53 protein-coding genes and 1 pseudogene (1 of these 54 only partly in view) are annotated in these 56568 nt (G+C 65.7%); 35 read left to right on the forward strand and 19 right to left on the reverse strand.

Annotated features, from left to right (window positions below; genetic code table 11):
- From J2805_RS03220 to J2805_RS03235, 4 genes are all read left to right on the forward strand, one after another.
- On the forward strand, positions 1 to 231 hold a 231-nt coding region (locus tag J2805_RS03220), incomplete at its 5' end, for a hypothetical protein (protein ID WP_309969138.1).
- A gap of 233 nt (positions 232 to 464) precedes the next feature.
- Positions 465 to 1409: a carbohydrate ABC transporter permease gene (locus J2805_RS03225; RefSeq protein WP_309969141.1), complete on the forward strand. Its 945-nt coding sequence runs from the start codon at positions 465 to 467 to the stop codon at positions 1407 to 1409.
- Positions 1402 to 2355: a carbohydrate ABC transporter permease gene (locus tag J2805_RS03230; RefSeq protein WP_309969144.1), complete on the forward strand. Its 954-nt coding sequence runs from the start codon at positions 1402 to 1404 to the stop codon at positions 2353 to 2355. The genes J2805_RS03225 and J2805_RS03230 overlap by 8 nt, the downstream gene beginning before the upstream one ends.
- A 221-nt stretch (positions 2356 to 2576) precedes the next feature.
- Positions 2577 to 3938: an ABC transporter substrate-binding protein gene (locus J2805_RS03235; protein WP_309969148.1), complete on the forward strand. Its 1362-nt coding sequence runs from the start codon at positions 2577 to 2579 to the stop codon at positions 3936 to 3938.
- A gap of 191 nt (positions 3939 to 4129) precedes the next feature.
- Here J2805_RS03235 and J2805_RS03240 read toward each other — a convergent pair whose 3' ends face one another.
- On the reverse strand, positions 4130 to 5896 hold the full coding sequence (locus tag J2805_RS03240; protein WP_309969150.1) for an HNH endonuclease signature motif containing protein: 1767 nt from the start codon (positions 5894 to 5896) through the stop codon (positions 4130 to 4132).
- A gap of 207 nt (positions 5897 to 6103) precedes the next feature.
- Positions 6104 to 8140: a beta-galactosidase gene (locus tag J2805_RS03245; protein ID WP_309969153.1), complete on the reverse strand. Its 2037-nt coding sequence runs from the start codon at positions 8138 to 8140 to the stop codon at positions 6104 to 6106.
- A 181-nt stretch (positions 8141 to 8321) separates the two neighbouring features.
- Here J2805_RS03245 and J2805_RS03250 point away from each other — a divergent pair, with 181 nt between their 5' ends.
- The 5 genes and pseudogenes from J2805_RS03250 (at position 8322) to J2805_RS03270 (ending at position 13549) form a co-directional block, all read left to right on the forward strand.
- On the forward strand, positions 8322 to 9605 hold the full coding sequence (locus J2805_RS03250) for an ABC transporter substrate-binding protein (RefSeq protein WP_309969156.1): 1284 nt from the start codon (positions 8322 to 8324) through the stop codon (positions 9603 to 9605).
- A 45-nt stretch (positions 9606 to 9650) separates the two neighbouring features.
- Positions 9651 to 10605: pseudogene (locus J2805_RS03255) on the forward strand (carbohydrate ABC transporter permease).
- On the forward strand, positions 10602 to 11519 hold the full coding sequence (locus tag J2805_RS03260) for a carbohydrate ABC transporter permease (RefSeq protein WP_309969159.1): 918 nt from the start codon (positions 10602 to 10604) through the stop codon (positions 11517 to 11519). The pseudogene J2805_RS03255 and the gene J2805_RS03260 overlap by 4 nt, the downstream one beginning before the upstream one ends.
- A gap of 23 nt (positions 11520 to 11542) precedes the next feature.
- Entirely contained in the window at positions 11543 to 12223 is a 681-nt protein-coding gene (locus J2805_RS03265; protein WP_309969163.1) for a Poxvirus protein I5, read from the forward strand.
- A gap of 60 nt (positions 12224 to 12283) precedes the next feature.
- On the forward strand, positions 12284 to 13549 hold the full coding sequence (locus J2805_RS03270) for an MFS transporter (RefSeq protein ID WP_309969166.1): 1266 nt from the start codon (positions 12284 to 12286) through the stop codon (positions 13547 to 13549).
- Between the two features lie 166 nt (positions 13550 to 13715).
- On the opposite strand, the gene J2805_RS03275 is transcribed toward J2805_RS03270, so the two are convergent.
- Together J2805_RS03275 and J2805_RS03280 are read right to left on the reverse strand one after the other, a co-directional pair.
- Positions 13716 to 17159, reverse strand: a complete 3444-nt coding sequence (locus J2805_RS03275) for a family 78 glycoside hydrolase catalytic domain (RefSeq protein WP_309969168.1) — start codon at positions 17157 to 17159, stop codon at positions 13716 to 13718.
- Positions 17156 to 19351, reverse strand: coding sequence for a DUF6807 family protein (locus tag J2805_RS03280; RefSeq protein ID WP_309969171.1), 2196 nt, complete (start codon positions 19349 to 19351; stop codon positions 17156 to 17158). The genes J2805_RS03275 and J2805_RS03280 overlap by 4 nt, the downstream gene beginning before the upstream one ends.
- A 349-nt stretch (positions 19352 to 19700) precedes the next feature.
- Here J2805_RS03280 and J2805_RS03285 point away from each other — a divergent pair, with 349 nt between their 5' ends.
- The 7 genes from J2805_RS03285 to J2805_RS03315 all read left to right on the forward strand — a co-directional run bounded on the left by J2805_RS03285 (position 19701) and on the right by J2805_RS03315 (position 25463).
- Positions 19701 to 20471, forward strand: a complete 771-nt coding sequence (locus J2805_RS03285; RefSeq protein WP_309969173.1) for a YesL family protein — start codon at positions 19701 to 19703, stop codon at positions 20469 to 20471.
- A 108-nt stretch (positions 20472 to 20579) separates the two neighbouring features.
- Entirely contained in the window at positions 20580 to 20843 is a 264-nt protein-coding gene (locus J2805_RS03290) for a hypothetical protein (protein ID WP_309969176.1), read from the forward strand.
- On the forward strand, positions 20818 to 22110 hold the full coding sequence (locus J2805_RS03295; RefSeq protein WP_309969179.1) for an extracellular solute-binding protein: 1293 nt from the start codon (positions 20818 to 20820) through the stop codon (positions 22108 to 22110). The genes J2805_RS03290 and J2805_RS03295 overlap by 26 nt, the downstream gene beginning before the upstream one ends.
- A gap of 2 nt (positions 22111 to 22112) precedes the next feature.
- A complete protein-coding gene (locus J2805_RS03300) occupies positions 22113 to 23081 on the forward strand; it encodes an ABC transporter permease (protein ID WP_309969182.1) in 969 nt (322 codons plus the stop codon).
- On the forward strand, positions 23081 to 23953 hold the full coding sequence (locus J2805_RS03305; RefSeq protein ID WP_309969185.1) for a carbohydrate ABC transporter permease: 873 nt from the start codon (positions 23081 to 23083) through the stop codon (positions 23951 to 23953). The genes J2805_RS03300 and J2805_RS03305 overlap by 1 nt, the downstream gene beginning before the upstream one ends.
- 47 nt (positions 23954 to 24000) lie before the next feature.
- Positions 24001 to 24744 carry a rhamnogalacturonan acetylesterase gene (locus tag J2805_RS03310; protein ID WP_309969187.1) on the forward strand — a complete coding sequence of 248 codons (744 nt, stop codon included), beginning with the start codon at positions 24001 to 24003 and terminating at the stop codon, positions 24742 to 24744.
- On the forward strand, positions 24741 to 25463 hold the full coding sequence (locus tag J2805_RS03315) for a DUF1961 family protein (RefSeq protein ID WP_309969189.1): 723 nt from the start codon (positions 24741 to 24743) through the stop codon (positions 25461 to 25463). Before J2805_RS03310 ends, J2805_RS03315 begins: the two co-directional genes overlap by 4 nt.
- A gap of 153 nt (positions 25464 to 25616) precedes the next feature.
- Here the strand turns inward: J2805_RS03315 and J2805_RS03320 are convergent, their stop codons facing one another.
- Positions 25617 to 26654 carry a LacI family DNA-binding transcriptional regulator gene (locus J2805_RS03320; protein ID WP_309969192.1) on the reverse strand — a complete coding sequence of 346 codons (1038 nt, stop codon included), beginning with the start codon at positions 26652 to 26654 and terminating at the stop codon, positions 25617 to 25619.
- A gap of 224 nt (positions 26655 to 26878) precedes the next feature.
- On the opposite strand from J2805_RS03320, the gene J2805_RS03325 reads away from it, so the two are divergent.
- From J2805_RS03325 to J2805_RS03360, 8 genes are all read left to right on the forward strand, one after another.
- Positions 26879 to 27223: an L-rhamnose mutarotase gene (locus J2805_RS03325; protein WP_309969193.1), complete on the forward strand. Its 345-nt coding sequence runs from the start codon at positions 26879 to 26881 to the stop codon at positions 27221 to 27223.
- A gap of 109 nt (positions 27224 to 27332) precedes the next feature.
- A complete protein-coding gene (rhaI, locus tag J2805_RS03330) occupies positions 27333 to 28499 on the forward strand; it encodes an L-rhamnose isomerase (protein WP_309969196.1) in 1167 nt (388 codons plus the stop codon).
- A 3-nt stretch (positions 28500 to 28502) separates the two neighbouring features.
- Positions 28503 to 30554, forward strand: coding sequence for a bifunctional aldolase/short-chain dehydrogenase (locus tag J2805_RS03335; RefSeq protein ID WP_309969199.1), 2052 nt, complete (start codon positions 28503 to 28505; stop codon positions 30552 to 30554).
- A complete protein-coding gene (locus tag J2805_RS03340) occupies positions 30551 to 32080 on the forward strand; it encodes a rhamnulokinase family protein (RefSeq protein WP_396134201.1) in 1530 nt (509 codons plus the stop codon). Before J2805_RS03335 ends, J2805_RS03340 begins: the two co-directional genes overlap by 4 nt.
- A 148-nt stretch (positions 32081 to 32228) precedes the next feature.
- Positions 32229 to 33254 (forward strand): acetylxylan esterase, encoded by a 1026-nt coding sequence (locus J2805_RS03345; protein WP_309969206.1) that lies wholly within the window; start codon positions 32229 to 32231, stop codon positions 33252 to 33254.
- A 327-nt stretch (positions 33255 to 33581) separates the two neighbouring features.
- Positions 33582 to 34748 (forward strand): 3-deoxy-7-phosphoheptulonate synthase, encoded by a 1167-nt coding sequence (locus J2805_RS03350; RefSeq protein WP_309969208.1) that lies wholly within the window; start codon positions 33582 to 33584, stop codon positions 34746 to 34748.
- A 179-nt stretch (positions 34749 to 34927) separates the two neighbouring features.
- Complete coding sequence (locus J2805_RS03355; protein ID WP_309969211.1) at positions 34928 to 35143, forward strand: helix-turn-helix domain-containing protein; 216 nt, start codon at positions 34928 to 34930, stop codon at positions 35141 to 35143.
- A gap of 184 nt (positions 35144 to 35327) precedes the next feature.
- Positions 35328 to 35426 (forward strand): 30S ribosomal protein bS22, encoded by a 99-nt coding sequence (locus J2805_RS03360; RefSeq protein ID WP_003792170.1) that lies wholly within the window; start codon positions 35328 to 35330, stop codon positions 35424 to 35426.
- 76 nt (positions 35427 to 35502) lie between these two features.
- On the opposite strand, the gene J2805_RS03365 is transcribed toward J2805_RS03360, so the two are convergent.
- Positions 35503 to 36321, reverse strand: coding sequence for an HAD family hydrolase (locus J2805_RS03365; RefSeq protein ID WP_309969214.1), 819 nt, complete (start codon positions 36319 to 36321; stop codon positions 35503 to 35505).
- A gap of 75 nt (positions 36322 to 36396) precedes the next feature.
- Here J2805_RS03365 and J2805_RS03370 point away from each other — a divergent pair, with 75 nt between their 5' ends.
- Together J2805_RS03370 and J2805_RS03375 are read left to right on the forward strand one after the other, a co-directional pair.
- Complete coding sequence (locus tag J2805_RS03370; protein WP_104173321.1) at positions 36397 to 36651, forward strand: glutaredoxin family protein; 255 nt, start codon at positions 36397 to 36399, stop codon at positions 36649 to 36651.
- Positions 36652 to 36800: 149 nt separating this feature from the next.
- A complete protein-coding gene (locus J2805_RS03375) occupies positions 36801 to 37496 on the forward strand; it encodes a redox-sensing transcriptional repressor Rex (protein ID WP_309969217.1) in 696 nt (231 codons plus the stop codon).
- Between the two features lie 69 nt (positions 37497 to 37565).
- Here the strand turns inward: J2805_RS03375 and J2805_RS03380 are convergent, their stop codons facing one another.
- The 3 genes from J2805_RS03380 to J2805_RS03390 all read right to left on the reverse strand — a co-directional run bounded on the left by J2805_RS03380 (position 37566) and on the right by J2805_RS03390 (position 40209).
- Complete coding sequence (locus tag J2805_RS03380) at positions 37566 to 38252, reverse strand: hypothetical protein (protein ID WP_309969220.1); 687 nt, start codon at positions 38250 to 38252, stop codon at positions 37566 to 37568.
- A gap of 309 nt (positions 38253 to 38561) precedes the next feature.
- Positions 38562 to 39407 carry a hypothetical protein gene (locus J2805_RS03385; RefSeq protein WP_309969223.1) on the reverse strand — a complete coding sequence of 282 codons (846 nt, stop codon included), beginning with the start codon at positions 39405 to 39407 and terminating at the stop codon, positions 38562 to 38564.
- A 253-nt stretch (positions 39408 to 39660) separates the two neighbouring features.
- Positions 39661 to 40209 (reverse strand): YceI family protein, encoded by a 549-nt coding sequence (locus tag J2805_RS03390; RefSeq protein ID WP_309969226.1) that lies wholly within the window; start codon positions 40207 to 40209, stop codon positions 39661 to 39663.
- Positions 40210 to 40430: 221 nt separating this feature from the next.
- On the opposite strand from J2805_RS03390, the gene J2805_RS03395 reads away from it, so the two are divergent.
- The 5 genes from J2805_RS03395 to ccsB are packed head-to-tail and all read left to right on the forward strand — an operon-like array spanning position 40431 to position 45435.
- A complete protein-coding gene (locus J2805_RS03395) occupies positions 40431 to 41096 on the forward strand; it encodes a histidine phosphatase family protein (RefSeq protein WP_309969229.1) in 666 nt (221 codons plus the stop codon).
- 59 nt (positions 41097 to 41155) lie between these two features.
- On the forward strand, positions 41156 to 41758 hold the full coding sequence (locus J2805_RS03400) for a TlpA family protein disulfide reductase (protein ID WP_309970524.1): 603 nt from the start codon (positions 41156 to 41158) through the stop codon (positions 41756 to 41758).
- Positions 41759 to 41774: 16 nt separating this feature from the next.
- Complete coding sequence (locus tag J2805_RS03405) at positions 41775 to 42530, forward strand: cytochrome c biogenesis CcdA family protein (RefSeq protein ID WP_309969231.1); 756 nt, start codon at positions 41775 to 41777, stop codon at positions 42528 to 42530.
- Complete coding sequence (gene resB, locus J2805_RS03410; protein WP_309969234.1) at positions 42530 to 44314, forward strand: cytochrome c biogenesis protein ResB; 1785 nt, start codon at positions 42530 to 42532, stop codon at positions 44312 to 44314. Before J2805_RS03405 ends, resB begins: the two co-directional genes overlap by 1 nt.
- Positions 44314 to 45435, forward strand: coding sequence for a c-type cytochrome biogenesis protein CcsB (ccsB, locus tag J2805_RS03415; protein ID WP_309969239.1), 1122 nt, complete (start codon positions 44314 to 44316; stop codon positions 45433 to 45435). Before resB ends, ccsB begins: the two co-directional genes overlap by 1 nt.
- A 105-nt stretch (positions 45436 to 45540) precedes the next feature.
- Here ccsB and J2805_RS03420 read toward each other — a convergent pair whose 3' ends face one another.
- From J2805_RS03420 to J2805_RS03430, 3 genes are all read right to left on the reverse strand, one after another.
- Positions 45541 to 45999 carry a hypothetical protein gene (locus J2805_RS03420; protein ID WP_309969242.1) on the reverse strand — a complete coding sequence of 153 codons (459 nt, stop codon included), beginning with the start codon at positions 45997 to 45999 and terminating at the stop codon, positions 45541 to 45543.
- A 137-nt stretch (positions 46000 to 46136) separates the two neighbouring features.
- A complete protein-coding gene (locus tag J2805_RS03425) occupies positions 46137 to 46379 on the reverse strand; it encodes a hypothetical protein (RefSeq protein ID WP_309969245.1) in 243 nt (80 codons plus the stop codon).
- Between the two features lie 204 nt (positions 46380 to 46583).
- Entirely contained in the window at positions 46584 to 47057 is a 474-nt protein-coding gene (locus J2805_RS03430; protein ID WP_309969248.1) for a PLDc N-terminal domain-containing protein, read from the reverse strand.
- Between the two features lie 173 nt (positions 47058 to 47230).
- Between J2805_RS03430 and J2805_RS03435 the strand changes: the two genes are divergently transcribed.
- Positions 47231 to 47575, forward strand: a complete 345-nt coding sequence (locus J2805_RS03435) for a DUF4229 domain-containing protein (RefSeq protein ID WP_309970527.1) — start codon at positions 47231 to 47233, stop codon at positions 47573 to 47575.
- Positions 47576 to 47634: 59 nt separating this feature from the next.
- Here J2805_RS03435 and J2805_RS03440 read toward each other — a convergent pair whose 3' ends face one another.
- The 5 genes from J2805_RS03440 to J2805_RS03460 form a co-directional block, all read right to left on the reverse strand.
- On the reverse strand, positions 47635 to 48516 hold the full coding sequence (locus J2805_RS03440) for a 1,4-dihydroxy-2-naphthoate polyprenyltransferase (RefSeq protein ID WP_309970531.1): 882 nt from the start codon (positions 48514 to 48516) through the stop codon (positions 47635 to 47637).
- A 102-nt stretch (positions 48517 to 48618) separates the two neighbouring features.
- Entirely contained in the window at positions 48619 to 49794 is a 1176-nt protein-coding gene (locus J2805_RS03445; protein ID WP_309970534.1) for an AMP-binding protein, read from the reverse strand.
- Positions 49795 to 49850: 56 nt separating this feature from the next.
- Positions 49851 to 50804, reverse strand: coding sequence for a 1,4-dihydroxy-2-naphthoyl-CoA synthase (locus tag J2805_RS03450; RefSeq protein WP_309969251.1), 954 nt, complete (start codon positions 50802 to 50804; stop codon positions 49851 to 49853).
- Positions 50805 to 50825: 21 nt separating this feature from the next.
- Positions 50826 to 51266, reverse strand: a complete 441-nt coding sequence (locus tag J2805_RS03455; protein ID WP_309969254.1) for a VOC family protein — start codon at positions 51264 to 51266, stop codon at positions 50826 to 50828.
- A gap of 95 nt (positions 51267 to 51361) precedes the next feature.
- Positions 51362 to 52123 carry a CPBP family intramembrane glutamic endopeptidase gene (locus J2805_RS03460; RefSeq protein WP_309969256.1) on the reverse strand — a complete coding sequence of 254 codons (762 nt, stop codon included), beginning with the start codon at positions 52121 to 52123 and terminating at the stop codon, positions 51362 to 51364.
- A gap of 135 nt (positions 52124 to 52258) precedes the next feature.
- Here J2805_RS03460 and J2805_RS03465 point away from each other — a divergent pair, with 135 nt between their 5' ends.
- The 3 genes from J2805_RS03465 to J2805_RS03475 are packed head-to-tail and all read left to right on the forward strand — an operon-like array spanning position 52259 to position 54914.
- Complete coding sequence (locus J2805_RS03465; protein ID WP_309969259.1) at positions 52259 to 53239, forward strand: metal ABC transporter substrate-binding protein; 981 nt, start codon at positions 52259 to 52261, stop codon at positions 53237 to 53239.
- On the forward strand, positions 53236 to 54036 hold the full coding sequence (locus J2805_RS03470; protein WP_309969262.1) for a metal ABC transporter ATP-binding protein: 801 nt from the start codon (positions 53236 to 53238) through the stop codon (positions 54034 to 54036). Before J2805_RS03465 ends, J2805_RS03470 begins: the two co-directional genes overlap by 4 nt.
- A gap of 2 nt (positions 54037 to 54038) precedes the next feature.
- The gene (locus J2805_RS03475; RefSeq protein ID WP_307051256.1) at positions 54039 to 54914 is read left to right on the forward strand and encodes a metal ABC transporter permease; all 876 of its coding nucleotides are present in this window, start codon (positions 54039 to 54041) and stop codon (positions 54912 to 54914) included.
- A 109-nt stretch (positions 54915 to 55023) separates the two neighbouring features.
- Here the strand turns inward: J2805_RS03475 and J2805_RS03480 are convergent, their stop codons facing one another.
- Both J2805_RS03480 and J2805_RS03485 read right to left on the reverse strand, forming a co-directional pair.
- Complete coding sequence (locus J2805_RS03480; RefSeq protein WP_309969268.1) at positions 55024 to 55812, reverse strand: ABC transporter permease; 789 nt, start codon at positions 55810 to 55812, stop codon at positions 55024 to 55026.
- Positions 55809 to 56568, reverse strand: partial view of an ATP-binding cassette domain-containing protein gene (locus J2805_RS03485; protein WP_309969272.1) — the 3' portion only. The gene runs 185 nt beyond the window's last position; 760 of the gene's 945 nt are visible here — the last part of the coding sequence; the start codon falls outside the window, past its right edge; it ends in the stop codon at positions 55809 to 55811. The genes J2805_RS03480 and J2805_RS03485 overlap by 4 nt, the downstream gene beginning before the upstream one ends.

Below are 56568 nucleotides of genomic sequence, written 5' to 3' on the forward strand. Positions count from 1 at the left end.
GTGCCCGGATCTTTAGCGTCCGGAACGCTGGTGCCCGGATCTTTAGCGTCCGGAACGCTGGTGCCCGGATCTTTAGCGTCCGGAACGCTGGTGCCCGGATCTTTAGCGTCCGGAACGCTGGTGCCTGGAATCATCGGCGCGGCCTGCCGGGTGCAAACATCGTTGTCCTGCCTTTCGCAGTGCCCTGATCCGGAAGTAGCCGGATTCAGAAAACGCTTTCTCAAAAATTAGCAAAAGGGTGTACAGCGGTCAAGAAACCGTTTACTTTGGTACAAAGCCGCTGTTGGCCCGGAGACTCCGGAAGCCCGGCAGGCGGGTTGTGCCGGACTGATCGGCAGGCCCGGGACGGCTAGAGCACTTCACACCAGCACGCCGTGGAAGGCCACGATGACCAAAGGAGACCACATGGCCGCACAGCATCACCCGGGGGCGCCGGCAGGCGTCCGTCAACCGAGGGGGAGGCAATGAGCGCTATCAGCGAGCTGTCCTCCATCAGCCGGCGCAAAGGGCCGGCCACGGCCGAGGAAAAACGCGCCAACCGCCGTGACAACAAGGCGGCCTACATCTTCCTGTTGCCATGGCTGATCGGTCTTGTGGCCATCACCGTTGGCCCCATGATCATGTCCCTCTACTTGTCCTTCACGGACTACAACCTGCTGCAGCCGCCGGAATGGGTAGGGCTGGACAACTTCACCCGCATGCTGGGAGATGCACGGCTCCACAATTCGCTCCGCGTGACCTTCACGTATGTGCTCATCGGGGTTCCGATGCAACTGGCCGTCGCGCTGCTGATTGCGCTGGTGCTGGACAAGGGCCTGCGTGGCCTTCCGTTCTACCGGTCCATTTTCTACTTGCCGTCCCTGCTCGGCGGCTCCGTTGCCGTGGCCATCCTCTGGAAGCAGATCTTCGGAACCTCCGGCCTGGTCAATCAGGTGCTTGCTATGTTCGGCATCACCGGACCGGGCTGGATCTCGGACCCGTCCACTTCCCTTGGCTCGATCATCCTGCTCCATGTCTGGACGTTCGGCAGCCCCATGATCATCTTCCTTGCAGGCCTGCGCCAGATTCCCAACATGTACTACGAGGCGGCCGAGGTTGACGGAGCCACCACACTGCAGAAGTTCTGGCGGATCACGTTGCCGATGCTGAGCCCGATCATCTTCTTCAACCTAGTCCTGCAGATCATCGGCTCGTTCCAGTCCTTCACCCAGGCGTTCATCGTCTCGGGAGGCAACGGCGGTCCGTCCGACTCCACGATGTTCTTCACGCTTTACCTCTACCAGAAGGGATTCGGCCAGTTCGACATGGGGTACGCCTCGGCGATGGCCTGGTTCCTGTTGGTGATTATCGGCGCCTTCACGGCCATCAACTTCATCGCTTCAAAGTATTGGGTGTTCTACGATGACTGAACTAAAGACCTTGCCGGCTCCGGAGAAACTGCCGTCCTCCGAAGGGAAAACCAAGGGCAAGAGCCCCAGGGGCGGCAGCAGGAAACTCGAATCCAGGGGAACTTTGGCCTTCAGCCGCGGTGCCCGGATCAAGGCCCTGGCCAAGCATGCCGTGCTGATCATCGCCGGCGGCATCATGATCTACCCGCTGCTGTGGATGGTGGTTTCGTCGCTGCGGCCCAACGACCTGATTTTCCGCGAGCCCGGACTCTGGCTGAACAGCCTGGAGATGGGCAACTACACCGATGGCTGGTCCGCGCTGACCCACCCGTTCGGCCACTACATGCTCAACTCCGCGGTGGTGGTCATCGGCTCCATCCTGGGCAACCTGATCTCCTGCTCCATGGCCGCCTATGCCTTCGCGCGGCTGCAGTTCAGTGGCAAGAAACTGTTCTTTGGCATCATGCTGCTGACTATCATGCTGCCTTTCCATGTGATTATCGTTCCGCAGTACATCCTGTTCTCGCAGATCGGCTGGGTGAACACCTTCTGGCCGCTGATTGTGCCCAAGCTGCTGGCGACGGATGCGTTCTTCGTGTTCCTCATGGTGCAGTTCATCCGCGGCATTCCGAAGGAACTGGATGAGGCCGCCCGGATCGACGGCGCCGGCCACCCGCGCATCTTCCTGCGGGTCATCCTGCCACTGATGGTTCCGGCCCTCGCCACCACCACCATCTTCACGTTCATCTGGACCTGGAACGACTTCTTCGGTGCCCTGATCTACCTGACGGATCCTGAGATGTTCACCGTTCCGGTGGCCCTGCGGGCGTTTGTGGATTCGCAGTCCGCGACCAGCTGGGGCTCGCTCTTCGCGATGTCCATCGTGTCCCTGCTGCCCGTGTTCCTGGTGTTCCTCTTCGGCCAGCGCTTCCTCATCAAGGGAATCGCGACCACGGGCATCAAGTAGGCTCCATTTTCGGTTCGGGTTCCGGGGTGGATGGGCGTTCGTCGCCCTCCGCCCTGGGCACTTGGTAACCCCGACCCCAAAATCTGGCAGGGCGAAGCTCTTGTATTACAAGTATTCTGCTTATATCCTCAGTTATGAGAAAGCGTTTTCTCAGCCGCTTTCAAGTTCAGCCAGTTTCGAAACCATTCAGCTTTCAAGATCAAAGAAGATCGGAGAATCCAGTGCCGCTATTTTCCCGCCCTGCCTCAGCCGCCGGCCGTGGCGCAGCAGGGGCAAAAGATGCTCAGTCCGGGCGGAGGCTACGCCGAACCGGCGCGGTCGCCGCAGCTGCCGCCGTCGTACTGGCCCTTAGCGCCTGCGGTGGGGGAGCCGCTCCACAGAGTGCCGACGGCAAAGTAGAACTCCGTTTCTCCTGGTGGGGAGGCGATAAGCGTGCGCAGCTGACGCAGGCCGCCATTGCTGCCTTCGAAGCCGAGAACCCGAACATCAAGATCAAGCCGGAGTTCGGCGACTGGAGCGGTTACTGGGACAAGCTGGCCACTCAGGTTGCGGCCAACGACGCCCCGGACATCATCCAGATGGACGAAAAGTACATCACGGAGTACTCCAGCCGCGGCGCCCTCCTGGATCTTTCCAAGTACGACATCGCCACGTCCAAGTTTGACGAGGCAGCCCTCAACGCCGGCAAGAACGAGGACGGCCTCACCGGAATCGCCGCCGGGATCAACGCTGCCACCATCCTGGCCAACCCGGCTGTCTTCAAGGCCGCCGGTGTTGAATTGCCTGATGACAGCACCTGGACGTGGGAAGACTTTGAACGCATCTCCGCCGAGGTTACCGCCAAGTCGCCAAAGGGTACCTACGGCGCTGCTGCCTATGGCACCGACGAAGCTTCTCTCGGTGTGTGGCTTCGGCAGAACGGCAAATCGCTGTACACCAGCGACGGAAAGCTCGGCTTCGAGCCGAACGACATCGCCGAGTGGTGGGCGTTCCTGAAGCAGCTCAGCGAGAAGAAAGCCGTACCCTCCGCCTCCGAAGTTGTTGAGGCCGAGGCCGCTCCGCTGGATCAGAGTGGTCTGGCAACGGGCAAGAACGGACTCGCTTTCTGGTGGTCCAACCAGCTGCCGGCACTGGAGAAGGCAGCTGGCGGCGAGTTGCAGATCCTGCGGTTCCCGTCCAAGACCGGTAGCTCCGCCGACGCCAGCCTTTGGTACAAGGCCTCCCAGTTCTGGTCCGCGTCTTCGCGCACCAAACACCCGGAGGAAACAGCCAAGTTCATCGACTTCCTGGCCAACAACACTAAGGCCGGCGAAGCGCTCCTGGCCGACCGCGGCGTTTACCCCAACTCCGATGTCCGGGCAGCAATCGAATCCAAGCTGACCCCCGCCGACATCAAGGTGGTCAAGTTCATTGACCAGATCAAGGGCGAACTCGGTGAGGCCCCGGCGCCGCCGCCGAAGGGCGCTGGCGCTATCCAGGAGATCGTCAAGCGCTACACCTCGGAAGTGCTCTTCGACCGGCTCTCCACCGAGGAGGCCGGCAAGAAGGCCGTTGACGAAATGAAGTCGGCCATCAGCAGCTAGAGAGGTAGCAACCGGACGGTTGGTGGTTGGACGGGCGCGGTGATGCGGCCCCGGATGCCGGCTTCGGAACGTGCCCCCCTCGGATCACAGAGAGATCCGGGTGGGGGCACTTCTGCGTCGGAACGGCAGATGTGTGCAGGCTCTAATACGCGCCCCCTGATGCTACGAGCGCCGCTGGTTGCTCTAGTTGTTCAGCATCGGAAGTTGTTGTTCCGTTGTGGTTTTTGGCGGGGGTCGATGTGGGGTGGCGGGATGAACCAGGGGACCCCGGTTCTGACGTGGATGTGCCACTGCTCTTTGTGGATCAGGTGGTGGTGATGGGAGCACAAGAGCGTGCCGTTCTCGGTGCTGGTGGGTCCGCCGTGTGACCAGTAGGTGATGTGGTGTGCTTCGCACCAGGGCGCGGGGATGGTGCAGCCGGGGAATGCGCAGCCCTGGTCGCGGGCGGTGATGGCTTTGCGGATGTGGGGCGGGAAGATCCGGGTGGTGCGGCCGATGTCGAGGATCCGTCCTTCGCTGCCGAGCAGGACGGGGATGATGTCGGCGTCGCAGGCGATCTTCCGGACCGTGGAGGCGTTGACCGGCCCGGTGAACGTGAACGACCCCGTGCCCGGGAGCATGCTTGTGCTTGTGTTTCTGGGGCTTCCGGGGCTGAGAGTGGTCTCGCTGCCATGGTCTGTGGTGTGTTCGAGCCGGTCCAGGAGGTCGCGGTAGTCGATGGTGACCATGACCTGTGGCTTCAGCCCGCCCGCCGTGGGGAGCCCGCCGGTGCTCAGGCCGGCTTTGCAGGCGCTGACCAGGCCGTCGAGGAGCCGCTGTGGCCGGGTCCGCAGGTCCAGGGCATCGTCATGGGTGCCACCTGTGTCGTCCACCGTCCGGGTGCGGGGGTTGGTGGCGGTGTTCATCACGGTCAGGAGCGGCTTGCACTGGTCCGGGGTGGCGAAGATTTCGATGTGCTGCAGGCCGCGGCGGACCTGGCGGAGGAACACGCCTTGGCGGCGGCGGAGTTCTTCCTCGGACGGTTCGGACCCGTCCTGGTCGATCCCCTCGATCCAGTGCCGGGCGACCCGGGACAACAGATCCGCATCACTGTCCACCGCCTGCCGGGTCAACTGGTGCTCCATCCGGGCCAGCGTCTCTATCGGGGCGCGGTGCCCGACCCGGTCCAACGCCAGGGTGATGATCGTCGCGGCCCGGGACCCCACAGCGGCGGCCACGACGGCGGCGGCGAGCACGGGCCGTACCGGAGGCTCGATGTGGCCGGTGATCCCGGCCCGTGGCAGCACCGCGGACGAGAGGGCGATCCGGCGGCGCGCTTCGGCAATGCTGATCCGCAACCGGGCCCGGAGGAACTCCGCCGCGTTCCGGGACCCGTCATCGGCCGGATCCGGTCCGGCAGGGTTCACCCCCGGGGGCACCACATGTCCGGCAGCGGCCGGAGTTCGGGTCCCTTCATGATCCCCGGCCGTTTCCGTGCCCCAGCCCGTGACCCACCCGACGGCCGCGCCGGAACCGGCTGATCCTGAGCCGACTACTGCTGACCGAGCTGCCGCCTGCGCCTCCCGCCGGGTCCGGTCCACCGCCCCGGCCGCAACAATCTGCAAATACTCGACGGCCCGTGAGACGTCCTCGACATTAGCCGCGAAGTCCGCAGCCTCACGGAAACTGAGCAGCGCGGCGTCCCGAACCGCCGTCGAACCCAAACCCCTGAGCAGCTCAAGGCACCGGGACAGCTCACCGGACGTCCCGCCGTCGGACGCTAAAGAAGGCGTCCCGCCGTCGGCCCCTGGACGCAGATGCTGGAGAACCGCAGGGACACTGCGCAATCCCCGGACGCGCGCCGCGGACGGTTGAACAGCAGAAGGCTGAGCGGCAGAGGCCTGAACGGCAGAAGCGGCAGCGGGCAGCGTGGCCCACCGCAACGCCACTCCTGATGCAAGATCCCCCACGGCTTCCATAAACCAAGTCTGCCGCGAGGGTGTGACATTTAAAGGGCCAGCGTTATGAGATCAACCAGTCCGGCAGGCCCTGGCCATGTGACCTGCCGCCCCGGCCAACCGCCCGCGGCCGCCCTGGCCATGTGACCTGCCGCCCCGGCCAACCAGTCCGGCAGGCCCCGGCCGCCCCGGCCGCCTCCGCCAGCCCAGCCCCCCTCGCCCCGCGTCTTAGTCCTCGACGATCACTGCCACGCCGCCGGCAGGGACCGTCCCGGCGAACCGCTCGCCCGAAAGCAACTCTGCCCCTGAAACCCGGACCGTGGCATCGGTGTGTGAGTGGTTGATGGCGAACACGAAGCTCCTGCCGTCGGCATCGCGGCGGCGCGTTAGTTCGACTCCGTGGTCGGCTTCGGCCACAGCGGCCACGCCGGATTCAGCGAGCAGGCGGTCCACGAGCGCTTCGATGCTGTCGCGGTCCGGGAACGTGGCCAGGTACCAGGCCGAACCCGCTCCCGCGGCGTGGCGGGTCAGGGCGGGAACGCCGTCGAGCGGATATTCAGTGAACGTCGCGAGGACTTCGGCGCCAGTCGCGTGCACGTGCTCGCTCCACACCGCGCCCACCCCTCCGTCGCTGGGCCCGCCGGTCAGACCGCTGAGCTTGACGGTGGACCCGGCCAGCAGCGGGTGGAATTCCTCAACACGTACCCCCAGCAGGTCACGGAACGCCCCCGGATAACCGCCGAGCCGGATGTGATCCCGTTCGTCGACGATCCCGCTGAAGTAGCTGACCAGGACAGTGGCCCCCGCCCGGGCAGCTGAAGCGATGTTGGCAGCGGCGGTGTCCGTGACGTTGTAGAGCGTGCACACCAGAATCAGGTCGTAGCCTTCGAGTGACGCTGTTGGGTGCACAAAATCAACGGAGATCCCGCGCAGGAACAGCGAGCGGTGGAAAGCCCGCAGCAGGTCCAGGTATTTGACGTCCTGGCTGGGGTGGGAATCGATTTCGCTGGCCCACCAGGCTTCGTAGTCGAACACTATGGCCGCCCGGGATTCGACCCGCGACCCGCGCACCGCGGCCAGCTTCTGAAGTGAAGCACCCAGCTCCACCACCTCGCGCCAGACTCTGGTGTCGCGACCGGCATGGGGGACCATCGCGGAGTGGAATTTTTCCGAACCGGCGAAGCTCTGCCGCCACTGGAAGAACATCACGGCGTCCGCTCCGCGTGCCACGTGGGCCAGGGAATTGCGCAGCATTTCGCCGGGCATCTTGGGTTGGTTGCGGGGCTGCCAGTTCACTGCCGACGTCGAGTGTTCCATCAGGATCCACGGGTCGCCGCCCGCCACGCCGCGCGTGAGGTCCGCGCTGAACGCCAGTTCGATCTGACGTTCCGGATCGGCGGCCACCAGGTAGTGGTCGCTGGCGATCACGTCCAAGTCCTTGGCCCAGTCGAAATAGTCCATGGACTTCGTGGCGCTGGAAACCATGAGGTTGGTGGTGGCAGGCACCCCCGGCGTCACTTCGCGCAATACCTCGAGCAAGGTCCGGTAGTAGTCCATCAGGGCCCAGGAATTGAAGCGCTGGAAGTCCAGCTGCTGGCCGGGGTTGAGCGTGGAAGGAGCCGCCCGCGGGGGGAGGATTTCCTCAAAGGATGCGTAGTGCTGGGACCAGAAGGCCGTTCCCCACGAGGCATTCAGTTCGTCGATGTTCCCGTACCGCCGCTCAAGCCACAGGCGGAATGCAGCTGCGTCCTCGTCTCCGTAAAACTCCGAAACGTGGCAGCCGAGTTCGTTGTCCACATGCCACAGCGCCAGCGCCGGATGGTCCTTGTACCGTTCTGCCAGCACCCGGGTAATGCCGGTGGCGTACCGCCGATAGACGGCCGACGACGGCGTGTAGTGCCGCCGTGAGCCCGGCCCCAGCACGGTGCCGTCAGCCAGTACCGGGAGGATTTCCGGGTGCTTGCGCACCAGCCAGGCAGGGGGAGCTGCAGTGGCGGTGGCGAGGGCCACCTTGATCCCCGACGCGGCTAGGTTGTCCAGGACATCGTCCAGCCAGCCAAAGTCATATTCGCCTTCGGACGGCTCCAGCAGCCCCCAGGAGAAGATACCCACGCTGAGGAAGGTGACGCCGGCTTCCTTCATCAGTTCCAGGTCATCCATCCGGACGCTGACCGGCCACTGTTCCGGGTTGTAGTCGCCGCCGTAGGCGATGCCTTCGAGGCTGGTCCACACCGCGGGCGGAGTGGATTTTTCCAGGGGTGACATGGGACTCCTTCGTCGTTGCTTTTGCACGGTGCCGGCAAGAATGCAGATGTTTGGAAAACGCTTGCCCAAAAGTGGGAATGAGGATATTGTATCGTTTCAGAAAGCGCGTGTAAGCCAGATCACTACTTTCGTTGTAGAGAATCACAAAGAATCGCTTACACACCCGAGCAAGGAGGCTCTTATGATCAACAGAAGGAAGTTCCTCACCACCGTGGCACTGGGCACCGCATCTGCCGCAGTGCTGGCGGCGTGTGGCTCCCCGGCTCCCGCCCAGACGGGGTCGGCGGACAATCCGGTGACCATCAATTACACCTGGTGGGGCAACGACGATCGAGCAGAGCGCACCCGCAAGGCCATCGCCCTGTTCGAGTCGAAGAACCCGGACATCAAGGTCAACGGCAACTTCACGGACTTCGCCGGCTACTGGCAGAAGCGGGCCACCGAGGCGGCCGGCGGCGGCCTGCCCGACGTCATGCAGTGGGACCTCTCGTACCTGCGGGACTACGGCCAGCGCAACCAGCTCCTGGATCTCAGCACCGTCAAGATCAACACGGACGCCTTCGACAAGTCGCTCCTGCCCTCCGGCCAGATCCGCGGCAAGACCTACGGCATTCCCACCAGCACCAACGCCTTTGCCGTCTACTACGATCCCGCGAAACTCCAGGGCCTGGGGATCGCTGAACCGGACGGCACCTGGACGTACAAGGAATATAACGCCTTCCTCGCCGAGGTTGGCGCCAAGGGCAACGGCTCCCTGTTCGGCGGCACCGACTACACCTCCGTCTGGTGGATGTTCAACATTTGGCTGCGCCAGAACAACATCCAGGCCTTCACTGATGAGGGCAAGCTTGGCTTCTCCAAGGATGACCTGAAGAAGTGGTGGAACATGACCGCCGACCTGCGCGGTACTCCCGCCCTCGTTGGCGAAGACAAGACCACCCAGCTGTTGCCGAAATCTCCGTTTGGCTCGAACGTGAGCGCCACGGAAGTCACCTGGGACAACTTCATGGCCGGCTACCTCGGGGACAGCGGTGCCAAAGAGCTCAAGCTCGTACCGGTTCCCTCCGATGACAAGGACAACCTGGGCCTGTTCCTCAAGCCCTCCATGCTCATGGTGGCCAGCGCCAAGACCAAGTACAAAGACGCCGCCGCCCGGTTCATCGACTTCATGGTCAACGATCCCGAGGTGGGCCAGATCTTCAAGACTTCCCGCGGCGTCCCGGCCTCCAAGACCCAGCGCGACGGGACCACGTTCGAAGGCACCGACAAGATCGTCGTGGACTACGAGAAGTCCATCGAGAAGTACCTCAAGGATGCTCCCGAGCCTCCCATCGTCGGCTTCGGCACCCTCGAGGCCTCCTTCAAGCGGGTCAGCTCGGACCTGAACTACGGCAAGGTAACCGTTGACGGCGCAGCTGACGCGTGGTTCAAGGAAGCCGAAGACCTCATCAAGCAGAACGCCTGAGCAGCGTATTGCCTGCCCGATATTCACAACTGACGGAATGAACTCGTGACTCAAAGCCCAACCCTGAGCAGGCGTTCGTCGTCGTCCACTCCCTCGCTGCCGCGCAAGTCGCGGCAGCGGGGAGCGGACGCCCGCGCCGGCTACACCTTCCTGCTGCCCTGGCTGCTGGGATTCATCGCCCTCACCGTGGGCCCGATGATCTCTTCGCTGTACCTGTCCTTCACCAACTACAACCTCTTCGAACCGCCCAAGTGGATCGGCCTGGACAACTACATCACCCTGTTCCAGGACGAGCGGTTCCTGCAGTCGGTGGGCGTGACCCTCAGCTACGTCATCTTTGGCACGCCGCTGAAACTGGCTGCTGCACTGGCTGTGGCCATGCTCCTCAACAGCAAGCGGAAGGGCCAGGGCTTCTACCGTTCCGCGTTCTACGCCCCGTCCCTGATCGGTGCCAGCGTCTCCATCGCCATCGTCTGGAAGGCCATGTTCGGCGACTCCGGTCCCGTGGACCAGGGACTGTCCTTCTTCGGCATCAACCTCGGCGGCTGGGTGGGCAACCCCTCCATGACCATGCCGATGATGATCCTCCTGACCGTCTGGCAGTTTCGGCGCCCCGATGGTGATCTTCCTGGCCGGCCTGAAGCAGATCCCCGCCGATCTGTACGAGGCGGCCTCGATGGACGGTGCCGGCCCGGTGCGGAAGTTCTTCAACATCACCTGGCCCATGCTGTCCCCGGTGATCTTCTTCAACCTGCTGATGGAGACCATCCACGCGTTCCAGATCTTCGCGTCGGCGTACATCATCTCCAACGGTGAAGGCGGCCCGGCGGGCTCCACCCTCTTCTACACCCTCTACCTGTACCTGCGCGGCTTCAGCGATTTCCGGATGGGCTACGCCTCGGCGATGGCCTGGCTGCTGGTGATCGTCGTCGGCATCATCACCCTGATCTTCTTCCGCACGTCCAAGTCCTGGGTCCACTACAGCGGTGATTCGAAATGACAACAATGGCAACACGCACCAAGCCGGCAGCAGAAGCGCAGGCGCCCGTGTACAACCCGAAGTCCGAGTCCGTGGGCGCCAAGCGCATCAAGAGCGCCGTTTTCCACATCGTGGCGCTGGCCCTCACGGGCGTGGTCCTCTACCCGGCCCTCTGGATGGTCGCCTCATCCTTCAAGCCGAACTCCGAGATCGGCGGCACCAACACCTCCCTGTGGTCCGACAACTTCAGCTTCGACAACTTTGTCACGGCCATGGACGGGATCGGCGGGGTGTCCACCCTGCAGTTCTTCACCAACTCCCTGATCCTGGCGATCGGCGCCGTGGTGGGCACCATCCTGTCGGCCAGCGTCTCCGCGTATGCGTTCGCACGGATCAAGTTCCCCGGCCGCAGCGTGCTGTTCGGCATGATGATCGCCACCCTGCTCCTGCCGTTCCACGTGGTGATCATCCCGCAGTACATCGTCTTCCAGCAGCTGGGCTTGGTGGACACGTACATCCCGCTGCTGATCGGCAAGTTCCTGGCAGCGGACGCGTTCTTCGTCTTCCTGATGGTCCAGTTCATGCGGAACCTCCCGGCCGAACTGGACGAGGCAGCCCGCATCGACGGCGCCGGCCACGTCCGGATCTTCACCTCCATCATGCTGCCCCTGATGAAGCCGGCGCTGATCTCGACGTCGATCTTCTCCTTCATCTGGAGCTGGAACGACTTCCTGGGACCGCTGCTCTACCTGAACACCCCGGAGAAGTACCCGCTGCCGCTGGCCCTGCGCCTCTTCGTGGACCAGACGCAGAGCTCGGACTACGGAGCCATGATCGCCATGTCCGTCCTGGCCCTGCTCCCGGTGCTCATCTTCTTCCTGGTGTTCCAGCGTTACATTGTTGAGGGCGTCTCCACCCAGGGCCTCAAGGGCTGACGGCGACGGGAACAGGACAGGAAATGAGCATCATGGACAGCACCACACCCGCATCAGGCCGTGACCACCGGATCCCGGTAAACCGCTTCGCACTGTTTTCCGAGACCCTGCTGGCCGGACTGCTGGTGCTGGTGCTGTCCATTCCGCTGGTCACCATCCCCGCCGCCTACGCCGCGGGCATCGCCCACCTTGAGCGCCATCTCTCCGGCCGGGACGATTCCGTCCGTGCCCTCTGGGGCACGTTCCGCTCAGCACTGCCGGGCAGCTGGAAGCTGGGAATCACGACGGCGGCAGCCGCCGTCGTGATTGTCCTGAACCTCCTGCTCACACTGGTGGGGCAGCTGCCCGGCCAGGCAGTGGTCCTCCCGGCCACCCTGATCCTGGCTGTTGCCGGAGCGATCCTGCTGCTGCGCACCGCAGCGGCATGGTCCGACTTTTCCGGCCGCTCCGTTGAGGCTGCAGCGGGGTCCGGCCACGCAGGGAGTGGACCCGACGCCACGGGAGCCGGTATCGCCGCGTGGCCCTCCGCCCTTGCCGCCGGCAAGGCACTGTCCCTCCGCGACTGGACAGGTTCGCTGCTCCTGGCTGCCGCCGTCTTTGCCGCCGTCGTGTTTGTGTGGATGCTGGCCGCGCTGTTCGTGGTGGTTCCCGGCACCCTGATCCTCGCCTCAGCCTCTGTCAAAATGCGCTCCACCCGCGCCTAGTTCCACCCGCGTCAAATTACAACCCCCGCAGGTCCACTTCACTATCGAGCTGAGCCAGACGTGTCTTCCGAGCGCCCCCAGTCCGCAGAGTCCCTCCAAGCCGCTGACCGTCCCCCGCGCTGGTACCACCCGCTGGCCCAGCGCAACTACCGCCTCTTCGTCGCCATCCAGCTCGCCGGGAGCACCGGAATCTGGATGCAGCGGCTGGCCCAGGACTGGCTGGTCCTGCAGCTGACGGGAAGCCCCGCAGCAGTGGGCGTGGCCGTCGCCCTCCAGTTCCTCCCCATGCTGGTGGTGGGCCCGCTCAGCGGCATCCTGGTGGACCTATACCCGAAGCGCCGCATCCTCCTCGTCTGCCAGGCGGTCACCGCGCTCCTCGCCCTGACCCTCGCCGTCCTCGATGCCGGCGGCGGGATCACCGTCTGGGCCGTGTACGCCTGCTGCGTTGCCCTGGGCATCACGTCCGCGGTGGACGGTCCGGCACGACAGGTGTTCGTCAATGAAGTGGTGGGGGACGCCGCCCTGCGCCCCGCGATCGGGCTGAACAGCGCCATCGGCCAGCTTGGCGCGATGCTGGGCCCCGCGGTCGGTGGCCTGCTGATCGCGAAGATCGGTTCGGCCGCTGCCTTCGCTGCGAATGCCCTGGTATGCCTCGCCGTGCTGGGCCTGATTGCTGCGATCCGGACGTCCCAGCTGTATCCCAGCGCGCCGCCCCTTCGCGGGCGTGGGCAGGTCCTCGCCGGCTTCCGCTACGTCCGCCACCGTCCCTCGCTCCTCCTGGTGATGCTGCTCGCGGGGCTTCTGGGCGCTTTTGGCATGAACGGCCCGGTGGTGCTCGCCGCCTTCGCTGAGAATGTGTGGCACAGCGGCGCCGCCGGGTTCGGCATGTTCAACACCTTCAGCGCCGTGGGTGCGCTGGCAGGCGCCCTGTTGGCAGCGCGGCTGCGGACCTTGGGCCGCAAGGGGATTGTGGCGAGCGCCGGGCTGTTCGGGCTGACCCAACTCGTCGCGGCATTGATGCCCACGCAGGAGCTGTTCGTGGCCATGCTGGTGCTGGTGGGCGTGATGACGCTGCTCTTCCTGACCAGCGCGGCCACCACCGTCCAGCTGGAGGCCGGCGCGGAGGTCCGCGGCCGCGTGCTGGCGCTCTACCTGCCGCTCCTGCTGGGCGGGCACGCGCTGGGCGGGCTGCTGGCCGGCTGGCTCACGGAGGAGTTCGGCGTCCGCACCGGCCTGGTGGTGACCGGAGCTCTGGGCATGCTGTCAGCAGCGGTCATCGGCCTGCTGCTTTGGCTCAATGCCCGACGTCGTGCTGCGGCTGCCTGAAGGAGCGCAGAGCCGGCAATTGAGCCCGAGAGCTGAGCCGAAATGATGCGCGCGGCCATCTTGACGTCGCGGTTTGACGAAAATGGTCGCTAAGGGTCGGCTATTCCGGCACTTTGTGGCAAACGGCGAGGGTTGCCTCCGTGAAGTTGGAGGCGGGAGGGGCCGGCTACTCCGGGCTAAAGTGCCAGGTCCCCGGGTGGACACGGTATGTGACGCGCCCATTGTGGTCGGCGGCGCCGCCGGAAGCAGCTCCCTCACCGGCGGAGGATTGGACGACGACGGCGGCATCCGGCGTCGGGCCTTCCACGGTATAGCGGCCCGCCGGCAGCACTACCACCGCGCGGACTCCGGCGGGGACCGTGCACGCGAGTTCAATACCCGCAGCGCCGCGGCGCCAGTCCGCCGAAACCATCCCGCGCTGGAGCGGGACACTCCCGCTCGCATGTTCCAGCCGGCAGACCGGCGGTTCCACAGTCACCTCGGCACCTCCGGCAGCCACCCGGATGCAGAGAAGGTGTTCGAGGATTTCCCGCACCACAGAGGCGGACCAGGCGTGTGACTGGCTGTAGTCCGTGTCCTCGTCCAGTTCCCATGCTTCCCACGTGAAGCTCGCCCCGGATTCCAGCAGCCGTGCCCAGCCGGGCTGCCCGGGGTTGGTGAGGAGGTCCAGCACCGCATCCGTCAGTCCTGCCGCAAGCAGCGCCCGCACCAGGCGGTGCACGGTCATGGGTCCCTGCCGCATCCCCAGTGCCGCCAGGCGCCGGCCATCCGGTTCCACCCACTCTGCAGGTGTGATGCCGAACGAAAGCGGGAAGGAGCTTGCATGCTGGGAGGCATGCCTGCTGGGGGAGCCGTCGGCGTGCAGCCCGTCCACCATCACGCCGTCCACGCGCAGAAGAGTGGTGATGGCGGCGGCCAGGTCAGCAGCCTGCCGGCGGTACTCCTCAGCCGGCCCGGTCCTCCCGGTCAGCTCGCACAGCCCGGCAACGGCATCCAGCACGGACACGGCCTGGGCGTTCACCGTGGTTTTCGCGGCGCACCCCATGTCGTAGCCGAACCTGCCGGGCGCCGGCCAGTCCACGATCCCGTGGAGGTACGGGCCGGAGCCGCCGCCCAGGCAGGTGACCAGTCCCGCCGTCGGGCCGTCAACAGAAATGTGGCGCAGCACGTAGCCGGCGGTGGCGCGCAGGGCGGGCAGCAGTTCCTCCACCAGAGCGGTGTCGCCGCTGACCCGGTGGTAGTCCTCCACCCATTCGGGCATCATCAGGGAGAAATCCGGGATGTCGCGTTTCCCGTCGCCGTTCGGATAGACGGCGTTGTAGCGGCCGTGATCGTCGCCGTCCGCCCAGTACCTGGTTGCCGACGCCGCGAACTCCCGCAGCGCCTGCGCCGTCAGGTTCCGCTCGCCGAACAGGGCCATGGTGGCATAGGAAATATTGACGGCGTCGCCCAAAAACTGGCCCTTTTCGCGGGTGGGAGTGTCCACAAACTGTTCCTGCACGCCAAACAGGGCGGAGTCCCGCAGCAGGGTGAACACGGCGTCCAGCACCGGATCCGAACTGCTGAAGCTGCCTTCGCGCCGGGTGCCTTCGCGCCGACTGCCTTCCCGCCAGTGGTCGGAATGCACGACGACGCCGCTTACCGCGGCGATTTCGTCCGCTTGGATCCCCGGTACCTCGAGGTAACGGAAGCCCAGGTGGACGGCCGCTTCGTAGCGTTGCGGGCCGGCGGCCTGCGTGTACGGGAAGGACATGTCCGTGTTCTGGCTGGCCGACTTGCTACGGTCAACCCGGCCGTCCGGCCCGAGGCTGTAACCTGCGCGGATCATCACGGTGCGGCCCGCCTGGCCGTCGGTGAATTCCACCACGGGCCGGGCCGGCAGCACACGCCCGAAGTCGGCCACCACAGTGCCGTCCGGAGCGGTCAGCAGCCGGTCGGCGGTGACACGAGTCCTGGCCAGGAAGGTGCGTCGGGGAAGGACGGCCGGGAAATCCGCGATCGGGTGCCTGCCGAGCGACGTCGCCTGCTCCCAGCCGGTGGGCTGCCCGGGCCGGGATTCGCCGGGCTGGGATTCGGTGTCGGTCCCGCTGGAGTCCGGGATGCGGGGCCCAACAGCTGTGCCGTCCAGGTGCTCTACCGGGTCGCCTTCATCGTTTCTGTAGCCCGACTGCCGGTAGGGCCCTTCGGCCACCTGCCAGTTCGGTCCGGTTCCAAGGACTTCCCTGCGGCCGTCGTCGTAGTCGACATGGAGCTGCGCCAGGAGTCCCGGGACGCCGGCCGCCCTGCCCTGGCCCGGCCCGTACCAGTGCACCCTCGCCGAGAGAACCAGGTGCCGTGAACCGTTCCCTCCGGGTTCGGTCTGCAGCAGCGCAGTGACGTCGGCGGCGTCGTAATAACCCTCGCCGGGGTAGCCGAACGAGGACGTCTCAAGGCAGGCTTCACCGTCGATGCTGAACAATGCCTGGTGGCTGGCCGCGGCAAACAGCCTGGCGCGGACCACCCTGCCTGAGAGCGCCAGGTCGGTGCGGGCCAGCGTCCATTCGTCGGGTTGGCGATGGGCCGTGGTGCGGTCCCACCCGGCCAGGCAGGCATGGGCGTGCTCGGTCCCGGCGTCGAACCGGTGGTTGAGGAGTTGGCGGTCAGCTGGCCGGTGATCGAAGGGTTGGTCAGGAAGCGCGGTGTCGTCTGTGCTGGCTGAGTGAGTGTGGCGATCCGCCGGAGTAGCGTCGGTGACGAGGATTGACGCGTATTCCGCCTGGCTGCGCGGACCCTGGTGGAGGGCCAGGCTTCCTCGGAACCCGGCCGGCGCGGGCTCGTCAACAGTGAAGAGCTCCACGCCGTCGAGCGTGACCGCAATGGTGCTGCCATCATCCGTTACCCTGAGGTCCTGCCAGGTGCCGGGCGCCAGGTCTTTGCCGGGCAGCCACTGCTGGCCGACCGAGGCGTTGCGTTCCAGCTGTGCGCTGGCCAGGATCTCGGTCCGCGGCACCGCCGCAGCGGGGATGTCCCACCGGGCAGCACGCCGCAGAACAACACTTCCGGCGGTATTCAGTTCCAGCAACAGGCCGGTTCCGGGACCGGTGGTGCGCAGGAGCAGCCCGGCCCATCCCATCGCCGGCCGGAGGCGCGCCGCCAGCCTGACGTGTCGGACGGGCGGGCAGGGGAGGGGCAGGTACGGCGAACCGGCAACCCGCAAGGCGCCGTCCAGGACTTCCAGCGGAGCGCGGCCGCCGGCCCGCCTGCGGATCCATTCAGCGTCCCAGTCCGGCGTATCAAGCCCTGTACTGAAGCCCTGCTGCGCAGACCATGGCCCGGCCAGTCCCACGGTGTTGTGCACCCTGACGGTCCAGCGGTAGTCGGAGTCGGCGGCGAGGTCCGGACCTCCGTAAGGAACAAAGTGCTGTTCGCCGGAGGCCACAACGCCCGAATCCCACATGAGCGTACCGTCCGCCCCGCTGAGCCGCAGCTCGTAGGCGCCCTGGTAGCAGGAGGCCGGATCACTTCCGGCCGTGCACACCAACTCCCAGCCGAAGTGCGGGCGCTTTGATGCGGTCAGGCAGGCCCCAAGCCCGTCCGTGAGAAGCGCGACGGTGGCAAGCGGTCCCGTCACCGGTCCGCAGGCACTGACGCGGCTTGGCCCGATTCGGCTGATCCGTTGGCCGGCCCGGCAGCCAAGCGGGCAGCCGCTTCCGGGGAGAGCGTGCCGTCCGCGACCCATACTGTGAAGGAACGGGTGACGGTCTCCCCGGCGGCGAGGTTCAGGGGCCTGTCCCAGGCAAGGGCTGAGCCCACTCCGGGGTAGCCGGACAACCGTACGAACCACGGATCCTGAGCCTCCTCAGGGGCTGCGAATACCAGGCTTGCCGGGCCTTCGGGGAACTCCGCCGTCCACGCCAGCCAGGGCGAGACGGAGCCGTGGACGTCGGCTTCCCCGCGCTGGCCGGCCGTGAAGACCTCGGCCGCAGAGCACGCGGGCAGCCGCCAGAAGAATCCGCCGTAGCCGCTTCCCGCGGCACCGTTGGAACCGGGGCCTCCCAGTGAGGCGTCGACGACGGCGGCCAGTTCAGTTGCGAGGTCCAGCCGCCAGGTAGTGGCGTTAACCTGCGACGTCCGGGTGGTGCGGCGCTCGCGGAGGAGTTCGCTGCCGTCCGGTGCCTGCCAGCTGAGTTCCTGCCGCACGCAGTTACCGGCATTTGACCCCGGTTCCGAAGTGGCGGAGAGCTGCACGATCCGGCCATGGTCCGGGCGTTCCTCGTAGCGTCCGCTGGCGCGGGTGTAGGTTTTACCGCCCCAGAAGTTGACGCCGTTCACATCCTGCAAGGCAAAGCCGGCGCCCAGGTGCCAGGGGTGGTCCGCCGGGAGATGGTCGGTGACGGTGACGCCGCCCAACGAACGCACCGGGTGAAGGTAGGGCCGGGGTGAGAGCCTCGCTGCGATGGCAGTTCCGTCCTGCAGGTTAGCCACCGTGGCGGCGCCGCCTGGCGCACCGGCCGTCCGTCCGCCGTCGTGCCGTCCGGCGTTGTGATGGCCGGCGCTGTGCTGGGCGCCGTCCTGCACAGTGCGGTCGTGGACGGTGAGTGAAGGCTGCTCCGCGTTGCCGGCAGCGGGCCGTGCCCACGGCAGGCCCAGCTCGCTGAACGTGGCGTGCGCCGCCGTCGCGCGCTCCAGCGCGTCCTCGATGCCGCCGATCACGGCGTGGGCGGAATCGCCGTCGCCTGCCCAGCCGATGTACTGCGCCGGGATCAGTGCCGGGGCATCGGCGGTCCGGATGGCTTCAAGCACCCGCATGAAGGCGCCGCTGTCCCCGATCGGACTGATGAGGGGCGCAGCCTGGGGTGGAGTGTCCGGCGCGTGGCGCCGGCGCAGGTGCTCCAGCAGGTTCTCGGTGAGGTCGTCCCGGCCGAAGACCTGGCTGCGTTCGCCGTCGGAACCGCTGATGGTGAGACGGTCTTCGGTGTAGTGGAACACCGCGGTCCCTTCGCTGCCCTGCAGCGTGATGTACGGTTCCACCGATTCAGTGGCGCAGAGGGTGAGGGCGCAGGTGATGGGCAGTCCCGATGTGGTGCGGACCCTGATCACGGAGGTGTCGTCCGATTCAATATCGTTGGCGCGATACAGGTCCGTTTCGACTGACGCGAGGTCATCCAGGGTGCGTGCGCCGGCGATCCTCAATGCGGTGGCGATGGCATGCGCCAGCGGATTGGTGGCCACCCCGTCCACCACGTCGATGCCGTTTAGGCTGCGCTTGCCCGCCCAGCGTGAACGCTTGTAATACGCCCGGTCGCGGACCCAGCGCCCGGTGGCGGAGATCCCCAGGAGTGTGCCGATCTCACCGGCCGCGAGCAGGTCCTCAATGGCCTGCAACGCGTGGGATCCGAGGCTCTGAAAACCGATCTGGACGCTGCGCCCGGCTTCAGCGGCGGCATCCTGCAGCCGGTTGAAATCAGCAAGGGACGCGACCGGTGGCTTCTCCAGATACAGGTCCGCGTGGGGGAGGGCGGCCAGCGCCAGGGGTGCGTGCGTCTGGATGGGCGTGGCCACGATAACGAGGTCCAGCGCCGGGGTTGCCGCCAGGAGCTCGTCAAGGTTGCTGAAGACCGCGGTCTCGAGAGGAAGGGTACCAGGTGCGGGAGGATTCGGATCCGCAACAGCCGCGAGGATAACGGCGCCGGTTGCCTGTAGGCGTTCAAGGTTGCGGAGGTGGTGTGTTCCGAAGCCGTGGACCCCGACGAGTGCCACCCTGGCGGCCGATGTGGCGGGTAGTTTGCGTTTTTCCGGGACGGGCTCGGACAGGGTGCCCATGGCTCTCCTCTTCTGTCGCGGGGACTTTTGTCCCCGGACTTCTTCTGTCCCCAAAAGCGGGGGTGACGTCGGTGTCGGTTCAGGAAATCGCCGGACCCCATCAGCCTGAGCCTGGCCCTTTTCTTCTGATATCAGCCTAGGTCGGAGGCCACGGCAGGGGTGATGGTAAGCGCTTTCCAAAATACTGGTGGCAACAGCATAACCCGGTCTGACGGAATATGTAACGATTCAAAATTTGCCTTGACCGCCGGTGCAAAAGCGTCTAAATTTTCGAGCAACCGCTTACTAAGGTGACGTGGACCACTGTGGCCCCCGTTTCTGCAACGATGGAGAGATCGGAGGCAAGGCCGTGCCGACTGGAAGCTTTAGCGCGAAAGCATATTCATTCTTCGACACCCTGCTGTGGATTGCGTGCCTGAACCTGCTCTGGATTGTGTTTTCGGTTGCGGGTCTGGGCGTGTTGGGCGTTGGTCCTGCAACCGCGGCTGCCCACATCCTTGTCCGCCGCAGGGTCCGGGGCGAGGCTGCTCCGCTGCTCCGCGCCTTCACCCGGGAATTTGGCCGCAACTTCGGCCGAGGAAACGGCCTGGCGCTGCCGGTCATGCTGGCCGGTGCGGCCCTGACCCTGAACTGGAATTACTTCTCTGCCACCGGCGACCTCCTGTCGCAGTTGATGGCTGCCGGCGTGTTCCTTGCTGCGATTTTAGTGGTCGCCGTGGTCTGCCACCTCTTCCCCATGTTTGCCCGCTATGAGCTGCCGCTCGCCCAGTACCTCGTGATGTCCTCGCGGTTTGCCCTCCGGCACCTCGCCGGCACCGCGATCCTGCTGTTCGTGACGGCGGCCGCCCTGTATGCAAGTCAGGCCCTGCCCGGGCTCATCCCGTTTTTCAGCATCGGCGCATGGCTCTACGTGACCGGCTGGCTGTGCGACCGCTTCTTCGCCGCCAATGACGAATCGGTGATGGCGGACGGCTTGGCCCGGGCAGCGGGCGGTGGCGGTGCCGCTGCCGGCGCGGGTAGCGGTGCCGGTACCAGTGCCGGTGCGGCTGATGCTTCAGGCGGTGCAGCGGGCTACGGAGCAGGAAGGCCTCCCCGGTCGACGGAATCCGTCATTGCCTGACCTGTGAGTGAAACGTATCAAAATCGGCGGCTTTAGCTCGGCCACCCATCAGGACCAGCATCAAAACTCAATAAGCCAAACCCCGAAGAAGTGGAAAAGGAAACTACCATGAACCGCAGAAAACTCAGCCTGGCGGCCGCCGTCGTGACCGCCACCGCCCTGACCCTCACGGCCTGCAGCGGGGGTGAAGCGCCGGCGGCGGACACCTCCAAGATCAGCATCATGGCGCCGTTCCTGGAGGCGCAGCCGCCGTCAGCGGACGGCGCCGTGCAGCAGAAGCTCGAGGAACTCACCGGCAAGGACGTGAACATCCACGTGGACGCCGAATGCGTCCTACGAGGACAAGATGAACATCACGCTGGCGTCGTCTGACATTCCCCAGGTCCTGGTGGTCCAGAGCAAGTCGCCCGGGTTCGTCAAGAATGCCGAGGCCGGCGCCTTCTGGGACCTCACCGACAAGCTGGACGAGTACCCCAACCTGAAGACCACCTTCCCGGAGGTTGAACGGAACGCCAGCGTCAACGGCAAGGTCTACGGCGTCTTCCGCGCCCGCAACCCGATCCGCGCGGCCGTGATGTTCCGGCAGGACTGGCTGGACAAGCTGGGCCTGAAGGCGCCCGAAACCACCGAGGATCTCTACAACGTGGCCAAGGCGTTCACTGAGCAGGATCCGGACGGCAACGGCCAGAACGATACCTGGGGCATCACGATCCCCAAGTGGGGCGCCCTGGGCTCCAACAGCCCGTACGACATCATCGAGGAGTGGTACGGCGCCGGCAACCGCTGGACCGAAAAGGACGGAAAGCTGATCCCCAGCTTCGACACGGAGGAGTTCCTCGAAGCCAACCGCTTCGTCAAGAAGATGGTGGACGAAAAGCTCATCAACCCGGACTTCGCCACCTTCGACGGGACCAAATGGAACGAGCCGTTCTTCAACGGCAAGGGCGGCATCATCGTCGACGTCGACTCCCGGGTCAGCGTCCTCATCAACCTGTTCAAGCAGGCCAACCCCAATGACTTCGAAAACAAGGTGGGCTTCGTCGGCAACCTCAAGGGCCCCGACGGCGAACTCAACGCACACCCCACCGACGGCTACTCCGGCTTCCTGGCAATTCCCAAGACCAGCGTCCGGACCGAGGCTGAGCTCAAGAACGTCCTGGAATTCCTGAACACCATGAACGGCAAGGAAGCGGCTGTGCTCCTCAATAACGGAATCGAGGGCGTGAATTTCGCCGTCGAGGACGGAAAGGCCGCCACCATCAAGCCAGAAACGGCCGAGGGCAAAGCTGTGACCACGGACATCAAGAGCTACGCGCAGCTGGGCACCAATGTCACCGGCAACAACTACTACCCCGTCAAGCAGGCCTCCGACTACGAGCAGGAAGTCTTCGACAAGCGCGTTGAGGTCATGGCTGAGGACCTGAAGAGTGCCGTCTACAACCCGGCTGCCGCCTTCGTCTCACCCACCTACGTGGCCAAGGGCGCTCAGCTGGACAACATCGTTGCCGATGCGCGGATCAAGTACCTGGCCGGCCAGATCGATGAAAAGGGGCTGAAGGATGCCATCAGCCTCTGGAAGACCAGCGGCGGCGACAAGGTCCAGGAAGAGATCAACAAGCTCTGGCAGGACAGCAAGTGACAATGTCCACCGTTGACGTCAAAGCCCCGGAGCAGGCGCCGCCAGCCGCGCCTGCCCCGGGGCGGCGACGCAGCTTCGCCGTCCACTTCGCCCATTACAAGTGGCTCTATTTGCTGCTGCTGCCGGGCGTCGTCTACTTTGCGGTGTTCCGGTACGCCCCCATGTACGGCGTCAGCATCGCGTTCAAGGACTATGTCCCGTTCCTGGGCGTCAACGGCAGCCCCTGGGTGGGTTTCCAGCATTTCCAGGACTTCTTCAGCAACCCTGATTTCGGGCGCCTGCTCGGCAACACCCTGGTCCTTGCCTTCCTGAACCTGGGGATCGCGTTCCCGCTGACCATCGTCCTGGCGCTGTTGCTGAACGAGGTCCGCCTGTCGATTCTCAAACGCACCGTCCAGACGCTCGTCTACATCCCGCACTTCCTGTCCTGGACCATCGTCGCGTCGCTGAGCTTCCTGCTGTTCGCCCTGGACTTCGGGCCGCTGTTCCTGTTCATCAACTCGCTGCTGGGCACGGACATCGACTTCCTCTCCGACCCCGCCTGGTTCCGCCCACTCATTGTCCTCCAGGAAATCTGGAAGAACACCGGCTGGGGGACCATCATCTTCCTGGCCGCCCTTGCCACCGTGGACCAGGACCAGTACGAGGCCGCGATCATCGACGGCGCCGGACGCTTCCGCCGGGTCTGGCACATCACGCTGCCGGGCATCCGCTCCACCATCATCGTGATGCTGATCCTGGCGATCGGGCAGATGCTGAACACCGGCTTCGAACAGATCTACCTCATGACCAACGCCCTGAACCGCAGCGTCGCCGATGTCTTCGACACCTATGTGTACTTCGTGGGCATCACCCAGGGCGCCTACAGCTACTCCACCGCCGTCGGACTGTTCAAGTCCCTCGTGGGCATCGTGCTGATCTTCGGCACCAACTGGCTGGCCAAGCGATTCAACCAGAGCGGACTGTTCTAATGAAGATTCATAACACCACCGGCGGACGGATCTTTGATGCCGCCAACTACGTCTTCCTGGCCCTGATCGGCTTCCTGACGCTGCTGCCTTTCATTTATGTGTTTGCCGGCTCCTTCGCCACCGAAGCCGAGATCACCCGGCGGGCCTTCTTCGTCTGGCCGGAACAGTTCAGCCTGGCATCCTACGAGTACATCTTCTCCACGCCCGCGTTCATCCGGGCTCTGGTCACCACGGTGCTGGTCACCGTCGTGGGCACGGTGGTCCAGCTGATCCTGACCGTCACCATGGCCTACCCGCTGGCGAAGCGGAACCTCCGCGGCCGCCAGCTGATCCTGTCCCTGGTGGTCTTCGCCATGGTGTTCTCCGGCGGCATGATCCCCACGTTCCTGCTGATCAAGGACCTCGGTCTCCTCAACAGCTACTGGGCGCTGATCCTGCCGGCTGCGATCAACCCGTTCAGCCTGATCATCGTCAAGAACTTTTTCCAGGAACTCCCCGCGGAGCTGGAAGAGTCCGCCAAGATGGACGGTGCCACCGAGGTCGGGATCCTCTGGCGGATCCTGCTGCCGCTGTCCAAGCCGGTGCTGGCCACGTTCGCGCTGTTCTACGCCGTCGGAATCTGGAATGACTTCATGTCACCGCTGCTCTACCTGAGTGACAACTCCAAATGGACCCTGCAGATGTACCTGCGCCAGGTCACCGCGTCCAGCGACCTCCTCGGCACGGGCAACGTGGACCCGAACTACATACCGCCGGAACAGGGCATCAAGTTCGCCGTGATTGTGGTGGCCACCCTGCCCATCCTGATCTTCTACCCGTTCCTGCAGAAGCACTTCGCCAAGGGAATGCTGATCGGCTCCGTCAAGGGCTGAGCAGTGTTGCCGTCACCCCAATCCGCCACCCGACCGATAGGCCGAAGATGAAGATCCTCCTGGCCGGCGACTCGACCGTCGCCACTTGCCCCACCCACGAGTACCCGATGAGCGGCTGGGGCGCGCACCTTGCCCCGCACGTCTACACGTGGGGATCAGTCCACAACTTCGCCAAGGGCGGTGCCAGCACGGAGTCCTTCCGGTCCGAGCACCTGTGGGATGCCCTGCTGGAAGTGGCCGGCAAGGGCGACCTCGTGCTGATCCAGTTCGGCCACAACGACCAGAAACGCCCCCACCTGGCAGCCAGGACCGGCTACGCGGGCAACCTGCGGACAATGGTTGCCGAGGTGGCTGCCAGGGGTGCGGCGCCGGTGCTGTGCACCTCCGTGGAGCGGCGGCATTTCCTTCCCGGTGCCGCTCCCGGGGCCGGCGCCGGTGCCGCTACCGGTGACGCGCCGCCGTCGGGCGGTGTCCTGGAACGGAGCCTGGAGGATTATCCGGAGGTGGTGCGGGAGCTCGCGGCGGAGCTTCACGTCCCGCTGATCGACCTCAACAGCTGGACGCGCAGCCTCTACCTGCGGCTCGGGGTCGAGGCATCCAAATCCCTGTTCTGCCACTTTGGTCCGGGGGACCACGCCCACTGGGCTGGCGGACTCGCCGACAACACGCACTTCCACGTGGACGGTGCCCGGCTGGTTGCCGAGTACGTCTCATCACAGCTGACATTGCTTGGCCGCCTCGGGGGCCCGGAGGAAATCCGCGGGCACTCAACGACGGCGTCCGCGCGATGAGTATGCCAGGCGAGAACGCCGCCGGTCTGCTGTACAGCAACGCGCTCACCGGTCCGGAGGATGTGGCGGACTGGATTGCCGAGGGACCGGTTAGCCTGGCGAGGCATCCCGAAACGGACGACGACGGCGGGACGGCACCTCGCGCCGGCCTGGTGCCCGGGGCGCTGCTGCTGTCCGGGTCAAGGAACGCGGATGAGTTCGGCGACCACGCCCACTGGACGTTCTGGTGCCCGGTGGAGTTCCCGGACCGCGTCAGGATCAGCTGGGAGTTCCTCCCTGTCGCGGAGCCGGGGCTGGCCATGGTGTTCTTTTCAGCAACGGGCCACGGCGGGGGGGACCTGTTTTCGGGCGGCCTGGCACCGCGCACGGGTTACTACCCGCAGTACCACTCAGGCGACATCGATGCCCTGCACGTCTCGTACTTCCGGCACAAGCATGCGGAGGAGCGGGCCTTCCGGACCTGCAACCTGCGCAAGAGCGCCGGCTTTGAGCTGGTGGCACAGGCGGCGGACCCGCTGCCGCCCACGGAGGATGCACTGGACTTCTACCGGATGGAACTCATCAAGGACGGCCCCGATGTGGCCTTCTCCATCAACGGACTGCCCGTGCTCTCGTGGCGGGATCAGGGCGGGAGTGTGCTGGGCGGCGGCTATCTCGGCTTCCGGCAGATGGCCCCGCTGGCGGCTGCCTACCGGAACCTGGCAGTGCGGCCGCTGTAGGCCCCATGAAAGCGGAAAGCGCGAACGGGCACTTGTGGCCGCGTACACCCTCGCCAACGGCGCGTGGCTCGGGGCGGACGTTTCCCGGCCATGGAGGTTCCTGATCTCCTGATCGGCGATGTGCGCGAGTTCTTCCGCGGCCTCCGGTGAGGCCTAGTGCGCGGAAGCCCCTGCAGTGCTCTGCCGTACCACCAGTTCGGGGGTGAAGATCACCGCGCGGTGGTGGGGCCGCAGGGAGGTGGGTCCCATGGCATCCAGTTCCTCGGCCAGCAGTTCGATGGCGGTCCGGCCCAGCGCTTCGGTGGGCTGGCGGATGGATGACAGCGGCACCACGGCGGACACGGCAAAGTCGATGTCGTCGTAGCCGATCAATGCGATGTCTTCCGGAATGCGCAGTGTGTGCATCATGGCCAGGGACTGCATGACGCCAAGCGCCAGCAGGTCGTTGGCACAGAACACGCCGTCCGGAAGCTCGTCGGCGCTGCGGCGGACCAGCTGGTCGCCAACGCCGCGGCCAGCCAGCACCGTCTGCCCGGCGGAATCCAGTACTTCCAGCGAAGCCCCCGGAACTTCGGCGACGGCGCGTTGCGCCCCCTGGAGGCGGTCCGCCACCTGGCGTATCGACGTCGGGCCCCCCACGAAGGCCAGCCGACGGCGGCCGAGGTCAAGCAGGTGCCGCGCCGCAAGGTAACCGCCGGCGTCGTCGTCAACGGAGACGGAACTGTACTTCGCATCATCCGCCAGCCGGTCCACCAGGACGGTGGGCACCCCGCGTTCGCGCAGCTGGTCCAAACGCTCGGTGACATCGCCCACCGGCGAGATGAGCAGGCCCTGGACCCGCTGCTCCTGGAAGAGGTCGATGTAGTTCGATTCGCGGCTGGCATCGTGCCCGCTGTCGCCGAGCAGGACGGCGCTGCCCTGCAGGGCGGCGGCATCCTCGGCGGCGCGGACCACGGAAGTGAAGAAGGGGTTGCCCACGTCGAGGACGATCAGGCCGATGGTGCGGCTGTGCCCTGCCCGGAGCTGGCGGGCCGCGTCGTTGCGGATAAAGCCGAGCTCGTCGATGGCCTGGAGCACCCGGTCCTTGGTCCGTTGCGAAACCCGGTCCGGATAGTTCAGGACATTGGAAACTGTCCCCACTGCCACGCGGGCATGGTTCGCAACATCCTTGATGCTGGCTGACCGTGACATCTTTCTCCAAGCTCTCTCATGCGGGGGCGGCGTAGAACCGCCTGGACCGGGCCCCTGACCAATTGTCCTTGCCAAGCCGCCGTTCGCGGGTGACGAAACGGCCCAGCCGGCGGATAAAAGGTTTTCATCCGCCGATAATTGCTTGACACCCACTCGATTTCAAGAGTACTTTGAATCGTAACAATGAAACGATTCAAAGATTGGGAAATTCAGGTGAGTCGCAGATGAGGGTGTGTTTTCGCTCCTCGGTCCAACCGGGACTGATCGATGAGTACCGGCGCCGCCACGCGGCCGTCTGGCCGGAGATGCTCCGGGCGCTGAAGGATGCGGGCTGGCACAACTACTCGCTCTTCCTGGGCGGCGACGGAATGCTGGTGGGCTACGTGGAGTGCGACGATTTCGACGCCGTGCGGGCGCGGATGGCCCTCACCGAGGTCAACGCCCGCTGGCAGGCCGAGATGGCCACGCTGTTCGAAGACACGGAGCGGCCCCCCGACACGGGATTTGTGGCACTCGAGGAGATCTTCAACCTGGAGGACCAGCTGGCCACGGCCGACGCCGCCGACTAGCCGAAGTAGCTGGCCGAAATCAAGGCAGCCGCACTGACGGCCGCATCCAGCCGACGCGGAAGTCGGCGCACAACAGACAAACGCACTACGAGAGACCGGAAGAACCATCATGAATGACGTAGCAACGGCGCTGGGCAGGCTCGGGGAGCTTGCCATTGAAGTACCCTCGTGGGCTTATGGCAACTCGGGTACCCGCTTCAAGGTGTTCGGCACGCCGGGCACTCCGCGGACGGTGCAGGAGAAGCTGGCGGATGCCGCGAAGGTGCATGAGCTGACGGGCCTGGCTCCGACGGTTGCGCTGCATATTCCGTGGGACAAGGTGGATGACTACGCCGCCCTGCGCGAGTACGCCGCAGGCCTGGGCGTGGGCTTGGGCACCATCAACTCGAACACGTTCCAGGACGATGAGTACAAGTTCGGTTCGCTGACGTCCTCGAAGGAGTCGGTGCGCCGCCGGGCAGTGGAGCATCATTTCGAGTGCATCGAGATCATGCACGCCACCGGCTCCCGTGACCTGAAGATCTGGCTGGCGGACGGCACCAACTACCCGGGCCAGGATGACATGCGCGGACGGCAGGACCGCCTGGCGGAGTCGCTGCAGGAGATTTACGCCCGGCTGGGTGAGGAGCAGCGGCTGGTGCTGGAGTACAAGTTCTTTGAGCCGGCTTTCTATCACACCGATGTGCCGGACTGGGGCACCTCCTACGCACAGACCCTGGCCCTGGGTGAGAAGGCCATGGTCTGCCTGGACACCGGCCACCATGCACCCGGCACGAACATCGAGTTCATCGTGATGCAGCTGCTGCGCCTGGGCAAGCTGGGCTCCTTCGACTTCAACTCGCGCTTCTACGCCGATGATGACCTGATCGTGGGCGCGGCGGATCCGTTCCAGCTGTTCCGGATCATGTACGAGGTGATCCGCGGCGGCGGGTTCCGCAAGGAGTCCGGTGTGGCGCTCATGCTGGACCAGTGCCACAACCTGGAGGAGAAGATCCCGGGCCAGATCCGCTCGGTCCTGAACGTCCAGGAGATGACCGCCCGGGCCCTGATGGTGGACACCGCGGCCCTGGGCGAGGCTCAGCGCGTCGGGGATGTCCTGGCGGCCAACGCCGTGTTCAATGACGCGTTCTACACCGATGTTCGCCCGGCCCTGGCCGCATGGCGGGAATCCCGCGGCCTGCCCGCGGACCCGATGGCCGCGTTCAGGGCCAGCGGCTACCAGAAAAAGATCAATGAGGACCGCGTGGGCGGCCAGCAAGCCGGATGGGGCGCATAGAGCATGAGCATGCAGAACACAGCTAACAAGACTGTTGAAGAACTGATTGCCCGTTCCAACCGCCTGGGCGCGGACAAGCGGAACACCAACTTCGCCGGCGGCAATACCTCGGCGAAGGGCACGGAGAAGGACCCGGTGACCGGCGAGGATGTCCAGCTGCTCTGGGTGAAGGGCTCCGGCGGGGACCTCGGCACGCTGAAGGCCGGGAACCTGGCCGTGCTGCGCCTGGACCGGCTCAACGCCCTGAAGAACGTCTACCCGGGTGTGGACCGTGAAGATGAAATGGTAGCCGCTTTTGATTACTGCCTGCACGGCAAGGGCGGCGCTGCACCGTCGATCGACACCGCGATGCACGGGCTCGTGGACGCCGCGCACGTGGACCACCTGCACCCGGACTCCGGCATCGCGATTGCCACTGCCGTGGACGGGGAGGCACTGACCGCCAAGATCTTCGGCGACAAGGTGGTCTGGGTTCCCTGGCGTCGGCCCGGGTTCCAGCTGGGCCTGGACATCGCCGCCATCAAGGACGCGAACCCGCAGGCCGTGGGCACCATCCTGGGCGGCCACGGCATCACCGCCTGGGGCGCCACCAGCGAAGAAGCCGAAGCCAACTCGCTGTGGATCATCGACCACGCCGAAAAGTTCATCGCCGAGAACGGCCGCACCGAGCCTTTCGGGCCCAAGCTGCCCGGCTACGGTGCGCTGCCGGAAGCAGAGCGGCGGGCGAAGGCCGCCGCGCTGGCACCGGTGATCCGCGGGCTGGCGTCCACGGACAAACCGCAGCTGGGGCACTTCAGTGATGACGCCGTCGTCCTTGATTTTCTGGAGGCGGCCGAGCACCCGCGCCTGGGCGCGCTGGGAACGTCCTGCCCGGACCACTTCCTGCGCACCAAGGTCAAGCCGCTGATCCTGGACCTGCCCGCGGACGCCTCGATCGAGGACTCGATCGCCCGGCTGCAGGAACTCCACGCGGACTACCGCGAGGACTACCAGGGCTACTACGACCGGCACGCCACCCCGGAGTCCCCGGCGCTGCGCGGCGCGGACCCGGCGATCGTGCTGGTGCCGGGTGTGGGCATGTTCTCCTTCGGTGCGAACAAGCAGACCGCCCGCGTTGCCGGGGAGTTCTACCTCAACGCCATCAACGTGATGCGCGGCGCCGAGGCGATCTCCACGTACGCCCCGATCGAAGAATCCGAGAAGTTCCGGATCGAGTACTGGTCCCTCGAGGAAGCCAAGCTCGCCCGCCTGCCCAAGCCCAAGTCGCACGCCACCCGCATCGCGCTGGTCACGGGTGCGGCGTCGGGCATCGGCAAGGCCATCGCCACCCGCCTCGCCGCGGACGGCGCCTGCGTGGTGATCGCGGACCTGAACCTTGAGAACGCGCAGGCCGTCGCCGCCGAGCTCGGCGGTCCGGACGTTGCCATCGGCGTGCAGGCCGACGTCACCGACGAGGCGCAGATCGCCGCGGCCATCCAGGAAGCGGCGCTCGCGTTCGGCGGGCTGGACCTGGTGGTCAACAACGCCGGGCTGTCCATCTCCAAGCCGCTGCTGGAGACCACCGAGAAGGACTGGGACCTGCAGCACAACGTCATGGCCAAGGGCTCCTTCCTGGTGGCCAAGGCCGCGGCGAAGGTCATGATCAGCCAGGACATGGGCGGGGACATCATCTACATCTCCTCCAAGAACTCCGTGTTCGCCGGCCCGAACAACATCGCCTACTCCGCCACCAAGGCAGACCAGGCCCACCAGGTGAGGCTGCTCGCCGCCGAACTGGGCGAATACGGCATCCGCGTCAACGGCATTAACCCCGACGGCGTGGTGCGCGGCTCCGGGATCTTCGCCGGCGGCTGGGGCGCCAAGCGCGCCGCGGTCTACGGCGTGGACGAGCAGGAACTGGGCAAGTACTACGCCCAGCGCACGCTGCTCAAGCGTGAGGTCCTGCCCGAGCACGTGGCCAACGCCGCCGCCGTGCTCACCAGCGCCGAACTGTCCCACACCACCGGCCTCCACATCCCGGTGGACGCCGGCGTCGCCGCCGCCTTCCTGCGGTGAGCACCGTGCCTGCACCAGACGCTGTCCCGGCCACGGCCGGGGCGGCGTCCGCCGGCGGTGTTTTCGCCGCTGTCGATATTGGCGCCTCCTCCGGCCGGGTCATCCTGGGACGCGTAGCAGCCGGCAGCGCCGGTTCTGAAGGCAAAGCGACGCTGGAAACCGTGCACCGTTTCCCGAACGGTGTGGTGGAGTCCGACGGCGGGCTGCGCTGGGATTTCGACGCCCTGTTCGCCGAGGTGCTCAGCGGCCTCGCTGCCGCGGCCGGCGTCGCCGCCGAACGCGGTGAAACCATCAGGAGCATCGGCATCGACACCTGGGCGGTGGATTATGGCCTGGTCAATACTGCCGGTGAACTCACTGCGCAGCCGTTCAGCTACCGCGATGACCGCAGCCGCGCCGCCGTCGCACAGGTCCACCAAAAACTGGACCCGGCCCGGCTCTACGCCACCACCGGGCTGCAGTTCCTGCAGTTCAACACGATTTACCAGCTCGCCACCGAGCCGGACCTGGACGGACTGCAGGCGCTGCTCATTCCGGACCTGATCGCGTTCCTGCTCACCGGCGTCCGCCGCACCGAAGCCACCAACGCCTCCACCACCGGGCTCTTCGACGCCGTTGCGGCGGAGTGGGCCGTCGAATTTCTCACCGCGCTGGGCCTGCCCAAGAAGCTGTTCCCGCCACTGATCCAGCCCGGCGACACCGTCGGCACCCTGCTGCCCGGGATCGCCGAACGCACCGGACTGGACCCGGCAACGAAAGTGGTGGCCGTCGGCTCGCACGACACCGCCTCCGCCGTCGCCGCCGTCCCCGCCGGGTCAGCGCCCGACGCCGGGACAGGGGCGGCCGGACAGGGGAACTTCGCGTACATCTCCTCCGGCACGTGGTCCCTCGTCGGGGTCGAGCTGACGCAGCCCGTCCTGACCGAGGCCAGCCGGGCCGCAAACTTCACCAACGAACGCGGCGTGGACGGCACCATCCGGTACCTCCGCAACGTCGGCGGGCTCTGGCTGCTCAGCGAATGCCAGCGAACCTGGGCGCAGCAGGGATACACGGCGGCCCTGGACGAACTCCTCAGCGCCGCCGCAGCGCTGCCCCTCGGCGGACCGCAGATCAACGCCGACGACCCGTACTTCATCGCCCCTGACAACATGCCCGAACGGATCCGCGCCGCCGTCCGCAACACCGGGACCGTCCTCACCGACAGTCCGGCTGCGATCACCCGCTGCATCCTGGACAGCCTCGCCGCCGGCTACGCTCGGACCATCGCCGACGCCGAACGCCTCGCGGACGTGCCCGTGGACGTGGTGCACATCGTCGGCGGCGGATCGCAGAACCGGCTCCTCTGCCAGCTCACTGCAGACGCCACCGGCAAACGCGTCATCGCCGGACCCGTCGAGGCCACCGCCCTCGGCAACGTGCTGGTCCAGGCCCGCGCCGCAGGCGTGGTGACCGGCAGCCTGGCCGAACTGCGCGCGCTCGTTCGGGGCTCTCAGGCCTTGGAAAGCTACCAGGCGGCACTGGTCTAAGCAGTGTGGCACTGCGTCCTTTAACGTCATCTGCTGTCGCGCCGATACATAGTCCTCAACGCGGCGTCTTGACGGTTGAATCCATGGCGCGCGCTTGAGAAGATACAACATCCTACCTATCGTCCCGCTTCACAGAACCGGAATCCCGATGCCACTTTTCGACCTCCCGCTTGAGCAGCTCCGAAACTACACATCCGGCGTCACGGCACCGCCGGATCTTGATGCCTTCTGGGACCGCACCATCAGCGAAGCCCGGGAGTACCCGCTGGATGTAGTTTTCGAGCCCGTCGATAACTACCTGACGGTTATAGATACCTTTGACGTCACCTTCGCCGGCTTCGGGGGTTCCCCGGTGAAAGGCTGGCTGCACCTTCCGGTCAACCGGCCGGCTGACGAGCCGCTTCCCGTCGTCGTGCAGTATGTGGGCTACTCCGGCGGGCGCGGGCTGTCCAACCAGGACACCAAGTGGGCGCAGGCCGGGTACGCGCAATTCATCATGGACACCCGCGGGCAGGGCTACGGCGGGATTCTGGGGCACACGCCCGACCCCCACCCCTCAGCGGGCGACGTGGCACATGCGGGGCTGATGACCCGCGGCGTCGGAAGCCGCGAGGACTACTACTACCGGCGTGTCTACGTGGATGCCTTCCGGGCCGTGGAGGCAGCCCAGGCACACCCCGCCGTCGACGCTTCCCGGGTTGTGGTGGCGGGCGTCAGCCAGGGCGGCGGCATCACCATTGCGGTGGCCGGGCTCGTCGCGGGAAGGCTCGACGGCGTGATCGCCGCACTGCCCGACGTGCCCTTCCTTCAGGACTTCCCGCGCTCCATCGACATCGCGCCGCGCGGGCCGTATCCCGAAATCGCATCCTTCCTGGCCCGCCACCGGGAACGCTATGAGCCCATCCTCGCCGTGCTCAACTACTTCGACGGCGTCAACCTGGGCCGGGCGGCAACGGCGCCGGCGCTGTTCTCGGCTGCGCAGATGGACGACATCTGCCCGCCGTCCACGGTCTTCGCCAGCTTCAACGCCTACGGAACCGGCGTGCGGGCCGGAACCGCCGCCGTCGAGCTCCCTGCCAAGGACATCGAGGTGTACCGGTTCAACAATCACGAGGGCGGCCAGGAGCACCAGTGGAACCGCCAGCTGGAGTTCCTGCGGAAGCTGCTTGGCTGACCCAGCCACAGACGGAGCGCGAACGGACATTTGAGGCCCTGCAAACTGGGCCTCAAATGTACGTTCGTGCTTGAGGAAGGGCCATAAGTGTCCGTTCGCGCTTGGCCCGATTTGCCGTATCGCGGGAACTGCCGTTATGGTCTTGGCTATGACTAACCGTTGGTATGCGTATTTTTCGTTGGCTCTGGAGGGGCCCGCGTCTAACTGACACGCATCCAACTTTCCTTCAGAGCCAACAGGGCAGAGATCACTCTCTGCCCTTCGCCATTTCTCCGGCGGGTTCTGATCTGGGCCCGCTCCGCACCATCCGGAACAGGACCCGCACACATGAGCACCGCAGCAGCCACCGAAACGCATCAGAATTCACTGGAGACCACTGTTTCCCGGGATCACACTGCATCCGCGCAGAAATCCACGTCGAACCTGCGCGTCAGCGAATTCCAGGCGCTGCCCTCACCCCAGGACATGATCACGGAACTGCCGTTGGACGCCCGGGTGGCCGACGTCGTCGAACGCGGCCGGGATGAAGTCCGGGCCATCATGGACGGCGTGGATGATCGCCTGCTGGTGATCGTGGGACCATGCTCCATCCACGACCCCAAAGCCGGCCTGGAATACGCCCGCCGGCTGGTGAGCCAGGCGGAGAAGCACAAGGAAGACCTGCTGATCGTCATGCGGACCTACTTCGAGAAGCCGCGCACCACCGTGGGCTGGAAGGGACTCATCAACGATCCCCACCTTGATGGCAGCCACGACATCGCCACGGGGCTCCGGGCCGCCCGCCGGTTCCTGAAGCAGGTCACCTCGCTGGGCCTCCCCACGGCCACGGAGTTCCTGGAACCCATCAGCCCGCAGTACATGGCGGACCTCGTCTCCTGGGGCGCCATCGGGGCGCGCACCACCGAAAGCCAGATCCACCGCCAGCTGGCGTCCGGGCTGTCCATGCCCATCGGCTTCAAGAACGGGACCGACGGCGATCTGCAGGTTGCCGTTGATGCCTGCAGCGCCGCCGCGGCGTCCCAGGCATTCCTGGGGATCGACGGCGACGGCCGGGCCTCGCTCGTGGCCACGGCCGGAAACCCGGATACTCACGTGATCCTGCGCGGCGGGCGCAAGGGCCCCAACTACTCCGCGGCGGACGTCGAAGCGGCGTCGGCAAAGCTGGCCGCCAAGCAGCTCAACCCGAGGCTGATTGTGGACGCCAGCCACGCCAACAGCGGCAAGAGCCACCACCGCCAGGCGGAGGTTGCCCTCGAAATCGGGGCGCAGTTGGAGGAGGGCGGAACCGCCGCCTCGGCCATTGCCGGGGTCATGCTGGAGAGCTTCCTGGTGGGCGGTGCGCAGAACCTGGACGTGGCCGAGCATGCTGCAGGCACCGACGAGCTGGTCTACGGCCAGAGCGTCACTGATGCCTGTATGGAGTGGGATGTCACCGCGTCGGTGCTGGGCCAGCTTGCTGCGTCCGCCCGCAAGCGCAGGGGCCTGGAAGGCTGAATTTTCAGCGGTTTGGCGGGCGGCGGCGCAGAAACTGGTTACGCGGAATGACTTTCACTATGGCACCATCAGCCACTAGAGTAACTAGCACAGGGTAGGTTGATGGCTCAGCATCGGCACACCGCAATGGGGTTTCAATGGGGTTGCCTTTATCAGCTGTTAACAAAGGAATAAGGGAAATGTCCGCAGATGAGTCGAACTTCTCGAACGCTCAGTTCCTGACTGTGGCCGAAGTGGCTGAGCTCATGCGCGTTTCCAAAATGACTGTGTACCGCCTTGTCCATTCCGGAGAGATGCCGGCCGTTCGCTTCGGCCGGTCCTTCCGGGTGCCGGAGAGCGCCGTCGAACAGTACGTCAAAGGTGCTGTTGTGGAAGGCCAGTCGGACACCGCCTAGCTCCTTCGGGGCCGCCGCCGGTATGTGCCTTCAGGCAGGCGGTCAGTGGGCGGGCCGGATAAGCGGTACCCTGTTAGGGAACGTTTTTCGTTATTGTAAGAATCTGTTTGTTGTTTAGTCTGTTGCCTAGTCCACGGACCTCTTCCATCAGACAGGTACTCCATCTAGTTTGTAAGGAACTTTCGTGGGTTCAGTTATTAAGAAGCGTCGCAAGCGTATGGCCAAGAAGAAGCACCGCAAGTTGCTTCGTAAGACCCGCCACCAGCGCCGTAACAAGAAGTAGAGATACTTCATACAGCGTGAGATGCCCGTTGCCTTTGGCAGCGGGCATTTTTCTTTGGTTGGCGCTCCGTCCAGGGTTAGACCGTGGGGCCGCGGAAGCGGGTGAAGCCGCGCCAGAGGCCGTAGATGGCTCCGCCGACCGTGGCCGCTTTCAGGCCGAGCGTGGCGGCGCGGCGTCCCGACCGGAAGTCGTACACCGGCCAGTTGTTTTCGCGGGCGTGCCGTCGCAGGCGGGAATCAGGGTTGATGGCCACCGGGTGGCCCACCATGCTCAGCAGCGGAATGTCATTGTGTGAATCGCTGTAGGCCCAGCAGCGCTTGAGGTCCAGGTCCTCGGCGTCCGCGACGCCCTGGACAGCCACAGCCTTGGCCTGACCATGCAGGATGTCGCCTACCAGCCGGCCGGTGTACGCACCGTCCTCGATCTCGCCAACGGTTCCCAGGGCCCCGGTCAGGCCCAACCGGGTTGAAATCACGGTGGCCACTTCGATGGGCGTCGCCGTCACCAGCCACACCATGCGGCCCACGCGAAGGTGCTGCTGGGCCAGGGCCTTGGCGCCGGGCCAGATCCTGGATTCGATCATTTCGTCGAAGACTTCTTCACCAAGGGCCTTGATGTCCTCCACGGTGATGCCGGCCGCCAGCGTCAGTGCCGAATCACGGACGGCGTGGACATCGTCCATGTTCTCCCCGCGGAGGATGAACTTGAACTGCTTCCACGCCATACCGGCCGCCTGCGGCAGGGTGAACGCGCCGCGCTGGTGCATTTTGCGGGCGACGTGGAAGAGGCTGGCGCCCTTCATGAGGGTGTTGTCGACGTCGAAGAAGGCAGCTTCGCCGTGGTGTGACGCACCGGCCGGCTGCCGGACTACGGCGACGTACTTCTCCTCGGGCATGCCTTGAGTCTAGTCAATGCCCGCCCGGCCTTGGTGACGTCGCGGCGGGGCGGGCGCCCGGGCTACGGTTGAGGTATGGCAAAACCCGACGTCGTTCTGATCACCAAAGCTGACTGCCACCTGTGTGAGGCGGCGCGCGACGCCGTCGGACGCGTTACCGCCGCATTGGGACTGGAGTGGACGGAACAGTTGGTGGACAACCGGCCGGAGCTGCGGGAGCGGTATGCCGAGGAAATCCCCGTGGTTCTCGTTGACGGGATCCAGCGTGACTTCTGGAAGATCGACGAAACGCGCCTGGACCGCGTCCTGCGCCAGGCGATGGCCAAGTAGGGACGGCGAGAGCTGCGTGGAAGCGGGCAGGCGATGCGGGAGCAGGCAGGCACAGTGCGCGACGAGCCGTGGCGCCGTGACTCCTGCTTTGTTGGCAGTGCAGACGGGGCTCTAGAGTGGACTCACAACGCGACGCAATGGAGCAGATAGTGACTTCGCTGGATTCTTCCCCCGAGGCTGTCCACGGGGATAGCGGTACTGCGGCCAAGCAGATTCCGCCCGCGGCCGTGGCACGGCTGACCATCTACTTGCGCGCCCTCACCACAATGCTGGCCGAGGGCGTTGAACGCGTCTCCTCCGAATCCCTGGCCGAAGCCTCCGGTGTGAGCTCATCAACGCTCCGCAAGGATCTCTCGCACGTCGGCTCCTACGGTACGCGCGGCGTCGGCTATGAAGTGCAGTACCTCAGCCGCCATATCTCCGCGGCCCTCGGCCTCACCCGCGACTGGAAAGTGGCAATAGTGGGCGCCGGTAACCTGGGCAAGGCCCTGGCGCGGTACGGCGGCTTTGAGTCCCGGGGTTTCGACGTGGTGGCCATTTTCGACGCCGACCAGATGGTGGTGGGCAACGAGGTGGGCTGGCTGCGCGTCAGCGACGTCGCGGACCTCGAACCGGTCCTCCAGCGCACCGGGACCAACATGGTGGTGCTGGCGCTGCCCGCGGCCGTGGCGCAGAACGTGTGCGACCGCGTCATCGCCGCCGGAGTGCGCAGCATCCTCAGCTTCGCTCCGGTGATGCTCCAGGTGCCGCCCGGCGTAAACCTGCGCAAGGTGGACATGGCCACCGAACTGCAGATCCTCGCCTATCACGCTCAGCGCACCCAGGGCCCCGACGACGGCGAGTAGCCGCTTCCCGGGGCCGCCCGCGCCCGCCGGCGCGCCGGCCCGCCGGGGCGCCTAGCGGCCGTAGGGCGCCTAGCGGCCGTAGGGGTAGCCTGGCTGGGAGTACGGGTTCCCGAACGGCAGGTACTTCCTGAAGTACGGCGCCGCCGTGGGGAGATACAGGAGCACCATTGCGGCGACGCCGGCCAGGATGGACAGCGTGCCCAGCCCCATTTCGAGGACGCCCAGCAGGGAGAACGCAGCGAGGACGGTGCCGAGGATCCGCGCCCAGTTCCGGCCCTTCCTGATGTTGAATGCCACCAGCGCGTACATCAGAACGCCGATGGCGGCTATCACTACGACCATTCCCACGGCGATGCCCTTGATCGCCTCGAAATCCATGTTGGCTCCCCTGGTGGCCAGCCGGGCATCAAACTGACTGCGCATGGCGGGGTCGTCGATCGAACCTATCGACAGGAAGACGGAGGACATCCAGACGAGGCATGCCCCGATCAGCAGCCAGAAGGAAATGTTCACCAGCTGGGGAGGGGCACTGGAGTCGGTGGTCCGCTGCTGCGGCATCTCCGAAGGGTAGATGAACTGCGGCTGGCCGTACTGCGGAACCTGGCCGTACTGCTGCGGCTGACCGAACTGCGGAACCTGGCCGGGCTGCGGCTGGCCGAACTGGGGGCTGTGGCCATATTGTGGCGGCTGCTGGCCGTACTGACCGCCGGATTGGGGATCGGTGGAATACGACGGCGGGACGGGCGGAATGCTCATGTTGATCCTTTGCAAGTCGGCTACTGACTAAACGCATGCCGGGATCAGCCACGTCTTCCTGCCCCCAGCGTAATTTTGGTTACACGGTACCGTGCGAGGGCTCGATCTGTGGATAGATTGCGCCTCAATTTAAGCTCAAGGGCCCACTGGGCAAAAGAACAGCGGGCGCGGACTCCGTGGGGCTGGCGTCTGGTGCCGCTGAACCTTCCGAAGTCCACGCCCGCCGGCTGTGGAACTGTGATGCTTTCGCGGTGCTGCCTTGAGTTGCCCGGCAGCACGGGTGGCAGCCGTCAGGCTGCCGGACCGATGCTAGCGGCCGTAGGGGTTGCCTGGCTGGGAATACGGGCTCCCGAACGGCTGCTGCTTCTGGAAGTACGGTGCGGACGCCGGAAGGTAAAGCATCACGATGGCCGCGATGCCCAGGAGCGCCGAGATGGTTCCGAGGCCGAGCGGGACGAGGCTGAAAATCGACAGGGCGGCCAGGACGGTGCCCAGGATGCGGGCCCAGTTCTTGCCCTTGCGCACGTTGAGGGCAACCAATGCGTAGAGTCCGGCACCGATCAGTCCCATGACAACCATCATTCCGACCACCACGCCCTTGATCGAATCGAAGTCGACGTCCGCGCCGCCGGCCCGCATTTGCTCTTCGAAGGTACTCCGCATGGCGGGATCATCGAGCGCCGGAATCGCAATCAGAAGGGAGATGACCCACAGTGCGCCGGCAGCAACGAGCATCCAAAAAGCGTTGTTGACCATCTTCGGCACTCCGCCGGCGGCAGCACCCTTGGGCTGCTCGGACGGGTACTGGGCATACGGTGACTGGCCATACTGCTGAGGTGCCTGGCCGTAGGGCTGCTGCGGCTGCTGGCCGTACTGGGGCGGGGTGCCCTGCTGTCCGAACTGCTGGGGCTGCTGGCCGTACTGGGGCTGCCCGTACTGCGGCGCCGCGGGGGACTGCTGGCCGTACTGCGGTGCGGCGGGGGGCTGCTGGCCGTACTGGGGCTGCCCGTACTGCGGCGCTGCGGGGGAATGCTGGCCGTACTGCGGTGCGGCGGGGGACTGCGGTGTGTTCTGGCCGTACTGGGGACCGTCGGGTGCCGGCTTGCCGTTCTCAGGTTCGTTCGGGTTGGCCGGGTTGGCTGGAGGCGTGCTCATAGTGGTCCTTTGCGGGTCGACTACTGATTAAACGGGTACCGGGATCAGTAACGGTGCCCTGCCCCCAGCATGGTTTGCTTCCACCGTACCGCGCTCCGGCCGCGCGGTGGATCATTCCGCAGAGGTATTCCCAATTAGGCACCTCGCAACAGGCACCTCGCATCCGGCACGGCGCCTTAAAGCACAGCGCCCCGCCCCGTCGGGTGACGGAGCGGGGCGCTGTGCTGGCGCGCGGCCTAACTGGCAGTAGTAACTACGCGGCCGGTGCGATGAACGCGAGTTCAAGGTTGATGGCAACCTTGTCGCTGACCAGCACGCCGCCGGCTTCCAGAACGGCGTTCCAGGTCAGGCCGAAGTCCTTGCGGCTGATGGTGGTTTCGGCGGTGAGGCCGGCGCGGGTGTTGCCGAAGGGGTCCACGGCCACACCGTGGAGCTCGGTCTCGAGGGCAACTGCGCGGGTGACGCCCTTGATGGTGAGGTCGCCCTGAAGCTCGTAGGCGTCGCCCTTGGGAACGATCGAGCTGGAAACGAAGGAGATCTCAGGGAACTTCTCGACGTCGAAGAAGTCTTCGCCGCGGACGTGGCCGTCGCGGTTGACGTCGCCGGAGTCAAAGCTGGCGGTCTGGATGGTGGCGTTGACCTTGGAATCGGCAACGTTCTCGGAGAGGTCCAGGGTGGCGGCGGCGTCCTTGAACTGGCCGCGGACCTTGCTGATGCCTGCGTGGCGGACCGTGAAGCCGATTTCGCTGTGCGAGTTGTCGAGGGTCCAGGTGCCGGTGGTGATGTTGGTGGGCAGTGCCATGGTGTTGCTCCTTGTGATCTGGGTTCGGAAATCTCTTGCGGAAGGATGTCTGATCGCCAGTCGAAACTTCTTTGGTTGAAGTCTCAACTAACTGCTTCACCGAGTATAAACATGCATTTGCATCTTTTATTCCAACCCCAGGGAACATTTCTTCAAACTTTCCAGTTCTACTTCCTGTAGAAGATTTCAGATCACCCGACATCTTTGAGAAACTGGTAAACATGCCCCAAGCCACTGTTCATCTCCTTCGCCACGGCGAGGTCCACAATCCGGACGGCATCCTCTACGGACGCCTGCCGGAATTCCACCTCTCCGCGCTCGGACAGCAGATGGCCAAGACGCTTGCCGTGCACTTCAGCGACCGCGCTGCGCAGGGGGCGAAAATCGTGCATCTGGTGGCGTCACCGCTGACCCGCGCGCAGGAAACGGCCCTCCCTATTTCCGAGGCCCTGAGCCTCGAAATCAACACCGAGGACCGCATCATCGAGGCCCGCAACCACTTCGAGGGCCTCAAGGTCAACAAGGCGGAGCTCCGCAAGGCCAGGCACTGGCCGTACCTTCGCAACCCGTTTGTTCCGTCGTGGGGCGAGCCATATAAAGAGCAGGCCGCCCGTGTCATTGCGGCGGTCCAGGACGCGCGGTTGCGGGCAATCGAACTGGGCGGCGACGGCGCCGAGGCCATCCTTGTCAGCCACCAGCTCCCCATCTGGTCCACGCGGCTAAGTGCCGAGGGCAAGCCCCTCTGGCACGATCCGCGCAAGCGCGAGTGCACGCTCACGTCGCTCACCTCGCTGGTGTTCGACGACGACGGCACCCTCCTGCGTGTGGAGTACACCGAGCCTGCTGCCGCCCTTCTTCCCGGCGCCTCCAGCACCCCAGGGGCCTGAGCGTGGCCGGATTCAACAGCAACAATGCAGGCAATGAAGGCAATGCCATCAGCAAGGCGATGCGCCCGGCCTCCCGCCGCAGCGTCCTCGCCGCCGGCGGCCTGGGCCTGGCCGCCCTGACGCTCGGGCTCTCCGCGTGTGCGCAGGAGGACGCCCTGGCCAAGCAGGCCAAGGCGGGCGATAACAAGAACTATGTGGCCGGCGACGGGTCCGTGACCGAATTCGCCGCAGCCGACCGCAAATCCGCCGTCAGCATCAAGGGCACCCTTTTCGACGGCACAACCGTGGAGCCCGCTGACTTCGTCGGAAAAGTCACCGTACTCAACTTCTGGTTTGCTGCCTGTGCGCCGTGCCGCGTCGAAGCGCCGTCGCTGGAAGCGCTGCACCAGGAGTTCAAGGAGCAGGGCGTGCAGTTCTACGGCGTGAACCTCCGTGACGAGAAGGCCGCGGCCGAGGCGTTCGACAAGACCTTCAACATCACCTACCCCAGCTTCCATGACAAGGACGGCGGCGTGCTCCTGGCCGTCTCCGGGCTGGTGCCCCCGGGCGCTGTCCCCACCACACTGGTGCTGGACAAGCAGGGCCGCGTTGCCTCCCGCGTGCTGGGCGAAATCCAAAAGGGCACGCTCAAGGCCCTCATTACCGCCGCCGTGGCAGAGTAACGGCGGCGCCGCAACCGTGAACAGCCCCTTCGCCGAAGCAATCCTGAACGGTTCGCTGCTGCTTGCCATCCCGGTGGCGCTGCTGGCCGGACTCGTGTCCTTCCTCTCACCGTGCGTCCTGCCGCTGGTGCCGGGATACCTGGGCTACGTGACCGGACTGACCGGCGTGGACCTGGAGAAGCAGAAACGCGGCCGTATGCTGGCCGGAATCGGCCTCTTCGTGCTTGGCTTCTCGGTGATCTTCGTCCTGCTGGGCGGAGCGTTCGGCCAGCTGGGATCCATGATCAGCGGCGGTCAGAACGCCTGGATCACGCAGGTGCTGGGCATCCTGGTGATCATCATGGGCGTGGTGTTCATGGGTGGCTTCGGCTGGCTGCAGCGGGACGCCAAGATCCATGCCAAACCGCCCGCCGGGCTCTGGGGTGCGCCGCTGCTGGGCATCACCTTCGGCCTGGGCTGGGCGCCATGCATCGGGCCCACCTACTCAGCGGTCCAGCTCCTGAGCATGTCCGGAGGCTCCTCGGCCGCAAAGGGCGCCTTCCTGGCCTTCGTTTATAGCCTTGGGCTGGGCATCCCGTTCCTGCTGATTGCCCTGGCCGTGCGCCGCGGCGTCGGCGTCATGTCCTTCTTCCGCAAGCACCGGCTGGCCATCCAGCGGATCGGCGGGGGAATCCTGGTGGTGCTCGGCCTGCTGATGGCCAGCGGCGTCTGGGGCACCTGGGTTTCCGGGTTGCAGTACTGGTTCCAAACCGATGTGAAATTGCCGATCTGATGAGCGAGCGAGTGAACGACACGAAGAAATCAGGCGCCAACAAAACGGCAGCGACACCCGTGGCCAAGGCCAAGGCGGAGGCTGCCCTTCCGGCGCTGGGCCCGCTGGGCATGTTCCGCTGGGCCTGGACCCAGCTCACCAGCATGCGCACGGCGCTGTTCCTGCTCCTCCTGCTGGCTGTTGCCGCGGTGCCCGGATCGCTGTTCCCGCAGCGCCCCGCCAACCCGTCCATCGTCACGCAGTACATCGCGGACCACCCGGACTACGGCAAGATCCTGGACTCGCTTCAGCTCTACGACGTCTACTCCTCGGCGTGGTTCTCCGCCATCTACATCCTGCTGTTCATCTCGCTGATCGGCTGCGTGGTTCCCCGCGCCATCGCCCACTACAAGGCCATGCGCTCCCAGCCCCCGCGCACCCCGGCCAGGCTGTCCCGCCTGCCCGAGTACGGCACGCTGGTGATTCCCGCGGACGCCGGGATCCCGGCGTCGCGCGCTATTGCGGACGCTGCCGGAAAGCTGAAGAAGCGCGGTTACCGCGTTGACGTAAGGGACGACGACGGCGCGCGGCCCTCTTTGGGGGCCGAGCGCGGCTTCCTGAGGGAAGTGGGCAACCTGGTGTTCCACACCTCCCTGATCGGCGTCCTGGTGTCCGTGGCGGCCGGCGGCCTGTTCGGCTACAGCGGGCAGCGGATCCTGGTGGAGGGCGACACCTTCGTGAACACCCTGGTGGGCTACGACCAGTTCACCCCCGGCACCAACTTCCAGAGCAGCCAGCTCCAGCCCTACTCCATCCAGCTGGACAAGTTCCAGATCACGTTCGACCGTGAATCGAAGGGCAAGTTCGGCCAGCCCATCGACTTCAAGGCGGACGTGACCACCCGGGATACCCCGGACGCCCCCGCCGAGAAGCAGGTGCTGAAGGTCAACGATCCTGTCAGCCTCGGCGGCACCAGCATCTACCTCACCGGCAACGGCTACGCCCCTATGGTGACCATCCGCGACGGTGCCGGCAATGTTGCGATGCAGGGCCCTGTGGTGGCGAAGCTGCAGGGGGAGAACTACTACTCCTCCGTGGTGATCAAGGTTCCCGATGCCAAGCCTGACCAGCTCGGATTCGCCGGCTTCTTCCTGCCCACCGCGTTCGTCACCGAGGAAGGCGTGTCCTTCAGCGGGGACCCGGAACTGATCAACCCGCAGCTCACGCTGAATTCGTACTTCGGCGACCTGGGCCTGGACGCAGGCTCCCCGCAGAACGTCTTCGAGCTCGACGTGAAGAAGCTGACGCCGCTGAACGCCCGGAACCTCGACGCCGGCGGCATCACGCTGGCCCCCGGCAGCACCTACACGCTCCCGGACGGCAAGGGCTCCATCAGCTTCGACGGCGTGAAGCGTTACATCGGCGTGGACATCCACCACAACCCGGGCCAGCTGTACGCCCTGATCTTCGCGCTGCTGGCCGTTGCCGGGCTGGTGACCTCCCTCTATGTGAACCGCCGCCGGGTCTGGGTCCGAACGGGCACGCACGCCGATGGCCGCACCATGGTGGAGTACGGACTCCTGGCCCGCGGCGAAGACCACCGGCTCGCCGCTGAAGCGGAGGCCATCCGTGGTCTGCTGACCGACGAGTGGGGCCTCGACTCCCAGAAGGTTCCCAGCGGGCAGATGGATAATGGCCCGTCGGAGAGCGTCCCGGCAGGCAACAACGCGTCCGCCACGGAAACGCCCACAGAAGACTTCATCCAGTCAACAGCCGGCTCACCCGAGTCGAAGAAGGACCAGTAATGTTCCCCATCAACGAAACCATGGGCCAGTACAGCGAGCTCTTTATGCTGCTGGCGGCCGGCACCTACACGGTGGCCTTTATCGCCTTCGCGTGGGACCTGGCCAAGAGCAGCAAGGCACTCCGCGCGGTGGACCTGAAGGCTGCGGCCGCGGCGGGTGCTTCAGCATCCACAACGGCCAAGGTCCCCGTCGGCGCAGGTGTGGGCCCCGGATCGGACCGTCCCACTGTCGACCGGGCTGATTCGGACGTCAGCGGGCCGGCAGGCCGCGCCGAGCGGCCGTCGTCGGCAACCGGCCGCGGGCCCAAGGGTGCCTCCGTCGCCGGGCAGACGGCCGACGGCGACATGCGCTACGCCGCCGAACGCCGCGTTCCCGCCCGCGTTGCGGTGGCCCTGACCGTGCTGGGTGCGGTGATCCACTGCGCCGGCGTTGTTACCCGTGCCATCGGTGCGGGCCGCGTGCCGTGGGGCAACATGTACGAATTCCTCACCACCGGCGCCTTCGTGGCCGTTGCTGTCTTCCTGCTGGTGCTGATCCGCCGTGACCTGCGGTTCCTGGGCACGTTCGTGATCGGCCTGGCCATCATCATGCTGGTGGCGGCGTCGGTGGCCTACTGGACGCCCGTGGGCCACCTGGTGCCGGCGCTGCAGAGCTACTGGCTGATCATCCACGTGTCCATCGCAGTGCTGTCCTCGGCCCTCTTCACGCTGACGTTCGCCATGTCCGCCCTGCAGCTGGTCCAGGCGCACCGGCAGAAGACCATCGCGGCCGGCGGCGACGACAAGCTGGGGTTCATGCGCCTGGTGCCCTCGGCGCTGAGCCTCGAAAACCTGTCCTACCGCATCAACGCCATCGCCTTCGTTGGCTGGACCTTCACGCTGATGTTCGGCGCCATCTGGGCCGAGAAGGCCTGGGGCCGGTTCTGGGGCTGGGACACCAAGGAAGTCTGGACGTTCGTGATCTGGGTGGTGTACGCGGGCTACCTGCACGCCCGTGCCACCCGCGGCTGGACCGGCACCCGCGCCGCCTGGCTGTCGATCGTGGGCTACCTCTGCGTGATCTTCAACTTCACTATCGTTAACCAGTTCTTCAACGGCCTGCACTCCTACTCCGGGCTGTAGGGCAGGCGGGGCCGCCAGGGCCGAGTAGGTCCAGGCCCGCCGCCCCTCTTGCCACACGCTTTGCCACTTTTGGCCGCTAAGCCCCGCGCTTAGCGGCCAAAAGCGTCAAAGGGCCGTTGTTCCATGCCCAGCCTTATCCGCTCCATTGCCGGATGCACGACGACGGCGGGCCGGCTTCGGTGCCCAGCCTCGCTCCATAAGCGCTTTCCGGATGCGGGTCACGGCCCGTGGCTCCATGCCGGGCGTAGTGTCGAGCCGGGGCACGAGGGTGTCGAGGTCCAGCTGCGTCAGTACCACAACCCGCCAGCCCGCCTCCTTTGCGTCCTCGTCGCGGAAGATGTCGTTGCGGCGTTGGGCCGGTGAAGCGTGGTGTGCGCCGTCGTACTGGATGGCCACTTTTTCGCGCTCGTAGGACATATCGGGATCCTGGATCCAGCGTCCTGCTTCATCGAACAAAGGGACGTTGATGGCAGGCTCGGGGAGCCCGTGGCGGCGCAGCAGCAGCCGGACTTCCGTCTCCTTGGGAGAGTCCGTGTTGGCCCGCAAAAGGGCACGGGCCCGCATGGCGTTGCGATAGCCAGGCTTGCCGATCTTGCCGGCCAGGAAGTGGTCCAGCTCAGCCAGTGAGGACAGCGGATTTCTGCGGCGAAACAGGATCGCCAGCTATTACGAGGTCGTCGTGACCCAGAATTCCTGCAAGGTCAAACCATGTCCGCAAGGGAGAAGTGCATCGCACGTGCGACAACTGCGCCCGTGACGGCACCGACAGCAGCGACCCGCAGCAGCAGGGTCTCCTCGGCTGCTGCTGACATCCGGACCCCTGTGCACGGACTCGTCAGGTCGCTGGCCCGCAGTCGGCGCTGGGTCAGGCCCGCGGACCGGGCCTGCTCCAGAGTGAACGGCCGGTGTCGAAGGTCCCGGGGGAGCTCGGTTGGAAGGCGCATAGGAGCATTGTGGCCCCGTCGAAGGATGGCGATTCCCTTATCCACAGCCCCGCGTCAATGTGGAGGACAAGTGGGTGTCGGCAACTTGGGGATGCGGACAGGAAGCTGGGCCGTCCCGGTCGCAGTCCTTTGCCACTTTTGGCCGCTAAGGTCGCGCCTTAGCGGCCAAAAGTGGCAAAAGGCGTGGCACTCAGCGGAAACGGCCTACTTGACCTCGTCCGTGCCGTGGGAGTCGGTCTCCGGGTGGTGCGATTCCTCGGGGTGCTTGTCGCCCCGGTGACTGCCGTTCGGGCCGGCCTTGCCTTTGCCCTCGCCTGGGCCGCCGGTGCCCGAGGCGCCGCCGTTGAGCTTGTGTTCCTTTGCCTGGAGCTCGTCCTTGAGCTTCTTAAGGCGGTCCGCCTCGGCCTGGTTGCGGCGGCGGGTTTCGAGGTTGCGCAGGAAGTCGGGGTCGTCATCCGGCGCGACGGTGCGGCCGTAGGACTGTACGGCGGGGCGGTTTCCGCGAGGCCGGCCGATGATGAACCAGAGTGCCGCTCCCACCACGGGGAGGACTACCATCACCACGATCCAGGCCGTCTTGGAAATACCCCTGGTGAGGTGCTTATCAGTCCGGATCACGTCCACGAGGCCATAGACGAATATGGCAAGAACGGCAACGGCGACCAATACACGGGGCATACCATCAGTCTACCGTCCGGACGCCTGCAGCACTGCCCTCCGGTTCTTTCGCCTGGCAGGCTGATCATTCGCCCGTCAGGCGACAACCGGGCTGGCCCTACAGCCGTACAGGCTCCACCAGACGCTGGCAGGGTGCCCCGACGCCGGACGGCTAAACTTGAACCGTGGCTTTTATGAAATACTCCCTGATCCGTCTGGCGCTGTTCGTGCCGCTGCTCGTGCTGTTCACCTTCCTCGAGGTGGGAATTCTGCTGGCCGCAGTCTTCGCGGGCCTGATTGCCTTCGCCATCAGCTATCTGTTCTTCCAGAAGCAGCGCGACGCCGCTACGGCCAGCCTGCACGAGCGGTTCTCCGGCCGGGCCAAGCCCATCCGCACCGCCGGCGAGGTTGAAGACGCCGACGCCGAGGACACCCTGGTGGACGCCAACCCGGACATCACTGTCCGGTCGGAAGTTCCCCGCACCGAAGCACCGCGAACTGAAGCACCCCGCAAAGAAAATCCCCGCACGGACGCCTGAGGCGTTTCTACACGCCTGAGCCGGTTCCGAACCCCTGGGCCCGGTTCTAAGACCTATCCCTACAGGCCGTGGCTCAGCACGAGGCCCAGGGAGAACAGCACGCTGTAGCCCAGGTTGATCAGGCCCGTCTGCTTGAGGACCGGGATGAGGCTCTTGCGCTTCCGGCCGTTGATCATCAGCCAGGACGGCATCAGGCTGGCCGGGATCAGCAGCAGCACAAGAAGTATCCACGGGCGTCCGGGCGCCAGGACCACCACCAGCAGGATGGCGACGGCCAGCATCAGGACGTAGCTTTCGCGGGCGTGCTTGTCGCCCAGCCGCACGGCAAGGGTCTTCTTTCCCGCCTGGATATCGGTGGGAATGTCCCGGACGTTATTGGCCATCAGGAGCGCGCACGCGATCAGGCCGGTGCCGATTGCCCCGATGATGGCGGCCAGGCTGAGCTGCCCGGCCTGGGTGTAGGTGGTGCCCAGGGTAGCCACGAGTCCGAAGAACACAAATACGAACACGTCGCCCAGGCCCATGTAGCCGTAGGGGTTCTTGCCGCCGGTGTACCCCCAGGCGGCCAGGACACACCCGAGGCCCACCAAAATCAGCCACCACGTCTGCGTGATAACCACCAGGACCAGGCCGAACAGCATGGCCAGCCCGAACGCCGCAAACGCCGCCCGCTTCACCATCTCGGGCTTCGCGGCACCCGAGCCCACCAGGCGAAGTGGTCCCACCCTGTCCTCGTCGGTGCCGCGGATCCCGTCCGAGTAGTCATTGGCGTAGTTCACGCCGACCTGGAGCAGCAGCGCCACGAACGCGGCCAGGACAGCGTTGAGCGGCTTGAACGCATTCATCTCGAAGGCCGCGGCGGTGCCGATCAGAACCGGTGCGATGGCAGCCGGCAGGGTGCGCGGTCGGGCGCCTTGGATCCATTGTGCGGCTGTAGCCACGGTCAGTACTCCGATTGCTTCGTTGTTCATTTCAGTGCGGCCGGAGGGCAAAAACCCGCCGAAATCCTGCCGCCCCGGCCTTTTCGGCCTGGCGGGGCTTTTCTATTTTCCCTGATGCAGCGCGTCCAGCAGAACCGTCATGCCCAGCCGGTCCGGTTTGCCATTAGGCAGCATCATCAGCCCGGCGGCGGCAAGGACGGTTTTCGGCGCCAGCCGGCCCAAAGCATCGTGCATCGCATCGTGCTGCCTGGCAGTGAAGCCCTCGGTGCCGGCGTGGGAGCTGTCCTCCACAGCAACGTAGGCGGCCACGGCCTGGCCCCATTCCGCGGACGGAACGCCGGCCACAAAAGCGGCGAGCACGCCGTCGAGCTTTTCCAGCTCAGCCTGCACGTGCGTGGCGGAAACCTTCACGCCTCCGGTGATGATGACGTCGTCGGCGCGGCCCAGCACGGTGAGCTTCCCGTCGGCGTCGATGGAACCAAGGTCCCCTGTGCGGTACCAGCGGACGCCGTCCTCCTCGAAGAAGTCGTCGGCGGCCGGTCCGGCTTCGCCGAGGTAGCCGGCGGCCAGCGTGGCGCCGCCCAGCAGGATCCTGCCGTCCCCGTCGACCCGGGCCAGGACGTCCTCGAGCGGGAAGCCGTCGTACACGCAGCCGCCGCAGGTCTCGGCCGAGCCGTAGGTGGTAATCACGCGGGCGCCGGCATCGCGCGCCGCCGCAAGCAGTTCGGGCGAGACCGGGCCGCCGCCGAGCAGGATGCCGTTGAACCGGCGCAGCGCGGCCAGCGTTTCGGCCGACGGCGCCTCCAGCAGCCGCTGCAGCTGCGTGGGCACCAGGGAGGTGAAGCGGATTTTGTCGGTGAGCTCCTGGGCGGCTGCCGTGAAGGCCTCCGGCGTGAAACCTGCGGAGAGGTCCATGGCCCACGGCCGGGTACCGGCGAAGAGGGAACGGACCAGGACCTGCACCCCGGCGACGTACTGGAGGGGGAGTGCGAGCAGCCACTGGCCCTCGCCCTTGAGCGCGAAGGCGGTGGCCACGGACGACGCCGCCAGCGCTTCCACGGTGAGGACCGTCGCCTTGGGCGTTCCGGTGGAACCGGACGTGCGCACCACCACGGCCGCGTCCTCGAAGCCCGGCGTTTCCACCGCGGAGACCACAACGTTGCCGTCAGCGTCGGCGGAAAGTTCGACGGCGGGGCCCTCCCCGTGGAGGGCGTCCGCCAGGGCCTTCAGCGCGGGTTCGATGTTCGGTGGGTCAGTGTTCGGTGGCGCAGTGTTCAGGTGCTCAGTGTTCGGAGGCTGGGAGGTCACAGGGGCTGCCTTAGGAGTAGGACGGGTTAGAAGTAGTAAGGGAACTGGGACCAGTCGGGGTCGCGCTTCTCGAGGAAGGCTTCCTTGCCCTCCACGGCCTCGTCCGTCATGTACGCCAGCCGGGTGGCCTCGCCGGCGAACACCTGCTGCCCGGCCAGGCCGTCGTCGGCCAGGTTGAAGGCGAACTTGAGCATGCGGATGGCCTGCGGCGACTGCCGGGCGATGTCCGCCGCGTACTCCAGCGCCACTTCCTCGAGCCGTTCGTGGTCCACGGCCTCGTTCACGGCGCCCATCCGGACCATGTCCTCGGCAGAGTACTCGCGGGCCAGGAAGAAGATTTCGCGGGCGGCCTTCTGGCCGATCTGGCGGGCCAGCAGCGCGGAGCCGTAGCCGGCGTCGAAACTTCCCACGGTGGCGTCCGTCTGCTTGAACTTGCCGTGCTGGCGCGAGGCGATGGTGAGGTCGGAGACGACATGCAGCGAGTGCCCGCCGCCGGCCGCCCAGCCGTTGACGACGGCGATGACCACCTTCGGCATGGTGCGCATGAGCCGCTGGACTTCCAGGATGTGCAGCCGGCCCGCGCGGGCGGGGTCGATGGTTTCCTTGGTCTCGCCGTCGGCATAGCGGTACCCGTCCCTGCCCCGGATCCGCTGGTCCCCGCCCGAGCAGAACGAGTGCCCGCCGTCCTTGGCGGACGGCCCGTTGCCCGTGAGCAGCACGGTGGCCACGTTGGGGGTCATGCGGGCGTGGTCCATGGCGCGGTAGAGCTCGTCCACGGTCCCCGGGCGGAACGCATTCCGGACCTCAGGACGGTTGAAGGCGATGCGGACCGTGGGCAGGTCACGACGTACGGCGCCGTCCGCATCCCGTTCAACCTGCCGGTGGTAGGTCATGTCCTGGAAGTCGTCGAAGCCGGCCACGGTGCGCCACCGGGAGGGGTCAAAGACGTCGGATACCTTGGCTGGGAATTCGTTGCTCACAGACCGAGTCTAGTAATCGCCTCAGCTGATGCAGAACTCGTTGCCTTCGGGGTCCGCCATGGTGTGCCATTCGTGCGGCCCCTGGCTGGCCGTCCACAGGAACTTGGCGCCGCGTGCCTCGAGCTCCGTACGGACCTCATCCTTGTCCCTGCCGTCAAGGCGAACATCCCAGTGCACCCGGTTTTTGATGGTCTTTTCCTCCGGCACTGTCTGGAACAGGAGCCGGCGGGCTGGGTCCTTGGCTTCGAGTTCTTCGACCGGGCGGATTGCCGCGCCGTCGCGCCAGACGAGTTTGCCGTTGTGGGTTTTGGTTTGGTCTTCGGTGGCAAAGCCCTTTTCGATCATCGACCGGATGAACGCTTCGTCCTGCGGTTCCACCGCCCAAGCCAGGGTTTCCGCCCACCAATCGGCCAGTTCGTGCGGATTCCTGCAGTCGATCGCTATCTGAATGTTGAGTCCCATGGGTCAAAACTACGACGGCGGCGTCCCCGCCGGAAGTGCTTTGCGGACGGTTCCGGTCCTGGTTCGGTCGGGTCGAGATGCCAGCCGAAGCGACCCTAGGGCTGGACCTGCTGCAGCTGCTCCATGAGTTCGGGCGGGATCGCGTAGATGAACACCACGGCCAGCAGGTTCTTCGCGGCGTGGACGAAGTAGGAGAACATCACGTTCTTCCCCGTCCACACGTATACGAACACCAGTGTGGCGCCCATGGCGAGGTACGGCATCAGCACCGGCAGGGTCAGGGTTTCCTGGCCCACGATGTGCAGTGCCGCGAACAGGACCGTGGAGAGGACGCAGCACACCCAGATGTTGACCCGGCGGCAGAGCTTGCCGATCAGCAGGTGGCGGAAGATGTACTCCTCCACGAACGGCCCCACGATCACCAGCAGCGGCACAATCAGCCACGGCGACACCTGTTGGACGAGCGCCTGGACGTTGGCCTGGTTGGCGGAACCCTGTACCGGGCCGGTCAGGGCAACCAGGAGGGCCGTCAGGATCAGCATGGCCACCACCGCCACCGGAATCATGATGAGCGTGAACCAGGGCCTGGTGCCCAGGACCCGGAGGTCCCGGGAGACCACCCGGCGGGCGGCGGCGAATGCCAGCAGGCCCACGCCGCCGTAGAACAGCAGATTCACCGAGTAGACGGCCACGGACGGGTCCGGGGAGAGTTGGAGCAACAGTGGCTGCAGCAGCGATCCGGCCACGGCAAAGAGCGCCGCAACGGCCACGTAGAGTCCCACGGTGGTGTAGTCGAGCGCGGAAAAACGGTAGAGCTCCGGCTGTGGCGCCGGGGAATTGCGGAGAGCTGTTCCCATGCCTTCAGCCTAGTTCCCCCAACTGACTCGCAGTTAACGTCGTAAAAACGCGGGTTCACGACGTTAACTGCGAGTCAGTTGGGCGGCCGGCCGCAACATTGCAGCCCGGCAGCGGCTCCACGTACAATATTCGGTATGCCTAAATTTCTGTTTCGGTGCGCCAAAGTAGTCCGCCGAACCGAGGGCCTCCGCTCTGCCGGAGCCGCCGTCGTCGCCGTTTTCCTCTGCATGTCACTAGCCGCATGTGGGGGTGGTTCGCCCGGCCAGGGGCCGGAGGGCGAGAAGCCCGTCGTCCTGACCACGTTCACAGTGCTGGCGGACGTCGCGCAGAACGTGGCGGGGGACAAGCTGCAGGTTGAGTCCATTACCAAGGCTGGTGCCGAAATCCACGGCTATGAGCCCACCCCCGGTGACATCCGCAAGGCGTCCAAGGCGGACCTGATCCTGGACAACGGCCTGAACCTGGAAGCCTGGTTCGCCCAGTTCGTCGAGGGCCTGGATGTTCCGCACGCCGTGGTGAGCGAAGGCGTGGAAGTCATGTCCATCAGCGAAGACTCGTACCAGGGCAAGCCGAACCCGCACGCGTGGATGTCGCCGGTCAACGTCCAGATCTACGTGGACAACATGGTCAAAGCGTTCTCGAAGCTCGATCCGGACAACGCTTCCACCTTCGAGGCGAACGGAGCGGCCTACAAGGCCAAACTGCAGACCGTGAAGGACGAAATGGTCCAGAAACTCGCCTCCGTTCCCGAAGCGCAGCGGGCGCTGGTGACCTGTGAGGGCGCCTTCTCCTACCTGGCGCGTGACGCCGGCCTCCGCGAGGTCTACATCTGGGCCGTCAACGCCGAGCAACAGGCCACGCCCCAGCAGATCGCCCGCGCCATCGAATTCGTCAAGGCCAACAAGGTCCCGGCCGTGTTCTGCGAGTCCACGGTGTCCGACGCTCCCATGCGCCAGGTGGAGGGAGCCACGGGTGCGAAGTTCGGCGGCGTCCTTTACGTGGACTCGCTGTCCGAGGCGGACGGCCCCGTCCCCACGTACCTGGATCTCATCCGGCACGACTCCAAGGTCATCACCGAAGCACTGACGGGCGCCCCGGCAGGAGCAACACCGTGAGCACCCCGGCCATCCTGGTTGAAAACGTCACCGTCCACTACGGCGAGGTGCTGGCGCTGGACGCCGCGTCGCTGACCCTGGACACAGCCCGGATCTGCGGCCTGATCGGCATGAACGGCTCCGGAAAATCCACCCTGTTCAAGGTGATCATGGGAATGATCAAGCCCGACGCCGGCCGCGTCCTCATCCACGGCGCGTCACCTGCCAAGGCACGCAAGGAAGGCGGCATCGGGTACGTCCCGCAGAGCGAAGACGTGGACTGGCAGTTCCCGCTGTCCGTCCGGGACGTGGTGATGATGGGCCGCTACGGGCACCAGGGCTTCACCCGCCGGCCCTCCAAGGCGGACCGTGCCGCCGTCGACCTCGCCCTGGACCGGGTGGAGCTCTCCGAGTTCGCCAACCGGCAGATCGGCCAGCTCTCCGGCGGTCAGAAGAAGCGCGCCTTTGTGGCCCGGGGCATCGCCCAGGGAGCCACCATGATGCTCCTGGACGAACCCTTCGCCGGCGTGGACAAACGCTCCGAAGCCACCATTACCCGCCTGCTGCGGGAACTCGCCTCGGACGGCTGCACCATCCTCATTTCCACCCACGACCTCCACGCCCTGCCCCAGCTGTGCGACGAAGCGGTGCTGCTGATGCGCAAGGTCCTGATGCACGGCCCGCCCGAGCTGGTTTTACAGCCGGAGAACCTGGCCATGGCCTTCGGCCTGGACGTCCTCAACCGCGACCTCCCGGACGAGGACGCTCCCGGCCGCGCCGCGGGCCACGACTTCTCGGACCAACAGGGCAGGAACTGACCATGGATCTCTTCGACCTCCTGCTGGAACCGCTGAGCTACGACTTCATGGTCCGCGCCATCGTCACCACGGCGCTCGCCGCCATCGTCTGCGCCGTGCTGAGCTGCTGGCTGGTGCTGATCGGCTGGTCCCTGATGGGCGACGCCGTCTCCCACGCCGTGCTGCCTGGCGTGGTCCTCGCCTACATCGTGGGGGCGCCGTTCGCGCTGGGGGCGCTGGTCTTCGCGCTGATTGCCGTCACCCTGATCGGGGTGGTCCGGAACACCAGCCGGGTGAAGGAGGACGCGGCCATCGGCATCGTGTTCACCTCGCTGTTCGCCCTGGGCCTGGTGCTCATCTCGGTCACACCCAGCCAGACCGACCTCAACCACATCATCTTCGGCAACCTGCTGGGCGTCAGCATTCCGGACCTCATCCAGGTGCTGGTGCTGGGCGTGGTGGCCTTCGCCATCCTGATCCTGAAGCGGCGGGACCTCACCCTCTACGCCTTTGACCCCACACACGCCCACGCCATCGGGCTCTCCCCGAAACGGCTGGGGGCGCTCCTGCTGGGCCTCCTGGCGCTGACCTCCGTGGTGGCTTTGCAGACCGTGGGGGTGGTGCTGGTGGTGGCCATGCTGATCATCCCTGGAGCCACGGCCTATCTGTTGACGGACCGGTTCTCCCGCATGCTGGTGATCGCCCCGGTGATTTCGGCGCTGTGCTCCATCGCCGGCATCTACCTCAGCTACTACCTGGACACCGCCTCCGGCGCCATGGTGGTGCTCACCCAGGGTGCCATCTTCGCCGTCGTCTACCTGTTCAGCCCCCGCCAGGGGCTGATCGGCACCCGGCTGGCGAAGGCGCGCCGCAAGAAAGCCGTGGCCCTCGCCGCCTGAAATTGGCACTCAGGGGACGAAACGTACGACGGCGGCGCGCACCCGGGGCGTTACGCCCCGGGTGCGCCCTTGGCCGGCTAGGCCCTTGTCCGGTTGGGCCGCAGGCCGGCTAGGCACGGACGGACTTGCGGTTGTAGAGCCACAGCGCCCACACGTACCCGCCCACGCTCATCACCAGGCACCAGATGAACGTTGCCAGCATGGTGCCGGCCTCCACCGGAGTGCCCATCAGGAGTCCCCGGACGGCTTCGATGAAAGGCGTGAACGGCTGCACGTCCGCGAACCAGCGCAGGACCTCCGGCATGGAGTCTGTGGGCACGAATCCGCTGCCCAGGAACGGCATCAGCAGGAAGATCATGGGCTGGTTGCTGGCCGTTTCCACGCTCTTGGCGTTGATGCCCATGGCCACCGCCACCCACGTCACGGAGAACGCGATGAGCGTCAGCACGCCCAGTGCTCCGAGCCAGCCCGCCGGGGAACCGGTGGGCCGGAAGCCGATCAGCACAGCCACGGCGGCCACCAGGACCATGGCCGCCATCGTTTGGATGAGGCTGCCCACGACATGACCCGTGAGCACGGCACCCCGGGAGATCGCCATGGTGCGGAACCGTGCGACGATGCCCTCCGTCATGTCGGTGGACACGGAGATGGCGGTACCCGTGGCGCTCCCGGTGAGGGTGAGCATCAGGACGCCGGGCACGATGTACGCGAGGTAGTCGTCCCTGCCGCCACCCAGTCCCGAACCCAGCGTCCCGCCGAGCACGTACACAAAGAGCAACAGGAAAACGATCGGGGTCCCCGCGACGAACAGCGGGATCGAGGGGTAGCGGACCACGTGCTTGAGGTTCCGGCGCAACATGGTGGTCGCGTCGGACGCTGCATAGCTGAGCGTGCTCATCGTACGTTCTCCTTCTGGCTGGTGAGGGCGAGGAAGACATCGTCCAGGTTGGGCGTGTGAACGGACAGGTCAGCCACGTCGACGGAGGCGCGCTCCAGGCGGTCCAGCACGTCCTTCAGGGACCGGACGCCGTCGTCGCCGGCGACTTCCAAGGTGAGGGTCTCGTCGTCGCGGTTGTCGGGATCGTGGACGACGGCGGCCCGCTCCAAGGCGGCCAGGTCGCCGAACGTCAGGCGGATGTGTCCGCCGGGAACCAGCCGCTTCAGCTGGGCAGGGGTTCCCTCGGCCACGATCCGGCCCTGGTCCAGCACCGCGATCCTGTCCGCAAGCTGATCGGCTTCGTCCAGATACTGGGTGGTCAGGAAGATGGTGACGCCGCGCGCTGCGAGGCCCTGGATGATCTCCCACATGGTGCGGCGGCTCCGCGGGTCCAGGCCCGTGGTGGGTTCGTCCAGGAAGATGATCTCGGGATCGCCCATCAGGGTCATGGCGAGGTCGAGCCGGCGCCGCATGCCGCCCGAGTACGTGACGAGGGGCTGCTTGGCCGCCTCAACGAGGTCGAACGTTTCAAGAAGGGCTGCCGTGCGGCGCTGGAGTTCGGCCGCAGGGAGGTGCCGGAGCCTGCCCATCAGGGCCAGGTTCTCTTCGCCGGTGAGCAGGCCGTCCACGGCTGAGAACTGCCCGGTCAGCCCGATCTTGCCGCGCACCTCACCGGCCTGGCGCACGACGTCGAAACCTCCTACGGCCGCCTCCCCG

The organism is Arthrobacter oryzae, from assembly GCF_031454875.1.
Classification (GTDB): Bacteria; Actinomycetota; Actinomycetes; order Actinomycetales; family Micrococcaceae; genus Arthrobacter; species Arthrobacter oryzae_D.

What these genes read in the sequence shown, in the direction of transcription:
- resB (WP_309969234.1), top strand. Translation starts at nt 42,530, where the DNA reads ATGAGCGAGCGAGTGAACGACACGAAGAAATCAGGCGCCAACAAAACG.
- J2805_RS03300 (WP_309969182.1), top strand. Translation starts at nt 22,113, where the DNA reads ATGTCCACCGTTGACGTCAAAGCCCCGGAGCAGGCGCCGCCAGCCGCG.
- J2805_RS03365 (WP_309969214.1), bottom strand. Translation starts at nt 36,321, where the DNA reads ATGCCCGAGGAGAAGTACGTCGCCGTAGTCCGGCAGCCGGCCGGTGCG.
- J2805_RS03350 (WP_309969208.1), top strand. Translation starts at nt 33,582, where the DNA reads ATGAGCACCGCAGCAGCCACCGAAACGCATCAGAATTCACTGGAGACC.
- J2805_RS03265 (WP_309969163.1), top strand. Translation starts at nt 11,543, where the DNA reads ATGAGCATCATGGACAGCACCACACCCGCATCAGGCCGTGACCACCGG.
- J2805_RS03380 (WP_309969220.1), bottom strand. Translation starts at nt 38,252, where the DNA reads ATGAGCATTCCGCCCGTCCCGCCGTCGTATTCCACCGATCCCCAATCC.
- J2805_RS03325 (WP_309969193.1), top strand. Translation starts at nt 26,879, where the DNA reads ATGAGGGTGTGTTTTCGCTCCTCGGTCCAACCGGGACTGATCGATGAG.
- J2805_RS03230 (WP_309969144.1), top strand. Translation starts at nt 1,402, where the DNA reads ATGACTGAACTAAAGACCTTGCCGGCTCCGGAGAAACTGCCGTCCTCC.
- J2805_RS03430 (WP_309969248.1), bottom strand. Translation starts at nt 47,057, where the DNA reads ATGCCCCGTGTATTGGTCGCCGTTGCCGTTCTTGCCATATTCGTCTAT.
- J2805_RS03335 (WP_309969199.1), top strand. Translation starts at nt 28,503, where the DNA reads ATGAGCATGCAGAACACAGCTAACAAGACTGTTGAAGAACTGATTGCC.
- J2805_RS03355 (WP_309969211.1), top strand. Translation starts at nt 34,928, where the DNA reads ATGTCCGCAGATGAGTCGAACTTCTCGAACGCTCAGTTCCTGACTGTG.
- J2805_RS03290 (WP_309969176.1), top strand. Translation starts at nt 20,580, where the DNA reads ATGAACCGCAGAAAACTCAGCCTGGCGGCCGCCGTCGTGACCGCCACC.
- J2805_RS03425 (WP_309969245.1), bottom strand. Translation starts at nt 46,379, where the DNA reads ATGCGCCTTCCAACCGAGCTCCCCCGGGACCTTCGACACCGGCCGTTC.
- J2805_RS03400 (WP_309970524.1), top strand. Translation starts at nt 41,156, where the DNA reads ATGCGCCCGGCCTCCCGCCGCAGCGTCCTCGCCGCCGGCGGCCTGGGC.
- J2805_RS03315 (WP_309969189.1), top strand. Translation starts at nt 24,741, where the DNA reads ATGAGTATGCCAGGCGAGAACGCCGCCGGTCTGCTGTACAGCAACGCG.
- J2805_RS03245 (WP_309969153.1), bottom strand. Translation starts at nt 8,140, where the DNA reads ATGTCACCCCTGGAAAAATCCACTCCGCCCGCGGTGTGGACCAGCCTC.
- rhaI (WP_309969196.1), top strand. Translation starts at nt 27,333, where the DNA reads ATGAATGACGTAGCAACGGCGCTGGGCAGGCTCGGGGAGCTTGCCATT.
- J2805_RS03370 (WP_104173321.1), top strand. Translation starts at nt 36,397, where the DNA reads ATGGCAAAACCCGACGTCGTTCTGATCACCAAAGCTGACTGCCACCTG.
- J2805_RS03225 (WP_309969141.1), top strand. Translation starts at nt 465, where the DNA reads ATGAGCGCTATCAGCGAGCTGTCCTCCATCAGCCGGCGCAAAGGGCCG.
- J2805_RS03420 (WP_309969242.1), bottom strand. Translation starts at nt 45,999, where the DNA reads ATGCGGGCCCGTGCCCTTTTGCGGGCCAACACGGACTCTCCCAAGGAG.
- J2805_RS03390 (WP_309969226.1), bottom strand. Translation starts at nt 40,209, where the DNA reads ATGGCACTGCCCACCAACATCACCACCGGCACCTGGACCCTCGACAAC.
- J2805_RS03435 (WP_309970527.1), top strand. Translation starts at nt 47,231, where the DNA reads ATGAAATACTCCCTGATCCGTCTGGCGCTGTTCGTGCCGCTGCTCGTG.
- J2805_RS03455 (WP_309969254.1), bottom strand. Translation starts at nt 51,266, where the DNA reads ATGGGACTCAACATTCAGATAGCGATCGACTGCAGGAATCCGCACGAA.
- J2805_RS03240 (WP_309969150.1), bottom strand. Translation starts at nt 5,896, where the DNA reads ATGGAAGCCGTGGGGGATCTTGCATCAGGAGTGGCGTTGCGGTGGGCC.
- J2805_RS03250 (WP_309969156.1), top strand. Translation starts at nt 8,322, where the DNA reads ATGATCAACAGAAGGAAGTTCCTCACCACCGTGGCACTGGGCACCGCA.
- J2805_RS03480 (WP_309969268.1), bottom strand. Translation starts at nt 55,812, where the DNA reads ATGAGCACGCTCAGCTATGCAGCGTCCGACGCGACCACCATGTTGCGC.
- ccsB (WP_309969239.1), top strand. Translation starts at nt 44,314, where the DNA reads ATGTTCCCCATCAACGAAACCATGGGCCAGTACAGCGAGCTCTTTATG.
- J2805_RS03260 (WP_309969159.1), top strand. Translation starts at nt 10,602, where the DNA reads ATGACAACAATGGCAACACGCACCAAGCCGGCAGCAGAAGCGCAGGCG.
- J2805_RS03280 (WP_309969171.1), bottom strand. Translation starts at nt 19,351, where the DNA reads ATGGGCACCCTGTCCGAGCCCGTCCCGGAAAAACGCAAACTACCCGCC.
- J2805_RS03395 (WP_309969229.1), top strand. Translation starts at nt 40,431, where the DNA reads ATGCCCCAAGCCACTGTTCATCTCCTTCGCCACGGCGAGGTCCACAAT.
- J2805_RS03465 (WP_309969259.1), top strand. Translation starts at nt 52,259, where the DNA reads ATGCCTAAATTTCTGTTTCGGTGCGCCAAAGTAGTCCGCCGAACCGAG.
- J2805_RS03345 (WP_309969206.1), top strand. Translation starts at nt 32,229, where the DNA reads ATGCCACTTTTCGACCTCCCGCTTGAGCAGCTCCGAAACTACACATCC.
- J2805_RS03310 (WP_309969187.1), top strand. Translation starts at nt 24,001, where the DNA reads ATGAAGATCCTCCTGGCCGGCGACTCGACCGTCGCCACTTGCCCCACC.
- J2805_RS03385 (WP_309969223.1), bottom strand. Translation starts at nt 39,407, where the DNA reads ATGAGCACGCCTCCAGCCAACCCGGCCAACCCGAACGAACCTGAGAAC.
- J2805_RS03475 (WP_307051256.1), top strand. Translation starts at nt 54,039, where the DNA reads ATGGATCTCTTCGACCTCCTGCTGGAACCGCTGAGCTACGACTTCATG.
- J2805_RS03320 (WP_309969192.1), bottom strand. Translation starts at nt 26,654, where the DNA reads ATGTCACGGTCAGCCAGCATCAAGGATGTTGCGAACCATGCCCGCGTG.
- J2805_RS03460 (WP_309969256.1), bottom strand. Translation starts at nt 52,123, where the DNA reads ATGGGAACAGCTCTCCGCAATTCCCCGGCGCCACAGCCGGAGCTCTAC.
- J2805_RS03295 (WP_309969179.1), top strand. Translation starts at nt 20,818, where the DNA reads ATGAACATCACGCTGGCGTCGTCTGACATTCCCCAGGTCCTGGTGGTC.
- J2805_RS03305 (WP_309969185.1), top strand. Translation starts at nt 23,081, where the DNA reads ATGAAGATTCATAACACCACCGGCGGACGGATCTTTGATGCCGCCAAC.